Source organism: Amycolatopsis sp. NPDC114503, from assembly GCF_055633655.1.
In genome coordinates, this window is the sequence record NZ_JBVKDT010000002.1 from 622,167 (window position 1) to 677,901 (window position 55,735).

General features: G+C 69.6%; 52 protein-coding genes (1 of these 52 running past the window's edge). 19 read left to right on the top strand and 33 right to left on the bottom strand.

Translation table 11 applies throughout. The features are described 5' to 3' along the window. Positions 1-266 precede the first annotated feature (266 nt). Together ACZ7OI_RS10625 and ACZ7OI_RS10630 are read left to right on the top strand one after the other, a co-directional pair. Complete coding sequence (locus tag ACZ7OI_RS10625; protein WP_470263922.1) at positions 267-1,259, top strand: ArsR/SmtB family transcription factor; 993 nt, start codon at positions 267-269, stop codon at positions 1,257-1,259. A 251-nt stretch (positions 1,260-1,510) separates the two neighbouring features. Then, entirely contained in the window at positions 1,511-3,760 is a 2,250-nt protein-coding gene (locus ACZ7OI_RS10630; protein WP_470263923.1) for a serine/threonine-protein kinase, read from the top strand. A 25-nt stretch (positions 3,761-3,785) separates the two neighbouring features. Here the strand turns inward: ACZ7OI_RS10630 and ACZ7OI_RS10635 are convergent, their stop codons facing one another. Beyond that, positions 3,786-4,697 (bottom strand): LysR family transcriptional regulator, encoded by a 912-nt coding sequence (locus tag ACZ7OI_RS10635; protein ID WP_470263924.1) that lies wholly within the window; start codon positions 4,695-4,697, stop codon positions 3,786-3,788. Between the two features lie 81 nt (positions 4,698-4,778). Here ACZ7OI_RS10635 and ACZ7OI_RS10640 point away from each other — a divergent pair, with 81 nt between their 5' ends. The 6 genes from ACZ7OI_RS10640 (at position 4,779) to ACZ7OI_RS10665 (ending at position 13,125) form a co-directional block, all read left to right on the top strand. Continuing rightward, on the top strand, positions 4,779-5,852 hold the full coding sequence (locus ACZ7OI_RS10640; protein ID WP_470263925.1) for a tartrate dehydrogenase: 1,074 nt from the start codon (positions 4,779-4,781) through the stop codon (positions 5,850-5,852). Between the two features lie 20 nt (positions 5,853-5,872). Further along, positions 5,873-7,177: a 2-hydroxycarboxylate transporter family protein gene (locus tag ACZ7OI_RS10645; RefSeq protein ID WP_470263926.1), complete on the top strand. Its 1,305-nt coding sequence runs from the start codon at positions 5,873-5,875 to the stop codon at positions 7,175-7,177. Between the two features lie 8 nt (positions 7,178-7,185). Next, on the top strand, positions 7,186-8,271 hold the full coding sequence (locus ACZ7OI_RS10650; protein ID WP_470263927.1) for a glycerate kinase: 1,086 nt from the start codon (positions 7,186-7,188) through the stop codon (positions 8,269-8,271). 108 nt (positions 8,272-8,379) lie between these two features. After that, a complete protein-coding gene (locus ACZ7OI_RS10655) occupies positions 8,380-9,264 on the top strand; it encodes an aminoglycoside phosphotransferase family protein (protein WP_470263928.1) in 885 nt (294 codons plus the stop codon). A gap of 216 nt (positions 9,265-9,480) precedes the next feature. After that, the gene (locus ACZ7OI_RS10660; RefSeq protein ID WP_470263929.1) at positions 9,481-11,262 is read left to right on the top strand and encodes an amino acid permease; all 1,782 of its coding nucleotides are present in this window, start codon (positions 9,481-9,483) and stop codon (positions 11,260-11,262) included. 78 nt (positions 11,263-11,340) lie between these two features. Continuing rightward, entirely contained in the window at positions 11,341-13,125 is a 1,785-nt protein-coding gene (locus ACZ7OI_RS10665) for a serine/threonine-protein kinase (RefSeq protein ID WP_470263930.1), read from the top strand. On the opposite strand, the gene ACZ7OI_RS10670 is transcribed toward ACZ7OI_RS10665, so the two are convergent. The 3 genes from ACZ7OI_RS10670 to ACZ7OI_RS10680 all read right to left on the bottom strand — a co-directional run bounded on the left by ACZ7OI_RS10670 (position 13,122) and on the right by ACZ7OI_RS10680 (position 15,914). Continuing rightward, positions 13,122-13,922 (bottom strand): M15 family metallopeptidase, encoded by an 801-nt coding sequence (locus ACZ7OI_RS10670; protein WP_470263931.1) that lies wholly within the window; start codon positions 13,920-13,922, stop codon positions 13,122-13,124. The genes ACZ7OI_RS10665 and ACZ7OI_RS10670 overlap by 4 nt on opposite strands. 74 nt (positions 13,923-13,996) lie before the next feature. After that, on the bottom strand, positions 13,997-14,896 hold the full coding sequence (locus tag ACZ7OI_RS10675; RefSeq protein ID WP_470263932.1) for an MBL fold metallo-hydrolase: 900 nt from the start codon (positions 14,894-14,896) through the stop codon (positions 13,997-13,999). 109 nt (positions 14,897-15,005) lie between these two features. Beyond that, the gene (locus ACZ7OI_RS10680) at positions 15,006-15,914 is read right to left on the bottom strand and encodes a hypothetical protein (protein ID WP_470263933.1); all 909 of its coding nucleotides are present in this window, start codon (positions 15,912-15,914) and stop codon (positions 15,006-15,008) included. A gap of 250 nt (positions 15,915-16,164) precedes the next feature. On the opposite strand from ACZ7OI_RS10680, the gene ACZ7OI_RS10685 reads away from it, so the two are divergent. Next, positions 16,165-17,775: an amidohydrolase gene (locus tag ACZ7OI_RS10685; protein WP_470263934.1), complete on the top strand. Its 1,611-nt coding sequence runs from the start codon at positions 16,165-16,167 to the stop codon at positions 17,773-17,775. A gap of 56 nt (positions 17,776-17,831) precedes the next feature. Next, positions 17,832-18,329: a GNAT family N-acetyltransferase gene (locus tag ACZ7OI_RS10690; RefSeq protein ID WP_470263935.1), complete on the top strand. Its 498-nt coding sequence runs from the start codon at positions 17,832-17,834 to the stop codon at positions 18,327-18,329. Here ACZ7OI_RS10690 and ACZ7OI_RS10695 read toward each other — a convergent pair. The 5 genes from ACZ7OI_RS10695 to ACZ7OI_RS10715 form a co-directional block, all read right to left on the bottom strand. Further along, positions 18,308-18,931 (bottom strand): response regulator, encoded by a 624-nt coding sequence (locus ACZ7OI_RS10695; RefSeq protein WP_470263936.1) that lies wholly within the window; start codon positions 18,929-18,931, stop codon positions 18,308-18,310. The genes ACZ7OI_RS10690 and ACZ7OI_RS10695 overlap by 22 nt on opposite strands. Then, on the bottom strand, positions 18,928-20,199 hold the full coding sequence (locus ACZ7OI_RS10700; protein WP_470263937.1) for a sensor histidine kinase: 1,272 nt from the start codon (positions 20,197-20,199) through the stop codon (positions 18,928-18,930). Before ACZ7OI_RS10700 ends, ACZ7OI_RS10695 begins: the two co-directional genes overlap by 4 nt. 3 nt (positions 20,200-20,202) lie before the next feature. Next, positions 20,203-20,937 (bottom strand): ABC transporter permease, encoded by a 735-nt coding sequence (locus ACZ7OI_RS10705; protein WP_470263938.1) that lies wholly within the window; start codon positions 20,935-20,937, stop codon positions 20,203-20,205. 10 nt (positions 20,938-20,947) lie between these two features. Then, positions 20,948-21,856 carry an ABC transporter ATP-binding protein gene (locus ACZ7OI_RS10710; RefSeq protein WP_470263939.1) on the bottom strand — a complete coding sequence of 303 codons (909 nt, stop codon included), beginning with the start codon at positions 21,854-21,856 and terminating at the stop codon, positions 20,948-20,950. A 105-nt stretch (positions 21,857-21,961) separates the two neighbouring features. Next, on the bottom strand, positions 21,962-22,969 hold the full coding sequence (locus tag ACZ7OI_RS10715; protein ID WP_470263940.1) for a cation diffusion facilitator family transporter: 1,008 nt from the start codon (positions 22,967-22,969) through the stop codon (positions 21,962-21,964). A gap of 254 nt (positions 22,970-23,223) precedes the next feature. Here ACZ7OI_RS10715 and ACZ7OI_RS10720 point away from each other — a divergent pair, with 254 nt between their 5' ends. After that, positions 23,224-23,604, top strand: a complete 381-nt coding sequence (locus ACZ7OI_RS10720; RefSeq protein ID WP_470263941.1) for an ArsR/SmtB family transcription factor — start codon at positions 23,224-23,226, stop codon at positions 23,602-23,604. Position 23,605: 1 nt separating this feature from the next. Here ACZ7OI_RS10720 and ACZ7OI_RS10725 read toward each other — a convergent pair whose 3' ends face one another. Beyond that, entirely contained in the window at positions 23,606-23,992 is a 387-nt protein-coding gene (locus tag ACZ7OI_RS10725; RefSeq protein WP_470263942.1) for a DUF2267 domain-containing protein, read from the bottom strand. 73 nt (positions 23,993-24,065) lie between these two features. Between ACZ7OI_RS10725 and ACZ7OI_RS10730 the strand changes: the two genes are divergently transcribed. Together ACZ7OI_RS10730 and ACZ7OI_RS10735 are read left to right on the top strand one after the other, a co-directional pair. Beyond that, complete coding sequence (locus ACZ7OI_RS10730; RefSeq protein WP_470263943.1) at positions 24,066-24,422, top strand: hypothetical protein; 357 nt, start codon at positions 24,066-24,068, stop codon at positions 24,420-24,422. A 65-nt stretch (positions 24,423-24,487) separates the two neighbouring features. After that, positions 24,488-24,856: a hypothetical protein gene (locus ACZ7OI_RS10735; protein WP_470263944.1), complete on the top strand. Its 369-nt coding sequence runs from the start codon at positions 24,488-24,490 to the stop codon at positions 24,854-24,856. Positions 24,857-24,984: 128 nt separating this feature from the next. Here ACZ7OI_RS10735 and ACZ7OI_RS10740 read toward each other — a convergent pair whose 3' ends face one another. The 6 genes from ACZ7OI_RS10740 to ACZ7OI_RS10765 form a co-directional block, all read right to left on the bottom strand. Next, positions 24,985-26,193 (bottom strand): glycosyltransferase, encoded by a 1,209-nt coding sequence (locus ACZ7OI_RS10740; protein ID WP_470263945.1) that lies wholly within the window; start codon positions 26,191-26,193, stop codon positions 24,985-24,987. 289 nt (positions 26,194-26,482) lie between these two features. Then, complete coding sequence (locus ACZ7OI_RS10745; protein ID WP_470263946.1) at positions 26,483-27,043, bottom strand: hemerythrin domain-containing protein; 561 nt, start codon at positions 27,041-27,043, stop codon at positions 26,483-26,485. 120 nt (positions 27,044-27,163) lie between these two features. Further along, complete coding sequence (locus ACZ7OI_RS10750) at positions 27,164-27,925, bottom strand: fumarylacetoacetate hydrolase family protein (protein WP_470263947.1); 762 nt, start codon at positions 27,923-27,925, stop codon at positions 27,164-27,166. After that, entirely contained in the window at positions 27,916-30,795 is a 2,880-nt protein-coding gene (locus ACZ7OI_RS10755; protein ID WP_470263948.1) for an FAD-binding and (Fe-S)-binding domain-containing protein, read from the bottom strand. The genes ACZ7OI_RS10750 and ACZ7OI_RS10755 overlap by 10 nt, the downstream gene beginning before the upstream one ends. After that, positions 30,792-32,099 (bottom strand): MFS transporter, encoded by a 1,308-nt coding sequence (locus ACZ7OI_RS10760; protein ID WP_470263949.1) that lies wholly within the window; start codon positions 32,097-32,099, stop codon positions 30,792-30,794. Before ACZ7OI_RS10760 ends, ACZ7OI_RS10755 begins: the two co-directional genes overlap by 4 nt. Positions 32,100-32,178: 79 nt before the next feature. Further along, the gene (locus ACZ7OI_RS10765) at positions 32,179-33,345 is read right to left on the bottom strand and encodes a pyridoxal-phosphate-dependent aminotransferase family protein (RefSeq protein ID WP_470263950.1); all 1,167 of its coding nucleotides are present in this window, start codon (positions 33,343-33,345) and stop codon (positions 32,179-32,181) included. A gap of 95 nt (positions 33,346-33,440) precedes the next feature. On the opposite strand from ACZ7OI_RS10765, the gene ACZ7OI_RS10770 reads away from it, so the two are divergent. Next, the gene (locus ACZ7OI_RS10770; RefSeq protein ID WP_470263951.1) at positions 33,441-34,178 is read left to right on the top strand and encodes an IclR family transcriptional regulator; all 738 of its coding nucleotides are present in this window, start codon (positions 33,441-33,443) and stop codon (positions 34,176-34,178) included. Between the two features lie 75 nt (positions 34,179-34,253). On the opposite strand, the gene ACZ7OI_RS10775 is transcribed toward ACZ7OI_RS10770, so the two are convergent. From ACZ7OI_RS10775 to ACZ7OI_RS10825, 11 genes are all read right to left on the bottom strand, one after another. Continuing rightward, positions 34,254-35,024: a maleate cis-trans isomerase family protein gene (locus tag ACZ7OI_RS10775; RefSeq protein WP_470263952.1), complete on the bottom strand. Its 771-nt coding sequence runs from the start codon at positions 35,022-35,024 to the stop codon at positions 34,254-34,256. Further along, on the bottom strand, positions 35,021-36,067 hold the full coding sequence (locus tag ACZ7OI_RS10780) for a 2,5-dihydroxypyridine 5,6-dioxygenase NicX family protein (protein WP_452080767.1): 1,047 nt from the start codon (positions 36,065-36,067) through the stop codon (positions 35,021-35,023). The genes ACZ7OI_RS10775 and ACZ7OI_RS10780 overlap by 4 nt, the downstream gene beginning before the upstream one ends. A 57-nt stretch (positions 36,068-36,124) precedes the next feature. Continuing rightward, the gene (locus tag ACZ7OI_RS10785; protein ID WP_470263953.1) at positions 36,125-36,967 is read right to left on the bottom strand and encodes an alpha/beta fold hydrolase; all 843 of its coding nucleotides are present in this window, start codon (positions 36,965-36,967) and stop codon (positions 36,125-36,127) included. A 19-nt stretch (positions 36,968-36,986) separates the two neighbouring features. Next, positions 36,987-37,646, bottom strand: a complete 660-nt coding sequence (locus ACZ7OI_RS10790; protein ID WP_470263954.1) for an isochorismatase family protein — start codon at positions 37,644-37,646, stop codon at positions 36,987-36,989. After that, a complete protein-coding gene (locus ACZ7OI_RS10795) occupies positions 37,633-38,286 on the bottom strand; it encodes an SRPBCC family protein (protein ID WP_470263955.1) in 654 nt (217 codons plus the stop codon). Before ACZ7OI_RS10795 ends, ACZ7OI_RS10790 begins: the two co-directional genes overlap by 14 nt. Beyond that, entirely contained in the window at positions 38,283-38,789 is a 507-nt protein-coding gene (locus ACZ7OI_RS10800; RefSeq protein WP_470263956.1) for a (2Fe-2S)-binding protein, read from the bottom strand. The genes ACZ7OI_RS10795 and ACZ7OI_RS10800 overlap by 4 nt, the downstream gene beginning before the upstream one ends. Beyond that, positions 38,786-41,176: a xanthine dehydrogenase family protein molybdopterin-binding subunit gene (locus ACZ7OI_RS10805; RefSeq protein ID WP_470263957.1), complete on the bottom strand. Its 2,391-nt coding sequence runs from the start codon at positions 41,174-41,176 to the stop codon at positions 38,786-38,788. Before ACZ7OI_RS10805 ends, ACZ7OI_RS10800 begins: the two co-directional genes overlap by 4 nt. A 58-nt stretch (positions 41,177-41,234) precedes the next feature. Beyond that, positions 41,235-42,113 carry an FAD binding domain-containing protein gene (locus ACZ7OI_RS10810; RefSeq protein ID WP_470263958.1) on the bottom strand — a complete coding sequence of 293 codons (879 nt, stop codon included), beginning with the start codon at positions 42,111-42,113 and terminating at the stop codon, positions 41,235-41,237. Positions 42,114-42,138: 25 nt separating this feature from the next. Beyond that, positions 42,139-43,533, bottom strand: coding sequence for an MFS transporter (locus ACZ7OI_RS10815; RefSeq protein WP_470263959.1), 1,395 nt, complete (start codon positions 43,531-43,533; stop codon positions 42,139-42,141). A gap of 38 nt (positions 43,534-43,571) precedes the next feature. Continuing rightward, on the bottom strand, positions 43,572-44,840 hold the full coding sequence (locus ACZ7OI_RS10820; RefSeq protein WP_470263960.1) for an FAD-dependent monooxygenase: 1,269 nt from the start codon (positions 44,838-44,840) through the stop codon (positions 43,572-43,574). A gap of 854 nt (positions 44,841-45,694) precedes the next feature. Beyond that, positions 45,695-46,195, bottom strand: a complete 501-nt coding sequence (locus ACZ7OI_RS10825) for a MarR family winged helix-turn-helix transcriptional regulator (protein ID WP_470264311.1) — start codon at positions 46,193-46,195, stop codon at positions 45,695-45,697. A 931-nt stretch (positions 46,196-47,126) separates the two neighbouring features. On the opposite strand from ACZ7OI_RS10825, the gene ACZ7OI_RS10830 reads away from it, so the two are divergent. Further along, positions 47,127-47,696 (top strand): hypothetical protein, encoded by a 570-nt coding sequence (locus ACZ7OI_RS10830; RefSeq protein ID WP_470263961.1) that lies wholly within the window; start codon positions 47,127-47,129, stop codon positions 47,694-47,696. Positions 47,697-47,707: 11 nt separating this feature from the next. On the opposite strand, the gene ACZ7OI_RS10835 is transcribed toward ACZ7OI_RS10830, so the two are convergent. Next, positions 47,708-48,448 (bottom strand): methyltransferase domain-containing protein, encoded by a 741-nt coding sequence (locus tag ACZ7OI_RS10835; protein WP_470263962.1) that lies wholly within the window; start codon positions 48,446-48,448, stop codon positions 47,708-47,710. On the opposite strand from ACZ7OI_RS10835, the gene ACZ7OI_RS10840 reads away from it, so the two are divergent. Next, complete coding sequence (locus ACZ7OI_RS10840; protein WP_470263963.1) at positions 48,447-48,872, top strand: MerR family transcriptional regulator; 426 nt, start codon at positions 48,447-48,449, stop codon at positions 48,870-48,872. The genes ACZ7OI_RS10835 and ACZ7OI_RS10840 overlap by 2 nt on opposite strands. Positions 48,873-48,973: 101 nt before the next feature. On the opposite strand, the gene ACZ7OI_RS10845 is transcribed toward ACZ7OI_RS10840, so the two are convergent. Next, on the bottom strand, positions 48,974-50,377 hold the full coding sequence (locus tag ACZ7OI_RS10845; RefSeq protein WP_470263964.1) for a CoA transferase: 1,404 nt from the start codon (positions 50,375-50,377) through the stop codon (positions 48,974-48,976). Positions 50,378-50,388: 11 nt separating this feature from the next. Continuing rightward, positions 50,389-51,381 carry an MDR family oxidoreductase gene (locus ACZ7OI_RS10850; RefSeq protein WP_470263965.1) on the bottom strand — a complete coding sequence of 331 codons (993 nt, stop codon included), beginning with the start codon at positions 51,379-51,381 and terminating at the stop codon, positions 50,389-50,391. A 91-nt stretch (positions 51,382-51,472) separates the two neighbouring features. On the opposite strand from ACZ7OI_RS10850, the gene ACZ7OI_RS10855 reads away from it, so the two are divergent. After that, positions 51,473-52,327 carry a LysR family transcriptional regulator gene (locus ACZ7OI_RS10855; protein WP_470263966.1) on the top strand — a complete coding sequence of 285 codons (855 nt, stop codon included), beginning with the start codon at positions 51,473-51,475 and terminating at the stop codon, positions 52,325-52,327. Here the strand turns inward: ACZ7OI_RS10855 and ACZ7OI_RS10860 are convergent. Then, a complete protein-coding gene (locus tag ACZ7OI_RS10860) occupies positions 52,312-52,653 on the bottom strand; it encodes a winged helix-turn-helix transcriptional regulator (RefSeq protein WP_470263967.1) in 342 nt (113 codons plus the stop codon). The genes ACZ7OI_RS10855 and ACZ7OI_RS10860 overlap by 16 nt on opposite strands. A 127-nt stretch (positions 52,654-52,780) precedes the next feature. Between ACZ7OI_RS10860 and ACZ7OI_RS10865 the strand changes: the two genes are divergently transcribed. Further along, positions 52,781-53,500 carry an alpha/beta fold hydrolase gene (locus ACZ7OI_RS10865; protein ID WP_470263968.1) on the top strand — a complete coding sequence of 240 codons (720 nt, stop codon included), beginning with the start codon at positions 52,781-52,783 and terminating at the stop codon, positions 53,498-53,500. A 110-nt stretch (positions 53,501-53,610) separates the two neighbouring features. On the opposite strand, the gene ACZ7OI_RS10870 is transcribed toward ACZ7OI_RS10865, so the two are convergent. Together ACZ7OI_RS10870 and ACZ7OI_RS10875 are read right to left on the bottom strand one after the other, a co-directional pair. After that, complete coding sequence (locus ACZ7OI_RS10870; protein ID WP_470263969.1) at positions 53,611-54,828, bottom strand: RNA polymerase sigma factor; 1,218 nt, start codon at positions 54,826-54,828, stop codon at positions 53,611-53,613. Next, on the bottom strand, positions 54,825-55,217 hold the full coding sequence (locus tag ACZ7OI_RS10875) for a YciI family protein (RefSeq protein ID WP_470264312.1): 393 nt from the start codon (positions 55,215-55,217) through the stop codon (positions 54,825-54,827). The genes ACZ7OI_RS10870 and ACZ7OI_RS10875 overlap by 4 nt, the downstream gene beginning before the upstream one ends. A 423-nt stretch (positions 55,218-55,640) precedes the next feature. Here ACZ7OI_RS10875 and ACZ7OI_RS10880 point away from each other — a divergent pair, with 423 nt between their 5' ends. Further along, a protein-coding gene (locus ACZ7OI_RS10880; protein WP_470263970.1) for a hypothetical protein crosses the window boundary here: on the top strand, positions 55,641-55,735 show its 5' end (the start). It continues 199 nt past the right edge of the window; the window shows 95 of its 294 coding nt (coding positions 1-95); the start codon lies at positions 55,641-55,643; its stop codon lies off the right edge, out of view.

Consider the following 55,735-nt stretch of genomic DNA (forward strand, 5'->3'; position numbering starts at 1 on the left):
AAAAAAAAAAACGACAAAAACAGACCAAGTCATCCCTTAACGTCTCAGTAAGAGGTAGAGGTTTGGTGTGGGGGGGGGGGACGGGAGTATGGTTGTTCCCCCCCCCCCACTGCCCCTCCAGACGCCGACTTCAAGGCGATCCCGCCGCGACGGCGGAGCCGGCGCCATCAAACACAGTTCTGCCGCACCACCAAGACCAACAAAACACAAGACCACCAAGACAACCAAGACCACCAAACAACCTCCGAGCACCCCATAATCCCCACATGCCCCTGACCCTGGACCTCAGCACCGACGACCTGGCCGCCACCAGGCTCGCCGTCTCGCCGCTGTCCGAGACCGTCTCCGGGCTGCAAACCCTGGCCGGCTGCTGGGGCAGGACCCGCCACGGACGTTGGACCCGCTGGGCCGCGAACGAACTCGCCGCCCGTCCGCTGGATCTGTCCTGGACCTGGCCATTGCTCGTCACCGGCCGTACCAGCTGGCCGCAGTTCCTGCTGCCCGCCCCGGCGCGCGCGGCGAGCACGATCGACGAGGCGCTGGCCGCGATGTGCCGGACCACCGCGAGCCAAGTCCGGCGCAGCCTGCACGGCGTGTTCGGCGACCGCCTGCCCGCCCCCGCCCAGGCGCTCGCCGCCGATCCCGCGACGGGGCTCCGCGCGATCGCCGCGGAGCTCCGCCAGGCACATGACCGCCTGATCGCTCCGCACTGGCCCCGGCTGCGCGCCGTCCTCGACGCCGACATCGCCTACCGGGCCAAACAATGGGCCGACGGCGGCGCGGGCCGGCTGCTCGCCGACCTGCACACCGGGCTGAACTGGTCCCACAGCCAGCTCACTCTCGACGTCGACCGCCGTCCCTCGCCCGGCCGTCCTTCCGGCGGGCTGGTGCTCTCCCCCGTCGTGCTCGGTCCGCCGTGGGTGATGATCAAACTGCACACCACCACCCAGACCACGATCCGCTACCCGGCCCGAGGCAGCGGTGCATGGTGGACGGCCGTCGAACGCCGTCCCGCCGAACCCGCGGTCCGCTTGCTGGGCCGGCGCCGAGCCGAACTGCTGGAGACGCTCCGCTCCCCCGCCACGACCACCGACCTCGCCGAAGCCCTGCACGTATCGCCGAGCGCGGTTTCGCAACACCTCCGGGTCCTGCGCGACAGCGGCCTGGTCGCCGGGCGACGGTCCGGGCGAGCAGTCCTCTATCGGACCACCGAACAGGGAATGCGCCTCCTGGACCCCTCAGCCGAACCGCAAAGGTGACACCTCCACACCGCCTTCCCGCGAGACATCGGCCGGTTGTCGAGCAGCGAACCGAGCACGGAATGCACTGTCCGCCGAAGCAAAACCGGACGAACACGAGCCCCGCTCCGCCGAAATCGAACCCAGGCGGTCCGGATCCCGCGCTTCCCACGACCGAGGCACAAATGTGACAACTCCACCACCGATGCCACATTTCCGGAGTACGATCTCGCCGACCGCGGGCGGCCTCGCGGGGAGGGGAAGCGGCGGGGATGAGCGACACCTGGCAGGTGCCCGGGTTCACCGAGGTCGACGTGCTCGGCGTCGGCGGCTTCGGGCGCGTCGTGCTGGCCAAGCACCAGCAGTCCGGCCGCATGGTGGCGATCAAGTACCTCCTCGCGGAATACCTCGCCGACCCGGACATCGCGGCCGGGTTCCGGCGCGAGGCGTGGCTGCTGTCCGGCGTCCGAAGCCCGCATGTCGTGCAGTTGTTCGACTTCGTCGAGACACCGCAGGGCGCGGCGCTGGTGATGGAGGCCGTGCCCGGAGTGTCCTTGCGCGCGCTCCTGGCGACGGAAAACGTTCTCGCTCCCGAATCCGCGCTGGCCATCCTCAAAGGCTCGCTGCTCGGTCTCGCCGACGCGCACGCCGCCGGAGTCGTCCACCGCGACTACAAACCGGGAAACGTGCTGGTGTCGAGGGAAGGCCAGTCGAAACTGGTCGACTTCGGACTGGCCACTTTGGACGGACACAACGGACTGACCGCCGGTTCCCCGTCCTACATGGCGCCTGAGCAGTGGGCTGGGCAACCAGGCCAGCCGGCCACCGACGTGTACGCCGCGACCTGTGTGTTCTACCAATGCATCACCGGACACCAGCCGTTCGAGGGGACCACCACCGACGAACTGCGCTCGCTCCACCAGATGGCGCCCGTACCGCTCGACGCGGTGCCCGAGAAGCTGCGTCCGCTGATCGCGCGCGGCATGGCGAAGGATCCGGCGTGGCGACCGTCCACAGCGGACGCGTTCGTGTCCGAATTGGAGACCGTCGCGCGCAAGGCTTACGGAAAGGACTGGGAGAAACGCGGCTGGAAGCGCCTCGCCGCCTCGGCCGCCGCCCTGACCGCGCTCACCCCGCTGGCTCTTCTGACCACCGCCGGCACCGCCGCCGCACCGATCGGCGCCGGCGCGGTGGCGGCGGGAGTGCCCGCCACGGGCACCGGAGCGGGCGCGACGGCGGTGATCGTCGGCAAGGTCGTCGCCGTGCTGGTGGTCGTCGGCGCGCTGGTCACCGGCGGAATCCTGGTCTTCAATCGCCAAGACGATCCGCCGGCCCCCGCGGCGCTCACGGTGGCGATCCAGACCGACTCCGGACGCGACCAGGCCCTTCCGGTCGCCTACAACCTCCAGTATCCGCACGTGTCCGGCGGACCGGATGCCGTGCGGAAACGCCTCAACGACGCCCTGCGCGCCCCGATCGACAAGCGGCTGAAGGCCATCCGCGACGCACGGTCCTATCCGGACTGGCAGCAGCAGTTCACCGACACCGGGGATACGCCCTTCGCGCGATCGACCGCGCGGATCCTGCTGCAGACCCCGAGCCTGCTTTCCGTCCGCTACGACCACGAGCTCGACTCGAAAGTCCTGTGGCACACGACCTGGCGGTTCCCGGAAACCGTCACCGTCGACCTCGGCACCGGGAACCCGATCAGCCCCCAGGAAATGTTCCGGCCCGAAGTGCTGACCGCGGCCGGAATGAAAACACTGACCGACCGCATCGAACCGCACACCAGGAACGGCTTCTGCCAGCTGGCCTCCGTCGACGAAAACGGCCGGAAAACCACCATCGACGCCGCCGACCGGGTCCCGGGACGCGGTCACGTTCCGGAAGCCTCGATCGGATTCACCAAGGCCGGGGCCGAGTTCGAAATCCTGTGGTACGACCTGGGCTGCGTCACGGCGGCGGGGCAGGAAACCGTAACCGTTCCGTACGCCGAAATCTCCGATCTGCTGCAACCGAAGTTCGTGACAATGCTCGGCGCCCCGACAACTTCCGCACCACCGACCTCACCGGCATCCTCGTCTTCCCCGGCGGCCGGCAACACCTACACCAGCCCCCGCTTCGGTTTCACGACCCGCGTGCCGCAGGGCTACACCGCCGCGCCCTACAGCCCGGGCAACGGCGACGGAATGTCGTTCACCAACGCCACCCTCGACGCGACCCTCACCGTCTGGGGCACCAATTCCGGCGGCCGAACCACCGCAGCGGCATTGGCCGACGCGGCCGCCCAAGCAGAAGCACATGGCGGCCGCGTGACCTACCGCAAGGCCGAAGGCGACCACTACTCGATTTCCGGCTACCAAAACGACGGCAAGATCTTCTACGAACGAGGATTCTCCGGAGCGGGGTCGACGGCGTCGCTGCGCTGGGTCTACCCACAGGAGCACAAGAACGAACTCGACGCGCCGGTGAGCGCCACACTCGACGCCTTCCGTCCCGGCGATCTCTCCCAGCCGCACTGACCCCTACGACGCCGCTCCGGGTTCCCTAAAGCAGCGGCCCGATCCGGTCCGCGAGTTCGCCGGCGAGATAGTCGATAGCCATCCGGGCCCGGTGCGGCACCGAATGCGCGGAGGGATAGACCGCGTAAACCGGAGCGTCCGGAGTGGGCACATCGGCGAGGACCTGGACCAATTCGCCGCTCCGCAGCATCGGGGCGACATTCCACAGCGAACGCATCAACAACCCGTGCCCGGCAAGGCACCACTGGGTCGCGATCTCCCCGTCGTTGCTGATCATCGCGCCGGGGACCTTGACCGCGGCCTCGTCGCCGTCCGTGCCGAAGCGCCACATCGCGTAGTCCGAGTCGTTTTCGCGGATGACAATGCAATCGTGCCCGGCCAAGTCCTGAATGGACTGCGGCGGCGGACGCTCCCGCAAGTAGCCGGGCGCGGCGCAGACCACCCGGCGGTTCGGGTGCAGCAACCGGGCGTGCAAGCTGGAATCCCGTTGCCGCCCGACGCGAATCGCGAAATCGAACGGAGTTCCCGCGATGTGCAGCGGCAGATGCGACAGCTCCAGGTCGATCTCGACGCCGGGGTGCTGCCGCTGGAACCGGCCCAGCAGCGGCGCGATGTGCGCGCGGCCGAGCCCGATCGTCGAATGCACCGCGACCCGCCCGCGCACGCCGTGGCGGAGCCGGCCGACCTCGTCCTCCAGGTCCGTGATCTCGGGCAGCAGCCGCGCGGCTCCGGCGGCGTAGCGCTCCCCCTCGTCGGTGAGGTTCAGCCGGCGCGTGCTGCGCGTGACCAGCTGCACGCCGAGCCGCCGCTCCAGCTGGGTCAGCCGCTTGCTAACCGCCGACGGCGACACGCCCCAGCGGCGTGCGGCCTGCGTCAGCGTCTCCGAACGGGCGATGACGTCGAAGAACTGGAGATCGTCCAGTCCGGGCAGATCCATGCCGTTCCTTTCGCCTGACGCAACAGTGTCGTGCGAGTTCCGGGGTTTTTCCCGGCTTTTGTGCTTCTTACGATACGCATCATGAAGACCACCCACCGGATCGCGGTGATCCCCGGCGACGGGATCGGCAAGGAAGTCGTGCCCGAGGGCCTGAGGGCGCTCGCCGCCGCGGCGAAAACCGGCGGCTTCGACCTCGACCTGGTCGAGTTCGATTTCGCGAGCGCCGACTACTACCTCGAACACGGCAAGATGCTCCCGGACGACTGGTTCGAGCGACTGCGCGACTTCGACGCGCTGTTCTTCGGCGCCGTCGGCTGGCCGGACGCGGTGCCCGACCACGTGTCGCTGTGGGGCAGCCTGCTGCAGTTCCGCCGCCGCTTCGACCAGTACGTCTCGCTGCGACCGGTCCGGCTACTGCCGGGGGTCGCCAGCCCGCTGGCCCGCCGCGTCCCCGGCGACGTCGATTTCCTGGTCGTGCGCGAGAACACCGAGGGCGAATACTCCAGCATCGGCGGCAAAATCTTCGAGGGCACCGACCGCGAGACGGTGGTGCAGGAAACAGTCATGACGCGCACCGGCGTCGACCGGATCCTGAAGTACGCCTTCGACCTGGCGCAGGCGCGGCCCCGGCAGCGGCTGACCTCGGCCACGAAGAGCAACGGGATCTCGATTTCGATGCCCTACTGGGACGAACGCGTCGAGCGCATGGCCGCGGGCTACCCGGACGTGGCGACGGACAAGTACCACATCGACATCCTCGCCGCGAATTTCGTGCTGCACCCCGACTGGTTCGACGTCGTCGTGGCCAGCAACCTCTTCGGCGACATCCTGTCCGACCTCGGCCCGGCCTGCACCGGCACGATCGGCGTCGCGCCCAGCGCGAACATCAACCCGGAGCGGACGTTCCCCAGCCTGTTCGAGCCGGTGCACGGCTCCGCGCCGGACATCGCGGGCAAGGGCATCGCCAACCCGGTCGGCCAGATCTGGTGCGCCTCGATGATGCTGGAACACCTCGGCGAACCGGCTGCCGGCGCCGCCGTCCTGCGCGCGATCGAGGACGTCCTCGGCCGCGCCGACGCCCCGCGCACCCCGGACCTCGGCGGAAACGCCACCACCGCAGACCTCGGCAGCGCCATCGCCGACGCCATCCGCTGACCCTTCCGCTGGAGAACTCAATGACGAGCACATCCACACTAGACAGTCCGGCCACCCCGCGGAGAACCTGGAATCCCTTCAAGGCCAAGGTCGGCGGAGTGCCGCTGCCCGTGCCGGCAATCCTCACCGCGCTCGTCGTCGTCGCGGGCGCGGTGCACCGCATCCCGGAGGACATGATCGGCGGGCTGGCGGTGATCACCGGCTTCGGAATGCTGCTCGGCCCCCTCGGCAACCGGCTGCCGATCATCTCCAAAATCGGCGGCGGGGCGTTGCTGTGCTTGATGGTTCCGTCGGTGCTCGTCTACTTCGGAGTGTTCGACGACAACATCCTCAACGCCACCGCGGCCTTGATGAAGAAGGCGAACTTCCTCTACTTCGTCATCTCGGCTTTGGTCGTCGGAAGCATCCTGGGCATGCGGCGGACGACAATGCTCAAGGCACTCGTGAAGATCTTCCCGCCGCTCGTGATCGGCACCATCGCCGCCGTCGGGGCCGGAATCGGCGTCGCGATGCTGTTCGGATATTCGTTGCATCGAGCGTTCTTCTTCATCGTCGTACCGATCATCGGCGGCGGCATCGGCGAAGGCGTCGTCCCGCTGTCCGCGGGCTACTCACACGCGCTAGGCGGCGAGCCTGCTTCCTTTGTCGCACAACTGATTCCCGCCGCCGTGATCGGCAACATCGTCGCCATCGTCACCGCTGGTTTGCTTCGCCGCCTAGGCAGCCGCCGTCCGCACCTCGACGGCGGCGGCGATCTGGTCAAGCACAACGCGACCACGATGGAAGAACCGACCGCCGCCGTGGGTAATTACGGTGCCGGAATTCTGGTCATCTGCACCATGTTCGTCACCGCCACCCTCTGCGAACCCGCACTGCATTTGCCAGCCCCGGTTCTCACCATCGTTTTTTCGGTGCTGGCCAAGCTTTCCGGCGTGGTTCCCGCCAGCGTCGAGCAAAGCGCACGGGCCTGTTACGACCTGGTCGCCGGACATTTCGTCTATCCGGTCATGGTCGGGCTCGGCATGCTCTACGTCCCGCTGGCGAGCGTCTTCGGCGTGCTCTCCGTCGGTTTCGTCGTCACCTGCGCCGCGGTGGTCCTCGCGATGGCCGGTTCCGGTTTCCTCGTCGGGAAACTGCTGCGGATGTACCCGGTCGACGCCGCGCTGGTCACCGTGTGCCACAGCGGTCTCGGCGGCACCGGGGACGTCGCCATCCTGTCCGCGTCCGACCGGATGGTGCTCATGCCGTTCGCGCAGATCTCCACCCGCATCGGCGGCGTCGTGACTGTGATCAGCGCGGCGTCGCTCATCCAAGCTTTCCACTGAGGACGGTCATGAAGGTCCTGCTGGCTCCGGACAAATTCAAAGGCAGCCTCAGCGCCGCCGAAGTCGCCGCCCATCTGGCCGACGGCCTGGCCGACCGCGGGATCGACAGCCACACCCTCACGCTGGCCGACGGCGGCGACGGCAGTGTCGCCGCCGCTCTCTCCAGCGGCTTCCGTCCGGTGCCGATTACAGTCTCCGGCGCGACCGGCCAGCGTCGCCAGTCGGTCCTCGCCTTCGACGGCAGCACCGCCGTCGTCGAGGTCGCCAACACCTGCGGCCTGCAAACGCTTCCGGACGGCCTTGCTCCGCTTTCCGCTTCCAGCCGCGGTTTCGGCGAGGCGCTGACACGCGCCATGGAGCTTGGTCCCCGCCGCGTCGTACTCGCCCTAGGCGGCTCCGCCAGCACCGACGGCGGAGCCGGGATGCTCGCCGCCCTCGGCGCCGTTTTCACCGACTGGCACGGCCGGAAGATGAAAGTCCTTAACGGGCAAACACTTCCGGACATCGCCGCGATCGACCTGCCGCGTTGGGATGTCGAGATCGTCATCGCCACCGACGTCCGGAACCCCTTGCTGGGCCCGTCCGGGGCGGCGGCGGTGTACGGACCGCAGAAGGGTGCTGCTCCACCTGACGTCGCGTACCTGGACGCTGGTCTGGACCACTTTGCCCAGCTCGCCGATGCCCGCTCTTTGGCCGACACACCCGGCGCCGGCGCCGCTGGCGGCATCGGCTTCGCCGCCCTCCGGCTCGGCGGAAGGATGGTGTCGGGTGCCGACTTTTTCCTTGACCTGCTTGACTTTCCGACTGTCTTGCGCAGCTGCGACCTGGTCGTCACCGGCGAGGGCCGGATCGACAGCCAGACCGCCGAAGGGAAGCTCGCCGCCGCGGTCGCCCGGCGAAGCGCCGGAGTGCCGGTGATCGCGGTCGTCGGACACTCCGACCTGAAGCGAGAGGACGCGGCGGCGCTCGGCCTGTCCGCGGTGCACGCGCTGACTGATTACAGCGCCGATCCGGCTGCGGATCCGCAGTTGTCGGGTGAGCTTCTTCGGCGGATCGCGCGGACTGTCGAGCTGCCGGAACGCGAAAACTGTTAGACGCACTCCCGTCCGGCATGGTCTGATCAAAGCGAATGCCATCGTCGCGCGGACATCTAACCGAGAGACTTGCCTTTGCCGACAATGCACCCTGCCCCGAATCCGGTGGTGGTCCAGCGCCTCCTGACCGCTCAACTGCCCGAGCTGGCGAACCTCCCGCTGACCCGGCTCGACCCGGCCGGGTCGGACAACGTCATCTACCGGCTCGGGGCCGCATTGTCCGTGCGCCTGCCGCGCGGCGAGTGGGCGGCGGGGCAGCCGGAGAAGGAATCCCGGTGGCTCCCCCGGCTCGCGCCGCACCTGCCGTTGGCGATTCCCGAGCCGATCGCGCTCGGATCGCCGGGCGAAGGCTATCCGTGGCACTGGTCCGTGTCCCGCTGGCTGCCGGGTTCGCCACCGAAGATCGGCGGGCTCCCCCGACCGGACCAGACCGCCGCGGACCTGGCGGGTTTCGTAGCGGCTCTCCACCGGATCCCGGCCGATGCCGCGCTCGCTCCCGGGCCGCACAATGGGTTCATCGGCGCACCGCTCGCCCGCCGGGACGCCGAGACGCGTGTCGCGATTGCCGAGACCGCCGACGTTTTCGACAGCTCCGCCCTCACCGCGGTCTGGGATGCCGCACTCGCGGCACCGCCGTGGCCGCATCCGCCAGTGTGGGTGCACGGCGACCTGCATCCGGGCAACCTGCTGATGGCCGATGGGCAGGTGACTGCAGTCCTCGACTTCGGAGGACTCGGCGTCGGCGATCCGGCGTGCGACGCGCTGATCGCGTGGACGCTCTTCCCGGCTTCGGCACGCGAGATCTTCCGCGCCGGGTCGGGCCTCGACGAGGACACGTGGACCCGCGGACGCGGCTACGCGCTGAGCACCGGGCTCAACGCCTACACCGCTTACGCGGCAACGAATCCCCGGGTGGCGGCGAGCACGCGACACCAGATCGCCGAGACAGTGGCGGACTTCCAGCGCGACGGATTCCGCACCGCAGGTCGCTGACAACCGACAAATCCGGCGTGCTCCACTGCTCCATTCGGATGATCGACAACTCCCTCGCCCGGCATCCGCCCCCTCTCGCACCTAGCCTCGACGGACCCGGCGGCCGCACACTGTCCCCGCGTCAGCGAGGCCCAGCTCCGCGACCGGTTCCGACAACGTTGTCGGCCGGGGGCGCGACCGCGGGACGGCACGGCCGAACGAGAGGAAGATCGATCGATGGCTGATCGGATCACCGGGCAGGGCCAGGGAAGCCCGGACACCCCGGGCGAGGGGACCCCGAGCGAGGCAGCCGCGGGCACGACGACCCCGGGCACGACGACCGCGGGCAAGGCCGTTCCGGCGGAGGCGGCCGAACGCACGGCGGCTCCGGGTGAAGCGACCGCGGGCAAAGCGACCGCAGGCAAGGCGACGGAGGGCACGGTTGCCCCGACCGAGGCAACAGCCCGCACAGCCACCCCAGCCGAAACGACCCCTACCGAAGCGACCGCACGCAAGATCACCCCAGCCGAAGCGACCCCCACCGAAACGACCACATCCAAGGCCACCCCAGCCGAAACCGCCCCGCACAACGCGATCCCCACCGAGCCTCCCCCGCCCCAAGCCGCCGCGACCGGCGCGACCCCGGACGAAAGCAGCCCCAAAAAGCTCCGCTCCCGCCACATCACCATGATCGCCCTCGGGGGCATCATCGGAGCCAGCCTCTTCGTCGGCTCCGGCAATGTCGTCCGCGCCGTCGGACCCGCCGCCGTCGTCTCCTATCTCATCGGCGGCCTCCTCGTCTTCCTCGCGATGCGGATGCTCGGCGAGATGGCCGCGGCGCGGCCGGCGATCGGGTCGTTCATGGAGTACGCCCGGGTGGGGCTCGGCGAGTGGGCGGGGTATCTCGTCGGCTGGTTGTACTGGTATTACTGGATCGGCGTGATCGCGTTCGAAGCGGTCGTCGGCGGTTCGGTGCTCGGCGGGTGGTTCCCGGCGGTGCCGCAGTGGGTGTTCTCGGTCGTGCTGCTGCTCTTCTTCACCACCACGAACCTGGTGTCGGCGCGGTCGTTCGGCGAGGTCGAGTACTGGCTGGCGAGCATCAAGGTCGCCGCGATCATCGTGTTCCTCGCGGTCGGCGCGCTGTTCGCGTTCGGGCTCTGGCCGAAGGCGAGCTTCTCGATCCCGAACCTCTGGCAGCACGGCGGGTTCGCGCCCAACGGCTGGTGGCCGATCCTCAGCGGCGTCGCGATCGTCATTTTCTCCTACTTCGGCACCGAGATCGCGGTGATGGCCGCGGCCGAATCGGAGGATCCGGCGAAGGGCGTCCGGCAGGCGGTCAGCACGGTGATCTGGCGGATCCTGCTGTTCTTCGTCGGCGGGGTGCTGCTGATCGTCACCATCGTCCCCTGGAACCAGCTGCCGAATCCCAAGCAGGAGGGGCCGTTCGCGCACGCCTTCACGCTGTTCGGGCTCCCCGGCGCCGGGCTGGTGATGAACGCGGTCGTGCTCACCGCCGCGTGTTCGGTGCTCAATTCCGGGCTTTACTCCGCCGGCCGGATGTTCTCCGCGCTCGCCGAGAAACGGCTCGCCCCGCGCGTGGTGGCCAGGAAGAGCAAGGCCGGCGTGCCGGTCATCGCGGTGGTGGCTTGCACCATCGGCGGGTACGTCGCGGTCTTCGTCAACTTCGTCGCACCGGACTCCGGCATCTTCGACTTCATCATGAACTCCGCCGGCCTGGTCGCGCTGTTCGTGTACTCGTTCATCGCGTTCACCCAGATGCGGATGCGGCACAAGATGACGCCGGAGGAACGCGCCGGGCTGCAGCTCAAGATGTGGCTGCACCCGTGGCTCGGCATCCTGACCGTCCTCGGCGTCGTGGCGATCATCGTGGTCATGCTGCTGACCGACGACTCCGCCCGCACCCAGGTGTGGACGAGCATCGTGTCGCTGGCCGTGATCGCGGCGTTCTGGCCGCTGGTGCGCCGGGGACTGCGAAAGTCCGCCGCGAAGCAGGGCTGAGAGACGCTGCGGGTGCGGGAGCGAGCTTGACGGAGGTGCCAGAGGGCAGTCCGGGAAGGCGCGTCTTAAGCTGTCGCGGTGGCTGCTCCGCAGGTGATCGCCGGGCGTTACCGGCTCGAGGAACGCCTCGGGGCCGGAGGGATGGGTGTCGTCTGGCGGGCGAGCGACCTCGAGCTGCGCCGGACGGTCGCGCTCAAGCGGTCGCTCGACGGCGACGAACCGCAGATCCGCCGCGAAGCCCGGCTCGGCGCGGCTCTGCAGCACCCGAACATCGTCGCGGTGTACGACTCCGTTTCGGACGGTGCCGACCGGTGGCTCGTCATGGAGTACCTCCCGGCGCGCAGCCTGGCCGAGATCGTGCACACCGACGGCGTCCTGACGCCCGAGCGAGCCGCGACGGTCGGCGTGCAGATCGCGTCCGCGCTCGCCGCGATGCACGCACGCGGCATGGTGCATCGAGACCTCACTCCGGGCAACGTCCTGGTCGCCGACGACGGCACCGCCAAGCTCGCCGACCTCGGCATTTCCCGGGGCCACGAGGTCACGCTCACCGACAGCGCCCGCGTCGGCGGCACCGCCGGATACCTCGCGCCGGAAGTCGCCAACGGCGAGGCAGCCACCGCCGCGTCGGACATCTTCTCGCTCGGTGCCACACTGTTCGCCGCCGTCGAAGGCGGTTCTCCTTGGGGCAGCGGGGAAAACGGCCCGTTCGCGCAACTGCGCCGGGCTGCGGAAGGGACGCCTGAATCGCCGCGCAACGCTCGCGAACTCGGGCCCGCGTTGCAGGCGATGCTCAGCCGTCAGCCGGAAAGACGCCCCACAGCGGCCGAAGTCGAAGGGTTCCTGCGTGGCGCTCCGGTGCCCCGCGCGGTGAAGAAATCCAGACGGCCAGTGCTCATCGGCGCGACGCTGGGCGCGATTGTCCTTCTGGCCGCCGGGTTTCTCGTCTTCACCCGCGACGACGCCCCGCCCGCGAACGCGACCGCCGCACCGCCGTCGCCGGACCTCGTCGGCGACCCGCACACAGCCGACCCCTGCTCGCTGCTTTCGGTGAATTCCCTGAGCCAGTACGGAAAAGTCTTCCTCGAACCGAACCTCGGCACGTTCGCCCGCTGCGACCTGAACACGAGCCTGCCCGACGGCGGCGGCACGATCGTGACCAGCCTCGAGCTGTCCGAACCGGAGCAGTACCCGCAGGTGCCGCCGGTCCGCGGCAAACTCGGCGAGATCCGGCGGCCGAATCCCGACGCCGGAAAGTGCCGCCGGTCCTTTACTCTGCCGGATCTCACTGTCGTCACGGTGAGTTCCGTCCGCTCCGACAGCGCCGCCGCGCCGCAGCTGTGCGCGATGGCGGACGCCGTCGTCGGCGACGCCTACGCGCGCGTCGCCCGCAGCCCGATCGCCCGCCGCGCCCAGCCGTTCCAGCCGGGTTCGCTGGCGCGGACGGACGCCTGCACGCTGGTCGACGACGCCACGCTTCGCCGGACCGTCGGGCCGGACTACCCGCTCGACCGGCACTTCGCGAACTGGGCCTGTTCTTGGGGCCACGACGCGAAGTCGGTCGACCTCTACTACGACCGGCAGTGGCCGCTGGCGGAAGATCCGCCGGACGGACAGACGCGCACGACCGTCGGCGGACGGCCGGCGTACGTCGACCCGCACGAAAGCGCCGGCGACACGTGCGACGTCACCGTCGTCTACCGCACCTACTCGCCGACGCTCCCGGTGCTGGAAGGGACACCGGAGCGGCGGGACGAGGTCGTGCTGGTCGAGGTCACCGACGAAGCGAACAAAGGCAATCTGGCCGCCATCTGCGACACGGCGAAATCAGTCGCCGGAACCGTCGCGACCCGGCTGCCCTAGGAGCAGTTCAGCGACCTCCGCGAGACGGGGAAGTCGAAGTAGGTGTCCGGGAACGTCTCCGGCCGGAACGTGTAATGCCACCATTCCTCGGGCAGGTTCTTGAACCCGGCCCGCTCCAGGCCGTGCAGCAGGAGCATCCGGTTCTCCTTCTGCTTGCCGGCGATCCGCGGGTCGAGCGTGTGCGCGAGGGTGTCGAAGCAGTCGAAGCCGGTGCCCATGTCGAGCGAGTTGTCCGGGAACCGGTCGGCTTTCGGGCCGTAGCAAGGCTTCAGCGGTTCGCCGCGGTGGTACGGCCGCGTCGGGAACGCGGGAAGGCGGACCAGCGTCAGGTCGACCGTGCTTCCCCGGCTGTGGCCGGACTTCGCCGCGATGTAGCCGTCCGCGAAGAGCCGGTCCTTGTCCACGCGCGGGTAGAACTCGGCTTTCATCCGCAGGTCGGACAGATCCTCGGCCCAGCGCACGAAGTTGTCGACCGCGCGCTGCGGGCGGTAGCAGTCGTAGACCTTCAGCGTATAGCCCTGGCGCAGGAACGACAGCTGCGCTTTGTGCAGCGCGACGGCGGCGTCCCGGGTCAGGATGCACATCGGCTGCCGGTAGCCGTCGACCCGCGCGCCGGTGAAGTTGTGCGGCGTAAAGTAGCGGATTTCCTGCACGATGGTCGGATCGACGTCGCGCAAGGCGACGAATTCGGGCGGAGCCTTCGGCTCCGGGGCGGCCGGCGCCGGCGGGGCGGCGACGAGACAGGTCAGCAGGCTCATCGCGGCGACCGCCAGGCCGCGCATCGTCTTTCCGCGCATAACCGGATTGCTTACCACAAGATCGCGCCGAAGTCCCCGGGTACGGAGCGAGGCCGCACCCGGGGAAAGCTGGATCAGTAGTCCCACACCGTCGGCACGAAGCGGAACGCGTTGCCCGCGACCGCCACGTGGCAGACGGACGGGAACGGCAGGTGCGTCGCCACCAGCTGCTCGCCGCTGGCCGCCAGCTCCCGCAGAAGCCGGACCCGCACGCGTGCCGATTCCTCGGGATCGTGCTCGAAACCGTTGTACCAGTCCGGATTCTCGAACCCGGGCTGGAACACCGCGTCCCCGGCGAAGGTCAGCCGCTCGCCGCCCGATTCCAGCCGGACGATGCTGTGGCCGGGAGTGTGCCCGCCGGTTCGGCAGATCCGCACCCCCGGCGCCACCTCGTGCTCGGTTTCGAACGGCCGCAGCTGGCCGCGGTACACGTCGAGGAACCGCGCGGCGGTCGTGCGCAGCACCTCCGGGATCGGCTCCGGCATGACGGTGCGGGAAAAATCGGGAGCCTGCCAGAATTCCGCCTCCGCCGACGCGAGGTGGACTCGCAGATCCTCGCGCAGGCGGCCCCGCAGCCCCTCGACGAGCAGTCCGCCGATGTGGTCCATGTGCAGGTGGGTGAGCACCACGTCGGTCACCGACGAGGGGTCGATCCCGGCCGCGACCAGCCGCGTCGCCAGCTGCCCCGCGCGCGGGAAGCCCGGGAATTCGGTGCCCAGCCCGGAATCGACCAGGACCGTCCGGCCGCCGCTGCGCACCACGGCCACGTTCAGCGGCCAGTCGATCATCTCCGGCGGCAGGAACATTTCGCGGAGCCAGGCCGACAGGTCGGCCCGGTCGGCGTTGGTGGCCAGCGTTTCGGCGGTGATCGGCAGCACGCCGTCGCTGATCACCAGCACGTCGATGTCGCCGACCTTCAGCGCGTACCGCGAAGGAACCGCCTCGTCGAGACGGGCGGAAGGGGCCAAGCTCATGAGTTCTCCTCGGGAGTAGCACAGCCAGATCGTCGGCTAAGACCGGACAGCCGCCCGGTTTGTGACAACCCGCCGGGAAAAGGCTCGCTCGTCCATGGTCCAGCGACAGTCAGGCTTGCGGTGCCCTCGACGCCTTCCGCACCACTCGCCGCCGCCCGTCCGCGCGCAGCATCGGCTCGAACCGCAGCCGCGCCTCCTCCGCCAGCTCGGCGCCGAGGTCCACCTCGTACCCGCTCGCCGCCGTAGCGACGCGCAGCCGATCACCCCGCGCAGCGAGCCCGGTGATCCGATCCCGGGCCACCGCCAGCAACTGCACGCCGTGCGTCAACGGCCGCCGCCCCAGCACATGCCGGACCACCACCAGCTCCTGCCGCGTCAACACGACGAACGCCGCGGGCCGGGATTGCTGCCACAGCCATCGCCGCGGCAGTTCCGGCTCCGCACCGAGGTAGCGCGTATGCCGGGGATGCCCGAGTGCCACCAAGGGAGACGCCGGAAGCCGGTCCCAGCCGAGAGAAGGCGGGCCCGCGTGCGCCGGTTCCGCCGCGCCGGGCCGATGCGCGCGCGACCGCACGTGCGTCACCAGGTCGGCCACCGCGGGCCACGCCCACGAGCGGTAGCGGAAAACCAGTGTCGTCCGGACACCGGTTAGCACCAGGCAGGCGTGCTTGCCCGCCATCGCGTGCTCGACCGCCACCAGCTCCGGATACGGGATCGCGCCGACGATGCGCGGATACGGCAGGTCGTCGACCCACAGCGCCACCCCGCGCGCGCCCGCGCCCAGCGCCTGCTCCGGCGTCCACACGACGCCCTCGCTCGACGGCCGGGTCGCCGACGGGGCCAGGACCGTCTCGCCCGGGCCGACCAGGTCCGCGAGGTCCTCGGCCGCCGCGCCCGGCCGGGACCAGCGGGAAGGCGGTTTGGTGTCGAGCCGGTCGGCGAGGTCGCGGCCGACCTGGATCTCCCACGGCTCGGCCGCGGCGGTGAGCGCGGCCCGCGCCGCACCGATGCCGGACATGGGAGCCTCCTGCCGCCGCGGGAGCCGGGCCGGGTGCCCTGTGCTTCCAGCGTATACACCGCCGCGCGGCCGCTTCTCATTCCGCGGCGCACCGGGGTGGGACCGAGATCACCCGTTTGCCGCAACCCGCTTCGGCGATGCGCCCGCACCCGCACCGCCCCTAGAATCGGCAGCGCGGCACCGTAGCCACACCGTCCTTTGTGGACACAGCGCCGCGCGGCCAGCCTGCGTCGAACCTGGAGGAACCCCCGTGTCCGCACCGGAATCCGTGCAGATCGTCACCGCCCGGCGCATCGTGACCATGGCCGGCTCCGAGCCTCCGGCCTTCGCGGTCCGCGGCGAATGGGTCGTCGCGCACGGCACGGTCGCCGACCTGCGCGCCGCGTTCCCCGCAGCGCAGGTGCACGATTTCGGCGACGCCACCGTCATCCCCGGCTTCAACGACGCCCACCAGCACCCGACCGTCGTCGCCGCGCAGACCCTGCAGGTCGACCTGTCGCCGTCGCGGATCCGCTCGACGGCCGACCTCACCGCCGCCCTGCGCGAGCGAGCCGCCGCGACGCCGCCGGGCGAATGGATCATCGGCTGCGGCTACGACTCGTTCCGCAGCAACGGCGGCCGCGAACTCACCCGCGCCGAACTGGACGAGGCCTGCCCGGACCACCCCGTGCTGGTCGTACACGTGACGCTGCACGCCGGCGTCCTCAACTCCCCCGGCCTCGCCCTCTCCGGTCTCACCGACGCCAGCGAGCCCCCGCCCGGCGGCCACCTCGGCCGCGACGCCGCCGGCCGTCTCGACGGCGTCGTCCACGACCAAGCCCTCTACGACCTGGCGTTCCCCGCCTTCACCCCGCGCCCGACCATCGTGCGGGACCCGCCCACCGAGGTGCTGGCCGCCGCCTTCACCCGGCACGCCGCCGACCTGCACGCCGCGGGCATCACCTCCGTCGGCGACGCACTGGTCGGCCGCACCGAATGGCAGACGCTGCGCCACCTGGCCGACCAAAACCAGCTCACGCTGCGGGTGAACGCCCTGGCCGCCTACGACCATTTCGACTACTTCCGCGCTCTCCCCGACGCCCCGGTCACTCCGGAAACCCGGCTGCGCCTAGGCGGCGTCAAGACCTTCGCCGACGGTGCCGTCAACGGCGGGACTTGCCTGGTCGAACAGCCCATCGAAGGCACCGACAGCTACGGCCTGGAGCGAGTCTCCGCAGCCCAACTGGCCGACACCGTGCGCCACGTGCACGACGCCGGATGGCGAGTCTGCGTCCATGCCAACGGCGACCGCGCGATCCGCCGCGTGCTGGACGCCGTCGACCAGGCCCAGGCCGCCCAGCCGCGGCACGACCCGCGGCACCGGATCGAACACTGTTCCATCATCGACGACGAGATCCTGAAGCGCATGCGCGACCACGGCATGGTCGCGGTGCCGTTCGCGAACTACGCCGCCGCGCACGGGGACAAGCTGACCCAGTACTACGGGGCGGAACGCGTGGAGCGGATGTTCGCCCACCGGTCGATGCTCGACGCCGGGGTCGCCGTGGCCGGTTCGTCCGACCATCCGTGCGGGCCGTTCCCGCCGCTCTACGCGCTGCGCAGTTGCGTGACGCGCCGGGCGCCGGACGGGGAGTTGTTCGGGCCTTCGCAGCGGATCAGCGTCGAGGCCGCGCTGGGGGTGTACACGACGGGATCGGCCTACGCTTCCGGCGAGGAGGCGACGAAGGGGCAACTCGCGCCAGGGTTTCTGGCTGATTTCGCGGTGCTGGCGGAGGACCCGTTCGAGGCGGATCCGGAAGCGCTGGATCAGGTTCAGGTGCGGGAAACGTGGGTCGGCGGGCAGCGGGTTTGGTCGGCGTGATTTATCGAGGGAATTCGATATTTTCAAGATAAATCGCGGCCGTTACCGTTGTGGGGATGAACGCTGTCGTCGTCCGTGCCACGCCTGAATCAGTGCCGCAACTCGTCGCCTCGGCAATGTCGCTGTTCGCCGAGGACGGCGGGGTGCGGGATCCGTGCCTGGACCTCACCTGGCCACGGCGTGAAGGCCGTGCCTACTACGCGGATCTGGTGCGCCGCAACGATTCCCTGTGCCTACTGGCTCTCTCCTCGGCAGGCTCGGCGATCGGCCACTTGATCGGCCGAATCCGCCGCGCCGACCCGCTCCGGCCGGGGGCGGTGGTCGGCGTGCTGGAGAGCATGCGCGTCGACGCTGCGCATCGCGAAACCGGCGTCGGCACAGCCTTGACGGACGAATTCTTCGCGTGGGCCAGGGAATCCGGCGCAAATCAGGTCAGCGTCACTGCTTTCGCGGCCAACGAATCCGCCCTCAGTTTCTATCGCGGCCGCGGTTTCGCCCCGTTCGAGCTCACCCTCCACGCCCCGATCCGGCCCTACAGCGTCAAATACCCCTGAGCGAACCCCGCAGCCACCGCGGCCGCGCGGTCGTTCACGCCGAGTTTCGCGTAGACGTGCAGCAAATGCGTCTTCACCGTCGCCTGGCTGATGAACAACTGCTCCGCCGCCCGGCGGTTCGTCGCACCCTTCGCGATCAGTTGCAGGACCTCGACCTCACGCTCCGACAACGGATCCGCCGCCGGTTGGCGCAGCTGTCCCATCAGCCGGGTCGCGACCGTCGGAGACAGCACCGCCTGGCCTTGCGCAGCAGCCTCGACGGCGCGGAAAAGCTCCTCCCGGGGAGCTTCCTTCAGCAGATACCCGGTGGCCCCCGCTTCGATGGCCGGGAGGACGTCACTGTCGGTGTCGTACGTCGTCAGCACCAGGATTCGCGCGGGGACACCGCGTTTCGCCAGTTCCTTGATCGCCGTCGCTCCGTCCGTCCCCGGCATCCGCAGGTCCATCAGGATGACGTCCGGACGGAGCTGCTCACCAGCGGTGATCGCCGCCTCTCCGTCAGCGGCCTCGCCGACCACTACGAAACGCGGGTCGGCGCCGAACATGCCGCGCAGGCCGTCGCGCACCACCGGATGGTCGTCGACGATCAGCAGCGAGATCACCGCTCGCCTCCGGCCGGAATGGCCGGCACGGTCGCCGAGATCGCCGTCCCGCGGCCCGGTTCCGATTCGACGTCCAGCCGTCCCGCGAGGCGCTGCACCCGCTGCCGCATCCCGGCCAGTCCGAAGCCTCCGTTCGCGGAACCGTTGGCGCGCTTGGCATGCGGCTCGAAACCGACGCCGTCGTCGCGGACATCGAGGGTCACCAGGTCCGGCATGTACGACAGGGTCAGGCCGACTCGGTTCGCCCGCGCGTGCTTCGCGACGTTCGAAAGCGCCTCCTGCGCGGTCCGCAGCAAGGCCACCTCGACGTCGGTGTGCATCGGCCGCGCGTCGCCGGTGGTGGTGAGCACGGCGTCGACGTCGTTGGCGGCCGACCAGTTCCTGGTCACCTCGCCGATCGCCTCCGGGAGCCGGGCTTCGGCGAGCACCGACGGCTCCACGGACTGGACCGTCCGGCGGGCTTCGACCAGGCTTTCCCGGGCCAGGTTCGTCGCGGTCGCCAGGTGGCGGCCCAGGACCGCCGGCTCGGCCGCGGTCTGTTCCGCGGCCTGGAGCTGGGTCAGGATTCCGGCCAGCCCCTGAGCGAGGGTGTCGTGGATTTCCCGCGCCATCCGCTGCCGTTCGTCCAGCACTCCGGCCTGGCGAGCCTGGACCAGCAATCGCGCGTGCAGCCCGGCGTTCTCGGCCAGCGCGGCCTCCAGTTTGAGATTGACCTCGTGCACTTCCGCCAGCGCCTGCTTCTGCAGATCGTTTCGCCGGTAAGCCATTTCCACGAAATAGAACACCGCTCCCGCCAGCGCGACCGAAAGCGCGCTGACCCCCAGCCACACCCACCACAGATTCTCCGCGCCGATCTTGGAGATTCCGCCGAGGAACGCCATCGCCGAGACCACCGCGGTGGCGGCGGCGCCCGCGTAACGCCAGCGTCCCGCCAGGTACTCGAAAGCCTGCGGGTAGCCGACGAAGGCGAACAGGCAGTACCACGGCGCGAGGGCCGCCAGACCCGCCGCCAACGCCAGCAGACCGGTGTAATAGCCCGCCGCCAGCGAGCGATTCCCGTGCCATTCCGGATGAAACGAATGAAACCACAGCAGCAAAAACACGGCCGCGACGGAAAGCCCGAGAACCACCGGAAGGTCCGCGGGCAGCTGCAGCAAAGTAATGGCCACGCTGATCGCGAGAAGAACATAGGGCAGCGCGGTGAAGGTCGCCGTCTGTGCCCGTTCCCAGCGGTCGAACTCTTCGCGCAGGTCCCCCTCGATGCCCACCAGTTACTCCCAGCGGAAATATCGTGCGGCCAAGCCCCCGGCCGCGACGAGCCACCCTAGCATGACCCCGACGTGCAGCAGCTGCGGCCAATTCCCGGAAGCCGTGTCCTGCAAGGCTTGCACGCCCGCGCCGAGCGGCGTCAGGTCGCTGATCGTCAGCAGAACCCGGTTCATGCTCGCCCGCGGAACCCAGAGCCCGGCGAAGAACACGAGCGGGAAGAACACCAGCGAACCGGCCGCGCTGGCGCTCTTGGCCGACGGTGCGAGCGCCGCGACGAGCAGGCCGATCGCGAACAACGCCAAGGCAAGCAGCGCAAAGCTGAGCACGTACGCGGGAAGCTGCCGAGGCAGGCCGACGTCGAACGCCAGCTGTCCGATCGCGAGAATGACCAGCGTCGAGGCCGCCGACAGCGCCACTGCCATCAGCAGTTGCGCGCCGAGCATGACCGTCGGTTTCACCGGCGTGAGCCGCATCCGCCGCAGCACGCCCTTCTCCCGGTACGAAGCGAACAGCTGCGACAAACCGCTGAGCGAGAACAGCGAAACCCCCATCGCGACCACGATCGGCAGGTACCGGCTGATCATCCGGACCCCGTCCGGGCCGGGCTCGCGCAGAGCCGGGATCAGGCCGAGAACGCCGAACAGGATCGGCGAGAACGCGAGCGCGAAGAACACGACGATCGGCTCGCGGAAGAACAGTTTCGTTTCGGTGGCGGCGAGCCGGAACAAGGCGGGCAACGGGACCTCCTCAGGATTCGAGGGAACGGCCGGTGAGCGCGACGAACGCGTCGTCCAGCGTGGTCTGGTCCACTCGCAGGTCCGCGACGGCGATCCGGCGGCCGGCGAGCGCGGCGGTCACCGCGAGCAGCAGGTTCCCGGTCCCGCTGACGACGATCTGGCTCCCCGCCCGCTCGACGGCGGCGACCTCCGGCAGGCCGGTCAGCACCGCGTCGTCCAGCGGCGCGGACGCGCGAAACCGGATCCGCTGCCGGTCGTCGACACGCGACACCAACCCGGCCGGGCTGTCGACCGCGACGACCTGACCGGCATCGATCACCGCCAGCCGGTCGCACAGCCGCTCGGCTTCCTCCATGAAGTGCGTGACCAGCAGGACCGTCACGCCGCGCGCGCGGATGCGCTCGACCAGGCTCCAGACGTCCCGGCGGGCCTGCGGGTCGAGTCCGGTGGTGAGCTCGTCGAGCACCGCGACCTTCGGATTTCCGAGCAGCGCGAGCGCGATCGACAGCCGTTGTTTCTGGCCCCCGGACAGCCTGCGGAACTGGGTGCCGAGTGTGCCGTTCAGAGTGAGGATCTCGGCCAGTTCGCGCCAATCCGCCGGGTCGCGATAGAACGAGCTGTACAGCTGGAGTGCCTCGCCGACTTTCAGCTTGTCCGGCAGTTCGCTTTCCTGGAGCTGCCCGCCGAGCACTTGGCGCAGTTCGCCGTCGTCGCGCTGGGGGTCCAGGCCGCAGACCTGGATCGTCCCGCCGTCCGGCCCGCGCAGCCCTTCGACGCACTCGACTGTCGTGGTCTTGCCTGCTCCGTTCGGGCCGAGAATGCCGAAAATCTCGCCCGGTTCGACGGCGAAGCTGACTCCGTCCACCACGGCTTGCCCGCCGTACCGCTTGACGAGGTTGTTCACCTCGATGATTGCCATGCTTCAACCGTGCCGGGCAGCACGGGCGCGGCGAATCGACTGTGCGGCCAGACTTTCCGGCCGTCCGGGGCGGAGCGGCGGATCAACCGATCGGTCGATCCGCGGTCAGCCGAGGTGGACGGCCTCCGCGCCGACGGCCGGTTCGACGTGCACCGCCGCCGCGGTCAGCCTGGGCACTGCGGCGATCAGCCGGTGTTCCAGGCTGTGCGCCAGTTCGTGCGCTTGCTCGACGGTGAGCGCGTTGGCGACCTGGACGGCAAGCTCGGCGCGCAGGCTGTGGCCGATCCAGCGCATCCGGACCTCCCGGACGCCCTCCACTCCGGGCACCGTCGCGGCTGTCCGCTCGGCCAGTTCGACCGTCGCCGGATCGACGGCGTCCATCAGCCGCCGGAAGACTTCCTTGGCCGCGTCGCGCAAAACGAACAGGATCGCGACCGTGATCAGCAGTCCGATCGCCGGGTCGGCAGCCGGGAAACCGAGGGCGACACCGACCGCGCCCAGCACTACCGCCAGCGAGGTGAAGCCGTCGGTGCGGGCGTGCAGGCCGTCGGCGACCAAGGCGGCGGAGCCGATTTCGCGGCCGACGGTGATCCGGTACCGGGCGACAAGTTCGTTCCCGGCGAATCCGACGACTCCGGCCGCGGCGAGCACCCAGAGCTGCTGGACCGGGTGCGGGTGCAGCAGGCGGTCGATCGCCTCGTAGGCGGCCAGCGCGGCCGATCCGGCGATGATCAGCACCACGACGACTCCGGCCAGGTCCTCGGCGCGGCCGAGGCCGTAGGTGTAGCGGCGGGTCGCCGCGCGGCGGCCGAGGGCGAAGGCGATGCCCAGGGGCAGGGCGGTCAGGGCGTCGGCGAAGTTGTGGATGGTGTCGCCCAGGAGGGCTACCGAGCCGGTGACGGCCACCAGGGCCAGCTGGATGACGGCGGTGCCGAACAGGGCGGCGAACGACCAGGTCAGCGCCCGGATGCCGCGCTGGCTGGTTTCGAGGGCGGTGTCGAGGCGGTCGGCGCTGTCGTGGCTGTGCGGGGTGAGGAAATGCTTGACGCGGTGCCGCCAGCTCTCGTGCGCGTGGCCGTGACCGTGTGCCTGGTCGTGACCGTGGCCAGACACGTGGCCGTGAACAGGCGCGTGATCGTGACTGTGTGCATGTCCGTGACCGTGGCCAGGCGCGTGATCGTGCCCGGAAGCCTGCTCCTGCGCGGGACCGCGGCCGTCCTCCGGCTGCGGACGATCATGGCGCAGCTCTGCCATCAGCAACTCCCGGAATCATCGAGGCCTCTCGCGACCGCGTGCACGGGCCGCTCGGCTACCAGCATACCTGCGCAGATGCGCAGGTAGTCGAGAAGGGACGGTAGCATCGGGACATGCACTCCTCCCTGCCGGACTTCGACATGCCCTCCGACGAGCAGGTCCACCTGGCCGCGGAAAGCTTCCGCCTGCTGTCGGACCCGACGCGGATCAAGGTGCTCTGGGCGCTCCTGCAGGGAGAATCGTCGGTGGCCTGCCTCGCCGAGCTGGCCGGAGCCGCGCCGACGGCGGTCAGCCAGCATCTGGCCAAGCTCCGGCTCGCGGGGCTGGTCAAGGGCCGTCGCGAGGGGACGTTCGTGTACTACTCCGCCGCGGACGAGCACGTCCGCGGGCTGCTGGCCCAGGCGCTGCACCACGCCGACCACGTGGACCGCGACATCCCGGGCGAGCCCGGCGGGCACGCCCAGCCGCACCGGCCCCGGATGCGCAACGCCTGAGTCACGCGACCCGCAGCCGCTCCTCCTCCACCAGCTGCCGCAACGGTTCCGGCAGCACGTTCCACACTTCGTCCGCGACGTGCACCGTCTCCCGGCACAGCACGTCCAGCACCACACCGGCCTGGTGCAGGGCCTCCGGATCCGTCAGATTCCCGCGCTCCGCGATGCGGCCCACGAAGTCCGCCAGCTCGAAGCCTTCCTCGGCGGGACCGCCGCCCGGGCGCAGGTCTTCCGCCAGCTCGGACGGCAGCTGCGCGGCCAGGCTCGCCGCCGCTTCCGGCGAAATCCGTTCGGACAGCGTCCGCAGCACCGCGTGCGCGGCCAGTTCGGCGTCACGGGATTCCGCGAGGCAGGCCCGCCTGCGGATCAGTTCGACGATCTCGTTCATCGTTCCCGGATACCCGCGGCAGCCGCCCGCAACCGTTCCGGTTAGCCGTGGCGCCACCGGGTACCAGCGATGCATGGACCATTCAGCGACCTCTCCCGCATCGGCTGAACAGGCGCAGGCCGCGCTGCGCCGGCTCCGTCGCGAAGCCGGCGCCGGCGGTTACGAATCCCCCGCGGAGCTGTACCGGACGCTCGGCTCGCTGAGCCTGCTCGCCGACGACCTCTCCGAAATACTCCCCGACCTGTGCGGCCAGCTCGAGGACGCCCTGCTCGCCGGGCGCGTGCGGCATCGCGCGGCCGACGCGCAGGAAGCCTTCGACGCCGTCGCCTCGGCCGCGCACAGCATTTCGGTCGCCCGCTTCACCGCACTGCTGGTCGGGCAGGAAATCCAGAAGGCACAGACCGCCATCCGCGATCTCGCCGCCGCCTGACCCCGTTTTGCCGCGTTCCATGCGGGTAACCGGCGAGGAAAGCATTGCACGGAGAAGGGAGCAAGATGGCCGACCTCGATCCGGCTGAGCCCGAAACGCTCGATCCGTCCGAGGCCCTCGACGAGGACGAACTGCGGGTCGACCCGCTGGAGGACGGCGTCGAACCCGCCGAACGCTGGAGCCCGGCGGTCCGGCAGGCCACGACGCCCGCCGAGGCGCGCGAAGGCGAACCGCTCGGCCGCAGGCTCGCCGAGGAACGGCCGGACGTCCAGCCGGCGCAGAACCCGCCCGACGACGAAACGCTCGCCTGGGAGGAGGCGGCCCGCGCCGTCGCCCCGGCGGAGGATCTCCCGCGGCGCCGGGCGGATCCGGATCCCGGCGAGCAGGCGGACGAAGCAGGCGGTTCCGTCGCGAAATCGCTGCGCGAGGAGTGAACCGCCCGGGGCCGTACGGAAAGAAGTGCTCCTGGGGACGGCCACCGCGCGGGTTTTCGTTCGCGCGCAAGCTTTCCGATGCCGTCCAGGCACGGCAAGCCTCACCGACACCGACGCCCGCACCGAAATCACCGCACCGCGGCCAGCCCGGTCTCCCCCGCCGGTATCGCCTTCTCGTACGCCCGCACAGTCTCCGCCGCGATCCGGTCCCACGAGTACCTCGCCCGGACCCGCTCCTGGCCCGCCGTCCCCAGCGCCTCCAGCTCGGCGGGCTCGTCCAGCAAAGCCCGCAACCGAGCCGAAAGCCGGGCCGGATCCCGCGGCGGAACCAAGCGCCCGGTGATCCCGTCCACCACCGTGTCCGTCAACCCGCCGACCGCGGCCGCCACCACCGGCACCCCGCACGCCATCGCCTCCAGCGGAACAGTCCCGAACGGCTCGTACCAAGGCGTGCACAGCACCAGATCCGCCGAACGCAGCAGCGCCGGCATCTCGGCCCGGCTGACCCGCCCCGCCAGCCGCACGCGATCAGCCACCCCGAGCCGGTCCGCCAGCCGCCGCAGCCGCCGGGCCTCCGGATCGCTGGACAGGGCCCCGGAAACCGGTCCGCCCGCGATCACCAGCTCGGTCTCCGGCACCCGGGGCAACGCGGCGACAGCCAGGTCGAACCCGTTGCGCGGCACCAGTCTTCCCACCGAAACCACCCGCCGGGGCGCGCTCCGCGGAGCGACCGGGCCGCCGGCCCCGAACCGGTCCAGGTCGACCCCGCCCGGCACCACCGAGATCCGCTGCCGGGGCACTCCCTGCCGAGCCAGTTCGGACACCTCGTCCGAGCAGGTGGCGACGATCCGGTCGACCTGCCTGCCCACCATCCGCTCCAGCCGCATCCGGTCCGGCGGGCTCGTGTCCGCGTCGCCTTGGTGCCGCCGCTTCACCACTCCCAGCGCGTGAAAAGTCTGCACCGTCGGCACCCCGGTCTCCCGCGCGGCGAGCACAGTCGCCACGCCGGACATCCAGAAATGCGCGTGCGCCACCTCCGGCGGCTCCTCCGTCCACCGGTCGCGCAGCCAGCTCCCGAATTCCCCCAGGTGCGGCACCAGCTCGTTCTTCGGCAACCGGCGCGCCGGGCCGGCCGGGACATGGACCACGCGGTACCCCGCCGGTGTCTCCACCGAGGCGGGCGCGTCCGGGTCGCCGCGTCGCGTGTAGACAGTCACGTCGTGCCCGCCGCGCACCAGCGCCGCGGAAAGGTCCGCCACGTGGAAGTTCTGGGCGCCCGCGTCCTCCTCCAGCGCGGCGAGCGGGCTGGCGTGTTCGGACACCATCGCGATCCTCATCGGACTCCTTCCGCGGCAAGGACGATTTCGATATCGGCGGACGCACCGCGCACTGTCCGCCGGAACCCATCCCGAACGGCGGCAGTTCGGCGATCGTCTTCCGCTGTTCGAGCCTGCTCCGGCCCTTGCGCTCGCAGGTGAGCACCGCGGGCAGCAGCGGCACCACGGCGGCAGCCGGAGAGTCCCAGCAGGTCGTGATCGAGGCGGATCCGTCGTCCAGCCGCGGAAGGGAGTCTTCGCCGGATGCGCTCGTGCTGCCCGTCAAGACCGAGCACGTCGTCAGCCGCCCTCAACTCTTCCGCCCGGTCAGCGCGTCGCGGATCTTGTCGACGAACGCCGCGCCCGGCGCGAGGATCAGATTGGCGGGCGGGGTGCTCGGCGCGGCGGGATGCGGCCTGGTCGGCGCGATCTTCTTCGCCGCCAGCACCCGCTCGCCGAGCCGGACGAGTTCTTCGGCGGAACAGGCTTCCCGCAGCCGCGGCAGCAGGTCGGTCTCCTCCTCCTTGATGTGGTGGCGGACGTCGGCGACGAGCTTGCCGAGCAGCTCCTCGAACTCCGGCTCGCCGGGGTTCTTGCGCTCCAGCTGCTTCATGATCTTCTCGGCCTCGGCGTGCTCCTCGATCTCGTGGTCGGCGATCTCGTCGCCGTCGTCGAGGTACTTGCGCGCGGCCGGGTACATCAACTGCTCTTCGGCGACCGAATGCCGGACCAGCTCGGCGATCACGTGGTCGACCACGTCTTTCCGGTTGCCCGCCGCGGGTTCGCTCTCGAGTTCGGCGAAGACGAGTTCCACGTCGCGGTGGTCGTCGGTGATCACGGTGACGAGGTCGGTTCGGGTGGATGCGGCCATGCTGCCTCCTCGGGTGTCGGGAAACCCCCGGTTACCCGTTGTGCCGCAGGGCAATCACCGGAGGCGAAACTGCGCGGCGGCGATCTCCGGCAGCCGGGCGCTTCCCGGCGTCCGGCCCGGTCAGGGCCCGCGTCGCTTTTCCCGTGCCCGAACGGTGTTCCGCAGCGACCCGATCCCGGAGATCGCCACCTCCACGGCCTGGCCGGGCGCCATCGGCCCGACCCCGGCCGGGCTGCCGGTCAGCAGGACGTCGCCGGGTTCCAGGGTGATCCAGCGGGTCACGAACGCCAGCAGCTCGCCGACCCCGAACACCATCTCGCCCGTCGAGGCCTTCTGGACCAGCTCGCCGTCCAGCCAGGTGGTGACGGTCAGCGCGGCCGGGTCCGGCACCTCGGTTTCGATCCACGGCCCGAGCGGGCAGAACGTGTCCGCGCTCTTCGCCCGCGTCCATTGCCCGTCGCCGCGCCAATCGTCGGCGGTCACGTCGTTCGCGCAGGTGTAGCCCAGCACGAACTCGCCGAACCGGTCCGCCGGAACGTCCCGCGCGGTCCGGCCGACCACCACGGCCAGCTCCCCTTCGTACTCGAGACGGCCGACCTCCGCCGGGCGTTCGATGTCCCCCGCCGGGCCGATCACCGAGTTAGGCGCCTTCAGGAACAACGCAGGCCGCTCCGGCCACGACCGTCCTTTCTCGACAATCTGACCCGCGTAATTGCTGCCAGCACAAACAATCGTCCGGGGAACGCACGGCGACAACAGCGTCACGTCGGCCAGCCTTCCCACCGCGCGGCCAGGTCCGTCGCCGGACAGCTCGTGCACCGTCTCCCCGGCGACGACCCCCTGACGGGCCCGCCCTTCCTGGACATAGCGGACTATTCGCACGGCTTCATCGCCTCCCGCACGAGTTCGACCGGATGCCAGGCCGTCCGCCCCGCGCCGTGGAAGATCTGCTGGCGGCACGAAACCCCGGTCGCGGCGACGACGGTGTCCGAGTTTTCCTTGGCGAGCGCGGGAAACAGCCGTTCTCCCCCGACCCGCATCGACGTCTCGTAATGCTCGGCCTCGAACCCGAACGATCCGGCCATGCCGCAGCAGCCCGAGTCGATCTCCTCGACCTCCGCGCCCGGGATCCGGCGCAGCAACGCCATCGTCGCCGCGGTGCCGACCTCGGCTTTCTGGTGGCAGTGGCCGTGGAAAACGATCCGGCGACCAGCGAGCCACGAATCGTTCCGCAGCTTCAGCCGTCCCTCGTCGATCGCGGCGGTCAGCAGCTCCTCGACCTGCCGGACCCGATCCGCCAGTGCCGGTCCGGACAGCATCGCGGGATGTTCGTCGCGCAGCATGAACAGGCACGACGGTTCGCAGCCGACGATCGGCGACCCCGGCGCGGTGTTCGCGCTGATCGCGTCGACCAAACCCCGTGCTTTCCTCTTCGCGTCGTCCACCAGCCCTTTGGAGAGACTCGACCGGCCGCAGCACCCGCCGCCGGCCAGTTCGACCTTCCAGCCCGACAGTTCCAGCAGCTCGATCGCCGCGCGCCCGACGTGCGGTTCGGTGAAGGTGGTGAACGAGTCCGCGAGCCAGTTCACCGTGCCCAGCGGGCCGGAAACGGTGCTGCGGCGGCGGAACCAGCGCACCAGATTCCGTCGTTCGAAGCGGGGCAGCGGACGTTCGGCGGTGATGCCGAGCGCGCGATCCGCCAACCGGCGCAGGAAGCCGATCCGCCCGGGCAGGTTCGACAGCGGCGCGGTCGCCGAGCCGAGCCGGTTGAGGGCGCGGATCGAACCGAAAACCCGCGACCGCAGCGGAACGCCGTGGATCTCGTGATGGTGCGACAGCGTCTCCGCCTTCAGGGCGGCCATGTCGACGCTCATCGGGCATTCGCTCTTGCAGGCCTTGCACATCAGGCACAGGTCGAGCACCTCGTGCAGCCGCTCGCCTCCGAGCGCGGCGTGCGGGTCAGGTTCGGACAGCGCCTTGACCAGCGCGTTCGCCCGGCCGCGAGTCGAATCCTCCTCGTTCTTCGTGGCCATATAGGACGGACACATCACGCCGGACCCGGATTTGCGGCACAGCCCGATGTTCATGCACCGGTCGGCCGCCCCGCGCATGCCGCCGACGACCTCGAACGGCAGCGAGGTGCGCAACGGCGGCGCGGGCGGGAGGCTGTCGCGATCCCGCAGGTTCTCGGTCATCGACGGCGCGTCCACGATCTTGCCCGGGTTCATGATCCCCGCCGGGTCGAAGAGGCCCTTGACCCGGCGCATCGCCTCATACAGTTCGGGGCCGAAGATCTCGCGGTTGAATTCGCTGCGGGCGAGACCGTCGCCGTGTTCGCTGGAATTGACGCCGCCGTATTCGGAAACAAGGTCTTTGACCGCCTCGGCGACCGAGCGCATTTTCGCGACCTCGTCCGGCTTCGTCAGGTCCACGAACGGGCGGATGTGCAGGCAGCCCACCGAACAATGCCCGTAGAAGCCCGCCTCCATACCGTGGTCGTCCAGAATTTCCTTGAACCGCTTGGTGTAATCGGCGAGATGCAGCGGATCGACAGCCGTGTCCTCGACGAACGCGAGCGGCCGCCGAGTCCCTTCGCCCGCGGCCATCAGCAGACCGAGACTCGATTTGCGGACCTTCAGCAGAGCGCCCTGTTCGGCGGCGGTCACCGCGCGAAGCGTGTGGTAACCGTGGCCGTTGCGCCGCCACAGCTTTTCGAGCCGGTCCAGTTTCGCGTTCAGTTCTGTTTCGTCGTCGCCGCTGAAGGAGACGAACAGCAGCGCGCCGGGGTCGCCGACGAGACTGTTCCCGAGGTCCGCGTATTCCAGCTTTTGCCGGGACAGCTCCAGGATCGTCCGGTCCATCAGCTCGACCTGGTGCGGGTCGCAGCTCAGCGCGTCCGTGGTGGCCGCGATCGCGCCCGGAGTGTCGGCGAAGTGGCCGACCGCGTAGAAGGTGTGCGCCGGCTTCGGCACCAGATCGACCAGCGCGTGCGTGGCGACCACGAGCGTGCCCTCCGAACCGACCACGAACTTCGCGAGGTCGAATGGCCCGTCCACCAGCCGTTCGAGCCGGTAGCCGCCCGCGCGCCGCCAGAACACCGGCATGTCGGCGGTGATCACCTCCCGGTTGGCCTCGACCAGCTCCGGCAGTTCCCGGTGGATCCGCCCCGCCAAGGTGTCGGGCCGCGCGCGGCGGTTCCGTTCGTCCTCGTCCACCGGTTCGAGCCGGGTCCGCGTGCCGTCGGCGAGCACGACGTCCAGCGCGCGCACGTGGTCGATGGTCATCCCGTAGGTCAGCGATCCGCTGCCCGCGGAGTTGTTGCCGATCATGCCGCCGACAGTCGCCCGGTTGCTCGTCGAGGTGTCCGGACCGAACATCAGCCCGTGCCCGGCCGCCGCCCGGTTCAGCTGATCCTGGACGACACCCGCCTCCACGAGCGCGGTGCGCGCGACCGGGTCCAGGTCGAGGATTTTGGTGAGGTGCCGGGAAAAATCGAGCACCAAGCCCGGCCCGACCGTCTGCCCGGCCAGGCTCGTCCCCGCGCCCCGGGGCACGACCGGCACACCGTGCTCGGCGGCGATCCGAACGGTCGCGGCGACGTCGTCGGCATCGCGCGGGAACACCACGCCGAGCGGCATCATCGAATACATGCTGGCATCACGGGAAAAGAGATGCCGGGTGTAATCGTCGAACGAAACGTCACCGTCCACAACAGACCGCAACGCACGCTCGACCGCAGCAGAGTCAGTCATGAGGTTCCTTTCGACACCGGTGACAGATCCGCGACCGGCGCACCGGCCCGCATCCGCTTCCGCAGCGGGAAAATCAGCAGCGCGGCCACCGCGAAAACCACCCCGAACAACACCTGCGTCAGCACGTAGCCGCCGCTCACGTCGGTCAGCCAGCCGCCGAGGTACGGGCCGAAGAAGCTGCCGAGGTTCCCGATTCCGTTGATCAGCCCGATTCCCGCTCCCGCGGCCGCCGCCGGGGTCAGTTTCGTGACGGTCGCCCAGAACGGGCCGTACCACGCGATGGAGGCCGCCGTGCCGAGCACCATCGCGCCCAGCACCAGCCATTTCTGCTGCGCCGAGATCAGGCTCGCCCCGCACAGGATCACCGCCCCGGCCACGAGCACCCAGCAGGCGTGCGACACGTGCCCGCCGCGCCGGTCCGCCGAGCGGCCGACCAGGACGATCGCGATTCCCGCCGCGACCTGCGGCAGCATCGCGACCAGCCCGACCTGCAGATCGGTGTGGAAAGCCTGCTTCAGCACACTCGGCAGCCACAGGCTGAAGCCGAGCAACCCCATCTGCGTCAAGGTGTAGACGAGCGCGAACCGCCACACGATCCGGCTGCCGAGCGCAGCCTTGACCGAGGGCTGCTCCACCGGTTCCCCCGTGATCTTCCGCGACTGGTCGAGATAGGCGCGTTCCTCCGCCGACAGCCACTTGGCCTTCGCCGGGCGGTCCTGCATCACCGCGAGCCACGCGATCAACCCGACGATCAGCGGCGCGCCTCCCTGGATGACGAACATCCAGCGCCAGTCCGCGACAGTCAGCAGAATGCCGGACAGCGGAGCGGCCACGATCGCCGCGATCGGCGTGTACAGCTTGAAGATCGCGAACGCGCGGCTGCGTTCGGCGAACGGGAACCAGGCGCGGATCGTGGCCATCAGCGCGGGCTGGACGCCGCCTTCGGCCACGCCGAGCAGGAACCGGGACAGCAGCAGTTCGCCGAAGGTCGTGGTCAGGCCCGACGCCATCGCGGCGAGGCTCCACAGCACCATCAGGATCGCGACCCACCGCTTCGCGCTCCAGCGTTCGGCGAGGTAGCCGCCGGGGATCTGCAGCAGCAGGTAGCCCCAGAAGAAGATGCCGCTCGCCAGTCCCTGCTGCGAGCCGCTGAGGTGCATGTCGGTCTTGAGGTGCGGCAGCGCGAAGCTGATGTTGGTCCGGTCGATGTAGCAGATGACGTAGATGAACACGATGACCGGAAGGATGTGCGTCCATCGCTTCTGCTGCGACAGGCGCCGGAAAAAAGACGTCCGCTCGTTCAACGGCCTACCTCCTTGTAGGCGGCGCGGCGCGGATTCGCGCCGGCCGGTTGCCGTGCGTCGGGTCTTCGGGAACGGCGGGTCAGCCCGCGCGCAGGACCTCCAGGGCCGCAGCGAGACCGGCGTCGCCGATGCGGACTCCGGACAGCTGGAGTCCCATGTGGACGCCGGCGAGCGCGCCGGCCAGGGTCAGGTCGCCGAGATCGCCGAGGTGCCCGATGCGGAACACCCGGCCGGCGAGCTTGCCCAGCCCCGCGCCCAGCGAAAGGTCGAAGCGTTCGAGAATCGTCCGGCGGATCTTGTCCGCGTCGTGCCCCGGCCCCAGGAGGACGCCGGTGAGAACCCCGGAGTACTCGCGCTCGTCCGCGCACAGCACTTCCAGCCCCCAGCCGCGGACCGCCGCACGCGTCGCCTCCGCATACCGCTGGTGCCGGGCGAACACCGACCCCAGACCCTCTTCTTCGAGGATCGTCAGCGCTTCCCGCAGGCCGAACAGCAGGTTCGTCGCGGGCGTGTAGGGGTAATAGCCGTTGACGTTGCTGTCCAGGATCGGCTGCCAGCTCCAGTACGCCTTCGGCAGCCGCGACTTTTCGGCCGCCGCCAGCGCCTTCGCGCTGATCGCGTTGAAGCCGAGGCCGGGCGGCAGCATGAGGCCCTTCTGGGAGCAGCTGATGGTGACGTCCACGCCCCATTCGTCGTGGCGGTAGTCGAGCGAGCCCAGCGACGAGATCGTGTCGGCGAAGAGCAGCGCCGGGTGTCCGGCCTCGTCCATCGCGGCCCGGATCTCCGGGATGCGGCTCGTGACGCCGGTCGAGGTTTCGTTGTGCACCACCATGACGGCCGCGATGGCGTGCCCGGTGTCGGCGGCGAGCCGTTCCGCCACGACCGCCGGGTCGACGCCGCGCCGCCAGTCGCCGGGGACGAAGTCGACTTCCAAGCCGAGCCGTTCCGCCAGTTCGCGCCAGAGCGTCGCGAAGTGGCCGGTTTCGAAGGCCAGCACCCGATCGCCCGGCGACAAGGTGTTGACGAGCGCGGCTTCCCACGCGCCGGTCCCCGAGGACGGATAGATCACCACCGGGCCCTCGGTGCCGAACACCGGCCCGAGCCGGCTCAGGACGTCGAGCGTGAGGTCCGCGAAATCCGGGCCGCGATGGTCGATGGTCGGGTGCGCGATCGCGTGCAACACGCGGTCCGGGACGTTGCTCGGCCCGGGAATCTGCAGGAAATGGCGTCCGCTGCGGGTCGTCATCGAGGTCCTCACTTCCCATCTGTGCCGGGAGATGGCACACTATGCCGCGAAACGGCCACGAGATGGTAGGTAGGCTCGATCAGGGAGTCAAGGCTGTGCGCAATGTCGTCAACACGCTGCGGGTTCTCGAGGAAGTAGCGGCGAATCAGCCCGCCGGGGTCGGGGAATTGTCCCGGCTGCTGGGCCTGCCGAAGAGCACCGTGCAGCGCGCGCTGCTCGCGCTCGACGAGGCCGGCTGGATCCGGCCGACCGCCGGGGAGTACACCCGCTGGGTCGTCACCACGAAGGCGCTGACGGTCGGCGCGCGCGCCAGCGGCGAACTCGGCCTGCGCGGCGCGGCGGTGCCGATCATGGAGGAACTCCGGCGCGAAACCGAGGAGACCGTGCACCTCACCGTCCCGGAGGACAACCGGATGGTGCTGATCGAACGCCTGGAAACGACGAAACCGTTGCGCGTCGGCATGACGCTCGGCCACGCGCTCCCCCTGCACGCGTCGGCCAACGGCAAGGCGGTGCTCGCCTACAGTTCCGAGGAGGTGCTGAAACCCCTTCTCGCGCAAGAACTTCCGCGCTACACCGACAGCACCGTCACCGACCCGGACCGGCTCCGCGCCGAACTGGCCGTCATCCGGGAGCGGGGTTTCGCGGCCAACCACGGAGAATGGCGCGCCGATGTCGGCTCGGTCGCGGCCGCGGTACTCGGCGGCGGCGACCAGCCGGTCGCGAGCTTGAGCATCAACCTTCCGATCACCCGGCTGACGGCCGAATCGGAGGCGGTGTTCGGAGCGGCGGTGAGCCGGGCGGCGCGGGAACTCGGTCTCCAGCTGCGGTGAGCCAGCCCGAGGGAGGTCACGGTCTGGAAAGAACGGCGAACCCCGAGGACAGACTCCGGCCTCGGGGTTCCGCCGTTACGCGGCCTGCTTGGCCGAAACCTTCCCGCTCAGCAAATGCCCCGCTCCCGGCACCTCCGGCCGCACCCCCAGCTCGCTGAGAATCCGGAACGTCGTAGCCGTAGCCGCCGACAGCACCGGGATCCCCACCGCGTCCTGCACCGGCTGGACCGACGGCAGCGACGGCATCTGCACGCACGCCGACAGCACCAGCGCGTCCGCCCGCGAAAGGTCCAGTTTCCGGTAGTGCGCAAGGAGATCCGCCGGGTCCAGCCGTGCCACCGCCAGGTTGTCGGGCACCTCCAGCGAGAGCGAATCGACCACCTCGACGCCCGCGTCCTCCAGGTACTCGATCACCGCCTGGGTCAACGGCTTCAGGTACGGCGTCACGATCGCGACCCGCTTCGCCTCCAGCGCGGCGATCCCGGACAGCAGCGCGCCCGCCGACGAAACCACCGGCGCGTCCGAGCCTTCCGCACGCAACGCCGACGTGATCGAATCCTCGGCGGTGCAGTGATATCCCGGACCCTGCGCCATGATCGCGACCAGGCACGCGGTCGCCACGACGCCGGGCCGCGCGTCGGCCAGTTCGGTCGCCGCGCGTTCTGCCTGGGCGTTCATCGCGCGCAGCTGCTCCGGCGTCACGTGTTGCATCCGCGCGCGGGCGGAGTGGAAGACGAACCGGTCCTCCGGATACAGCTCTTCGCGGGCGCGCAGCATCCGCGGCAGCTCGGTTTCCATGGTCAGGTTGGAACTCGGGACAATCATCCCGATGTGGTGGTCGGTCATCGCTTCGCCGCCGGGCGCATTTCCTTCACGGTCAGCTCGCCCGCGTCGACGATCAGCTCGTCGTCGAGGTACAGGCTGTTGCCGCGCATCGGGATGTCGAAGTGGCACGCGGTGTCGTTCGGGCCGCCGAGTTCGTTGTTCGGGCCGATCGAGAACATCACGTTGCCGTAGAAGCTCCGCAGCTCCATGCCCATGCCGCCGGGGAACTGCGTCAGTCCGTGCCAGTGCGCCCGCTCGTCGAGGCCCCAGCCGACGTGCGACATGCCGTAACCGCGCGGGTCGTGGAACGATTCGATGTAGCTGCGCAGCAGGTCGGCGTCGAGGCCGGACGAGCCCGCGCCCCCACGGATGTCCTGGATGAAGCCCTTTTCGATAGTCAGCTCGACCGGCGTCTGCACGTAGGTGTTGAACGGCAGCAGCACGTCGCCGGGCGCGAGCACGATCTTGCCGTCCACGCCGTCGTCCGAACCGCCGGTGAACACGAACGCCGCGGGCCAGTGGTCCCAGCGGCCGGGCTGGTCAGTGTAGCCGTACTCGCTCATCGTCGGGTACACGCCCAGCTGGTAGGTGACGTCCGTCCCGTGTGGACTGGTGATCCGCATGGTCTTGGCCTTGGCCAGCAGTTCCGCGCCGATCTCGACGCGCTCGCGCAGCTCCTTCGTCGGCATCAGCCGGGCCAGCAGCTCGGGCGGTTCGACGGCGGTCAGGATCCGGGTGCCGGCGGCCTGGATCGCGAACTGCTCCTCGCTGAACAGCAGGAACGTGCAGTCCACGACCATGTCCGCGGCCTTCAGCGCCTCCACGGCGAGCGGCAGCTGGTCAAGACCTGACTGCCCGACCGCCCACGCGCCGGAAGCGCTCGCCGGCGACGGCAGCCGCATGTGGTAGGTCGCCGCGCCGAGCTGCTGGGCGGCCCAGAGGAAGGCGTCCGCGTACTCCGCGCGCTCGGCCCCGCGCGTCAGCACGACGACCGTCTCCCCCTCGTGCACGCCGGAAAAAGTCAGCTGGCGCAAGCAGATGTCGTTGAACAGGTTCTGGTCCATGGCGACCTCCTTTATTGTCCGAATACGGATTATCCGAGTACGAAAAACACGCCGGGGTCAGCGAGCGAGCAGGTCCTTCAAAGCCGAGCGCAGCGCCTGCAGAGCGGGCCGCGGTTCGTCCCAGAAGATCATGTGCCCGGCGTTTTCGATGCTGATCAGCGGATGCGCTGATTTCTCCAGCACCGCGACGTCCGCTGAGGTCACCACCGGGCTCTCCGCGCCGTACAACAGCACGGCGGGTCCGCTCAGTTTTTCCCACAACGGAAGAAATTCCTCGGACTCGAAGCCCGCGTGCGTCGCCGCGATGGCGGCACGAGAGCACGACGCAAGCCAGCCAGCACGCAGTTCCTGCTCCCGGCGCGGCCAGCGCGGCCACGAAGCGGCGACCTCGTCCGCGCTGGTTCCCCGCTGTGCTTGGTCCAATTGGGACTCGAAGACCGCCAGCGAGGTCGGGTACGGCCGTCCGGCTCGGCTCATCGGCGGGTCGGCGAGGACGGTGCCCGCGATCCCGCCGGACAGCGCGGCTTTGGCCGCGATCCGCGCGCCCATCGAGTGGCCGAACAGCAGCGGCGACGACAGGTTCAACTGGTCGACGACCGCTTCGACGTCGGCAGCATAGGCCTCGAGGTCGTAGCCGGGCCCGTCGTCGGACAGGCCGCGACCGCGGATGTCGAGCACCAGCGGGCGGACCAGGTCGGTCAGCTCGCGGGCGACGAAGTCCATGGTGATCGCCGGGCTGGTGATGCCGGGCAGGATCACGAGCGGAACGCCGTCGGCCGGGCCGTAGTCGAGAACGTGCAGCCGGACTGAACCAGACCGCACCCAGACGCTCTTCGCCGGGACGTTCGCCAGTTCGGCGAGCGCGGGCTGGGTCAGCACCCGGTCGGAAACTGAGGACATACGGGAACTCCTTCCGGGTTCAGCGGGCCTTGGCGAGCAGCTCGACGCCCTCGCCCAGGCCGATCACGTCGGCGTATTTGGCTTGCAGGTCAAAGAGAGCGGCGTCGTGCGGTCCGCGTGCGCGGTCGCCGCAAGCATCCCGGACCACGAGAGTGTTGAAGCCGGATTGGACAGCGTCGACAGCGGTGGCTCGTACGCAGCCCGAGGTCGTCGCGCCGCAGACCAGCACGGTGTCCGCACCCAGGCCGGTGAGCAGCGCGGCGAGGCTCGTTCCGTGGAACGCGGACGCGCCCTTCTTGACGATCAGGTGGTCTTCCTCGCGCTGTTCCAGTCGCGGATCGAGCGCGACTTCGGCGCTTCCGTCGCGGAGGCTGCGCATGCCGGGAGCCTTGCGCAGCCACGCGATGGCGTCGCCGTCCGCCTCCGCGGGGGTGTAGCTGATCGCGGTATAGACCACAGGGGCTCCGCTCTCGTGCGCGGCTCGGACCAACGCGCCGGTGGCTTCGACTTCGGCGGAAAGGTCTGCACCGGAAGGAAAAACCGGTTCGGTGAAGCCGCGGGTCAGGTCGACCACGACCAGCACCGGCGCGGTTCCCCTCGGCACCGCTGCGCCGAAACCCGCGCGGGCGTAGGTCTGATCGGTCTCGGTGCCGTGCAGTCCGTTTTCAGGCGCGCTCACGCAGCAGCTCCTTGATCAGTTTGTTCTGCGACCGGACTCGGCCCAGCAACCAGCCCTGGAACAGCCCGAGCGCGCCCGCCGCGACGACCGGGAGGTACCGCTTCGCGTTGGGCGGGAGCAGCATCGCGAGGCCGTCGAGCGAATCCGAGGCAGGCGCAGCTGCAGTCGTGACCGTAGCAGGCGCTGGCGCGGTACCGCCGTTTTCCAGCAGCGCACCGAGATTCTGCGCGAACTGCTGCAGGATCCGGTTCGACACCGTGCTGATCGCGCCCTTGCCGAACTGCGCGATCTTGCCCCGCACCACGAGGTCAGTGTGCAGATTCAGCGACGAACCCTTCGGGCCGGGCACCAGGGTCAGCGTGACGTCCGCTTCCGCGTCGCCGTTTCCGTGGCTGTCCGCGCCCCGGGCCGACAGCCGCAGCCGCCGCTCGCCCTCGGCGATCTCGGTGAACCGGACCTTGCCCGCGTACGCGGCGCTGACCGGGCCGACCTTGAACTTGACCTTGCCGAGGTAGGACTCGCCGTCCTTGCCCTCCAGCACCGCACCGGGCAGGCAGCCCGCGACCCGCTCGACGTCGTTGAGCAGCGCGAACACGGTGTCCGGATCGCCGGGAAGGTCAAGGGTGTTCTCGAGAATCATCGGACAGCGTCCTCTTTCTTGCCGGTTCCGGCGGACCGCTGGGCGGCGGTCGCCTCTATCGCGTCCACAATGGTCTGATACCCGGTGCAGCGGCAGAGATTCGACGACACCGTCTCCCGGATTTCCTCGCGCGTCGGCGACGGTTGCTGGGCAAGGAATCCTTCGGCCAGCATGAGGAATCCGGGCGTGCAGAAGCCGCACTGCAGACCGTGGTGTTCCGAGAAAGCCTGCTGCAGATCGTTCGGTTCTTCCGGCGTGCCAAGGTCTTCGACGGTCCGGATCGCGCATCCTTCCGCCTGCACGGCGTACATCAGGCAGGCGCGCACCGGTTCGCCGTCGACCAGGATCGTGCACGCCCCGCAGACGCCGTGCTCGCAGCCGACGTGCGTGCCGGTGAGCCCCACGTGGTGCCGCACCACGTCGAGCAGCGTCCACCGGGGTTCGACGAGCAGTTCGTGCTCCTCGCCGTTGACGGTCAGGACGATCAGCTGTTTGTCGGTCATGCGCCGGTTCCCGCTTTCTCCCGGTCTGCCGCGCTCAGCGCGGCGAGGACGGCTTCGGGGTGGATCGGGGTCTGCTCCAGCTGGACCCCGGTGTGCCAGAGGAGGTCGTTGACCGCGTTCAGCACCGCCGCGGGCGCGCCGATCGTGCCGCCCTCCCCGGCTCCCTTCGCGCCGCTTTCGGTGAAGGCGCAAGGGGTTTCGAGGTGGTCGACGGTGATGTCGGGGATCTCCGCGGCGGTCGGCACGAGGTAGTCGATGAAGCTCGCCGCCGACGGTTCGCCGTTCTCGGCGTAGGTGACCTCCTCGAACAGCGCGCCGGCGATGCCCTGCGCGATGCCGCCGCGCGCCTGCCCGTCGACCACCTTCGGGTTGATCACCACGCCGCAGTCCTCGACGCAGGCGTAGCGGAGGATTTTGACCTGGCCGGTGCCCGGATCGGCCTCGACCACGACCGCGTGCGTCGCGTTCGAGAACGTGCCGTCGCCGGGGACGTCGAACGCCGCGGTGGCGGTGAGCGTCGGCTCGGCTTCCTTGGGCAGCAAGTGGCTGCGCAGGTACGCGACGTCGGCGATCTCCTCGAACGAAAGCCGGCGGCTGGGGTCGTCGAGCTGGATGACGCCGCCGTCGCCGTCGAGGCCGACGTTCTCGGCGCGGGTGTCCAGCAGATGCGCCGCGATGAGGCAGAGCTGCTCGCCCAGCCGGGTCGCCGCCGTCGCCACCGCGGAGCCGCCGATCGTCACCGATCGCGAGGCGAAAGTGCCCCAGCCGTAGGAAATCCGCTCGGTGTCGCCCTGGCGCAGCTTGACCTTGGCGAGGTCGACGCCGAGCCGTTCCGCGATGATCTGCGCGAACGTCGTTTCGTGGGACTGCCCGTGGTTGATCGTGCCGCTGGTGACCACGACGGAGCCGGTGAGGTCCATCCGGATCTCGCTCACGTCGAACCCGGGGACGACGGTCATCTTCCGCTTCGCGAACGCCTCGGAGCCGTAACCGGTCCGCTCGGAGAAGCAGCTGAAGCCGATGCCGATGTTCGGGTTCTTCTCCCGCAGCTCGTACCAGCCCTCGTCGCGGAGGATCTTTTCGCCCAGCTCCAGCGATTCGAGGTAACTGCCCGGATCGTAAGTCACCTTGTTGATGCCGGTGTACGGAAACTCGGTGATCACGTTGCGGCGGCGGATCTCCACCGGGTCGAGGCCGAGCCGGCGCGCGGCCAGGTCCATGATCCGCTCCATCACCATGACGTACTGCGGACGGCTGACCCCGCGATACGGCGCGGTCGGCGCTTTGTTGCTGGTGATCGCGCGCGCCCGCACCCGGTAGGCCGGAACCTTGTACACCGACGGCATTTCCGCCGCCGCCATCAGCGGTTCGATGCCGACGGTGAACGGATAGCACGAGTACGCACCCATGTCGCACACGATGTCGGACTCCAGCGCGGTCAGCTCGCCGTCCGGAGTGAACGCGGCGCGGGTGCAGTACCGCTGCTCGCGCGCGAGGAATCCGGACGCGAGGGCTTCGCTGCGGTCCTCGATCCACTTCACCGGACGCCGCAACAGTTTCGCCGCCGCCGCGACCGCGATTTCCTCCCGTCCGACAACGCATTTCTGTCCGAAGCCGCCGCCCATGTCCGGGACCACGACGCGCACCGAACGCTCCGGAATCCGCAGCGAACGCGCCAGCACGGTACGGACCTGGTGCGGCACCTGGCTGCAGGTCTGGACGAGAAGCTGCTCGTCGCGGTCGTCCCAGGACGCCACCGCGCCGCGCGTCTCCAACGGCAACGCGTTCTGCCGCCCGCTGCGGGTGACGAGCTCGATCACGCACCCGTCCGCGAACGCTTCGTCCACACCCGGAGTGTCGAATGAGGTGACATCCAGCAGCACATTGCTCGGCGCGTCTTCGTGCACCAACGGCGCGTTCTCGGCGAGCGCGGTTTCCTCGGACACGACGGCGTCGAGGACCTCGTAACTGACCTGCGCGGCCTCGATGCCGTCCTCGACCGCGTACGGATCCTTCGCGATGACCAGCGCGATCGGCTCGCCGACGAACCGCACCTTGCCGCGCGCGAGTATCGGCATCGTGGTCGGCGTGAACTCCTCGGGCGGGCGGTCCAGCAGGGCGACCATGTCGCCGAGCTGGAGGTCTTCCGCCGAGTACGCGGCCACGACGCCGTCCACCTCGCGGGTGGCACCGAGGTCGAGCTCGGTGATCTTGCCGTGCGCGACGGTCGCGCGCACGAACCCGGCGTGCAGCATGCCATGGAGATGGATGTCGTCCACGAACCGTCCTCGGCCGGTGACCAGCCGAGGGTCCTCGCGGCGGCGCACGGACGCGCCGATCCACTTGCCGCCCCGGCCGTCGAACCGGGGTTCTTCCGATGCCTTCACCAGTTTCCCCTCTCCCCTGCCCGGCTTCGCGCCGCTACGGCCTCGGGTTCGCTCGCCGTCACCGGTCCCCCTTCTCCCACGCCTGGCCCAGACTTCGTGCCACCAACGTCCTCGTCAGCGCACGCCGGTAGTCCGCACTCCCCTGCGCGTCGCCCCGCGGATCGATCGCCTCCGCCGCCGCCCGGCCGCACGCCGCGAACAGCTCCGGCCCCGGCTCGCCGCCCACCAGCACCTCCTCGGCCTCCGGCACCCGCAACGGCGCAGGCGCGACCCCGCCGAGCACCACCCGCCCGCCTTCCAGCGATCCGTCCGCGCGAGTTTCAAGCGTCACCGCAGCCGCGACCGTCGCGAAATCCCCCGCACGCCGGGAAAACTCGGTCAACGCCGCCTTCGGCGCCGCCCGGGTGAACCGGACCTCCGTGACGACCTCGTCCGCCTCCACCGCGGTCGCGTAGAAGCCGTAGAACATCTCCCCCGCCGGGATCTCGCGACGGCCGTTCGGACCTTCCGCGACGATCACCGCGTCCAGCAGCAGCGCGAGCATGCACCACTCCGCGGTGGCGTCGCCGTGCACGAGACTGCCGCCGACCGTGCCGCGCGACCGGATCGGCAGGTGCCCGACGTACCGCATCGCCTCGGCCAGCACCGCGAAATCCGGGCCGAGCTCGGCCAGCTCGACCTGGCGGTGCGTCGTCATCGCGCCGATGCGGAGCGCCGGGCCGGCGTGCGCGATCCCGGTCATCCCCGGCAGGTCCCGTAACCGCCCGAGGTCGACCAGGTCGCTCGGGCGGGCCAGGCGGAAGCTCATCATCGGCATCAGGCTCTGCCCGCCCGCGATCGCTTTCGGCTCCCGGCCCCGCGCGGCAAGGTCGGAAAGCAGGCCGACGGCGTCGGCGACGTCGTGCGCCCGGTGGTAGGCGAACGCGGCGGGCTTCATGAAACTCCCTCTCCAGTAAGGCGGATCAGACTGCGTCCAGTTCGGACTGGTGCGGCGCGGGCGCGGTCTCGTCGTCGATCCGGTCCAGCTCCCGGCCCCGGGTTTCCGGCGCGCAGAAGACCATGAACACCACGGCCCCGACGACGAGCAGGCCGAGCAGGGTGAACGTCAGCGGCAGCCCGAGCACCGGCCACAGCACGCTGCCGAACAGCAGCGGCGCGAACCCGGTGACCGCGCGGCTGGACGACGACGCCCAGCCGAAGCCCGACGCGCGCAGCTCCGTCGGGTAGAGCTCGGACACGAAGGCGTACATCACCGGGATCACGATGAGCGAGAACAGCCCGAACGCGCCGATCGCCACCACCGCGGCCCCGGCCGAGCCGAGCACCAGCGAGAAGACCACCAGCGTGACCGCGGCGAGCGGCCCGGCCGCGGCGATCACCCGCTTGCGGCCGATGCGGTCCACCAGCAACACCGCCACCACGACGCCGACGATACCGAGCGCGTTCATCAAAGTCGTCGAAGCGAACGCGGCGATCTCCCCGAAGCCCTGAGCCTTGAGGATCGACGGCATCCAGCTCAGCGCGGCGTAGTACACCAGCATCACCGTGATGAACAGCGCCCAGGCGACTCCGGTGACCTTCGGGTTGTACGCCCACACCCGGCGCAGCTGGTCAACGGCCGCGAACAACCCGCCGCCGCGCTTGTCTTCCTCGATCGCCGGCGGAATCCGGTACTGCTCCTTCGGCGCGCCCGTGCGCTCGACGAGATCGTCGATGACAAGCCGGGCTTCCGATTCGCGCCCCATGCGCACCAGATACAACGGCGATTCCGGAACCCCGCGACGCGCCCAGAACAACAGCACCGCGGGCAGGATCATCAGGACCAGCATCCACCGCCAGTTCCCGGAAACCGGAACCAGCAACGTCGCCGACGCCCCCGCCAGCGTAGTGCCGACCGGCCACCAGCCGTCCATTGCGGACAGTACGCGCCCGCGCTGCTTGCGCGGCGAAAACTCGCTGACAATGGCGTAATCCACCGGAATGCACCCGCCGAGCCCGACTCCCGCGAGGAACCGCAGCAGCAGGAAAACTTCGATATTCGGCGACAACGCGGCGAACACGGAGAAGAACGCGAACAACAGCAACGTGATGCTGAACGCCCGCTTGCGCCCGATCCGGTCCGCGACCGTCCCCCAGACGACCGCCCCCACGGCCATGCCGATCAAATTGGCGGTCGCGACAAACCCCCGCTGCGTGGCCGACAGGCCGAATTCCGTGCCCACCAACGGGGTGAGGAATCCGTTCAGGGCCACGTCCCAGGCGTCGAACATGTAGCCGAGCCCGCCGATGAGGAAGATCTTGCCCTGGACGCGCCAGCGCCACGGCAAGTCCTGGACCACCTGGTCTCCGGTACGCATAGCTTTGCTCCTTTGCGAAGTCTGCGTGGGCCGTTTGTCTATCGGGCGAACTGGTAGTGAATGGATTCGTTGTCCGGGTCGTTGAGCGGGGTGCCGTTCCACAGCCAGTCGTAGGACACATCGGACTCGCCGTCGAAACTCCGCAGCTTTTCGTCGCGCTCGCGCTGCTCCGGGCCGTCCGGGAGGTGGTAGAAACTCATGTTCCGCAAGGACGCGTCCTGAACCATCCCAGCATGCTTCGCGCGCCGGTGCACATACCGGGTCAGCGCATTGTCGATTCCGTCGCGGGTAGCCTGCCCCAGCTCCTCCGCGAGAACCGCCCCGTCCTCCATCGCTTGCGACGCCCCCTGCGCCTGGTACGGAAGCATTGCGTGGCAAGCGTCCCCGAGCAACGCAACGCGCCCGTCCACCCACACCGGATCGCGGCGCCGCCGGTACATCGCCCAGACCGAGACGTCGTCCTTGGCCTTCGACAGCATCGTCGGCACGCGATCGTCCCAATCGGAATACTCAGCCGCGAGCTGCTCCGCACTGGCGGGCGCACTCCAGTTTTTCTCGACTTCCTCCGTGCACGGCACAATCGCCACGACGTTCAAATACTCGCCGCCGCGGATCATATAGTGGACGAGATGCTTGTCCGGCCCGTACCAAATCGTCGAATGGTACCGGTCGACCAGGAACCGCGTAGCCGGATCCGCCGCGATCGAGTCTCCCGGAATCAACGCCCGATACGCCATCTCGCCCGAGAACGCGAGCGTGTCGTCAAACCCGGCGAGATCCCTTACCGCGGAACGAATCCCGTCCGCCCCCACGACAACGTCACCCTCGAACCGCCGCCCGTCCTCGGTGATCACGGCAGGCCTCTCCGGATTCCCGCGATCAAGATCGACGACCTTCGCCGCAGTAGCCACCTTCACGACCGGTCCGGCACCCTCGGGATCAATACACGCCCGCAGGAGAACGGAATGCAAATCCGCCCGATGGTAATGCCAATAAGGCGCGCCGTACTGCTCGACGACCCGCTGCCCGAGCGGCAACTGCGCGATAATGCTGCCGTCGGCCCACCGCCGCCGAACCTGATCCTGCGGCTCGCACCGAACCTTCTGCAGCTCGGCCCGCAACCCCAGCCCGATGAGAATCCGGCTGGCATTAGGGGCGGTCTGAATCCCCGCCCCGATCTCCCCGAGCTGCGGCGCCGCCTCAACCACAGTGACCCGCAACCCGCGCTGCCGCAACGACAAGGCAGCACAAAGCCCGCCCAACCCGCCGCCGGCGACCACTACCTCGAAAGACTGACTCGCCGCCACCCGCTGACCTCCTACCGCTAGCCACCACCGGCCGACCCTCACCCGGACGCGGTTAATCCGAACACGGATTATCCGAACACGCAATAGTCGACGGGGAAGTTTTGCGGCGGCGGGGTGTTTTGGAGGCGCTGGGTGCCGGGGTGGTCACCGAGCGGGGCCGTGCTGCGGGATCGCGGCGGTGCGCCAGAGGGGTTGGGGTTGCCAGGCGGGTTCGGTCGAGTGGGCGTTGAGGGAGCGGCCCGGATGGACTGACGTTGCGGGACTGTTCGGGCTGGACTGACCGGGCCGAGCTGACTGGGCCGGGCTGCCACTGCGGGACCATTCCTGCTCGATCGGCGCTGCGGGATCATTCCGGCTGGACTAACACCGGCGGGACCGCTCCGGCCGGACTGACGCGCCGGGATCACTCAGAATCGACCCAGCACTGCGGGACCGTTCCGGCTCAACCGGCACTGCGGAGCGGTTCCGACCGGATTGACTTTGTGCAGCAAGGCGTTCCGTGAGAGCCACCCTCACGACCCACAAAAGATGCCGCGACGCCCCCTTCCCAGACGCGGACTCCCTCGATCAGCCCTTCGCGTCCAGCCCACCCGACCGACACCCGCGAACCCCACCCACCCAAGCCACGCGCCCACCCTCTCAAGGCGACCGACGCACCCAACCCGACCAGCGCAGCCACACTCCCCCGCACCCCGATACGAAGCCACAAATGCGGGTGGCAGGTGCTTGTCAAGGCATCTTTCCCGCCTTGACAAGCACCTGCCACCCGTCATCACAATGGGCTTCGGGGTGCCCCCACTAAACGAGGCGCAATGTCGCCGCCAGGCGACGAGCCGCCCGAGACGGACCAAGCGTCAAATCTCCGACCGCTCAGCAACCGCCTCCCACAACGCCCCCAGTTCGTTCAACAACCCCGCGATCTCCGCCCGCCGTTCCTCCGGGCAGTCCGCGAGCAACGCCTGATCCAGCTTCCGCGTCCGCCGAGTCACCTCGCGAAACGCAGCCGCCCCGTCCTCCGTCAACGTCAGCACCTTCGCCCGCGCGTCATGCGGCGCAGGCCCCCGCGCGATCAGCCCCCGGTTCTCCAACCTCCGACACACATCCGCCATCGTCGAAGTGTCCAACGCGACCGCCTTGGCCAACGCGGTCTGGTCAAACCCCGGATAAGCCCGCACCGCCGACAACACCGCGAACTGCGGCCCGGTCAGCACCGAATCGACATGCCGATTCCAAGCCGCCAAATACGCCTGATACAGCCGCCGAGCCCCATATCCAGGCGCTGCGGCAAGATCCGTAGGCGCCTCCAGGCTGACCCGCCGCCCCGCCCGCGAGCCGCCCTTCGCTGACCCACCCACTGCTGTCGACATCCCTCGACCTTAACTACGCACCCGCGCCCCAGCAGACCGTCCGGCCCGCCCAAGCCTGTCCCCGCATCCCTGCCCGCTCACAATAGTACGTCCTCGGACAAAGTGCGGCCCGGCACTCGCCGCTCGGGCAGCACCAGCCGATTTCCGCTGATTCCGGTCAAACAGGGCCGCTCCGCCCATCAGGAAGAGCCACCTGGTCGAGCCGCCGCTGTCTCCACGCGGCGCCCAGCAACCCGCGATGAGAGGCCAGAGGTTCGGCCAGCACGTCGTGGCCAAGATCGTGCGCGCGCCCTCAATGCCGGCAGGCCGCACGGTAGTCCCGCACCGCCAGCGCACATCACGCAAGCTCGCCAAACACCCCGATTTGCGCTCTAGAAACCGATTCACCCGAAACGGCCGACCAGGAACCGACGAATACCCTGGAACTGAACGGCTTCATCCCGAAATCGCATCCCGCCTCGTATCCGACCACCGGACTGGGAAGATCGACTCATCGCCGATGCAGTCCGAGACGAACTCCTGGCGGCCGGGCTGTCCCTGAGGCAAGCCGGGGGCGGATGCTGGCGCATCGGTGCGCGTCGATGAACCAGACCATCGCGGCGTAGTCGTCCATTGGCACCAACGCAGCCAGTCCAGCGATGCGCTGACGGCCGCGTGCGACGACGCACCCACCGCGAAGGCGAGGAATTCGCCGCCTTCACCGAGCAAGCCGGGTCCGGGACTCAATGGCCGAGGCGATGCTCGCGATCCTCACCGCCGCCGGGTTCGCGGTGGACCGGATCGACGGCGCCCGCGCGTCCGATGAACTCCTGGTCTCCCAGCGGCTCGCCGAATCCCCCTGCCGGGCCCGCCGGAACTCCCGGAGCGCGGCGCGGACGGAGAGAATGCAAGCGGCCTGGGCAGCTCGGGACGCCGCCGGATGCCAGAACCCCGACTGCGAAACCCGCCACCCGAGCACCGGGAAGGCCCAGGCCTGACCGCGAACGAACCCGCCCGGCTGCACCGCCTCGAAACCCTGGCCCGGATCGTCCGGGACGAACTCGTCGCGGCCGGACTGCAGGTGATCCCCGCCCCGGCGCCGACCGGCATGTCCGGCGCGATCGTCGCCGTCCGCCGGCCGGAACTCGACGGCGTGCTGGTCTCGTGGCGGCTCGGCCCGCAACTCGCCGACGCGGCGCAGGAGGCCCGGGGAGACCGCCCGCATCACGAACACGAGGAATGCACCGCTTTCTCGAAACTCAGGTCAGCGATCTACGAGTCGGTGGCCAAGGCGATGCTCGCCGATCCTTGCCGCCGGAGACTCGATGCCGCCCGGACGGAGTCCAGCGACCTCCTGGTGACCCGGCGGCTGGCCGTATCGCCGTGGCAAGCCGGCCGGGGTGCCGAATTCGAGGCCCGGTACGAGAAGATGCTGGCAGCCTGGAACGCCCGGAACGCGGCGAACCCCGGCTGCGCGACGCATCGTCGGAAGCAGGAGGAAACCTCGTAGCGGCCGAAGGTTCAAGGCCGAGCAGCCGCAGCGACGAACAACGGCACGGCCAGGAACAACCGGCCGTCCCGGGCTCGGGCGGCCTGTTCGGCGATCCACCCGTCAGCGAGCTCGCGCTCGATCGCTCCGGCCGCGCGAGCCGCTTCGGCCAGGCCGGTCGCCATCGGCAGCATCGCGGCGTCGGTGAAGACCGCGGTGGGCACCTCGGCCGAAACGTCGGTGAAGCCGTTGTCCAGCAGCAGAGTCCGATAGGCGCGAGCAGCCCGGGGCCGGGTCACCAGGTCCGCGCGGGCGTGGACGATCGTACGGGTCAGCGCTGAGTCGTCGGAGTCGATCACTACGGTGTCCCAGTCCTGGCCGGCCAGCACGATCCGTCCCCCCGGCGCCAGCACGCGGCGAGCCTCGGCGAAGGCTGCCGTCAAATCGCGAACGTCATGGAACACCTTGTCCGCGCGATACCCGGCCACCGCACCGTCGGCAAGCGGCAGCGCTTCCGCGGTTCCCGCTTCGAAGTCCAGCCGTGGCCAGCGCTGGCGGGCGGCGTCGAGCATCCCCGGGTCAGGGTCGACGCCGACCGCCTTCGCCCCGCGGCCCGCGAGTTCGGCGACGGCCCTGCCCGAGCCGCAGCCGACGTCCGCCACCGCCTGTCCGGGGTCGAGGCGCAGCAGGTCGTAGGTGCGGGCGCGCAGGTCGGCCGCGCCGGGCAGCGCGTCGGCGGTGTCGAGCAGGCGGAGGAGAGTTTCGTTGGACATGTCCGCCATGCTGCGACTTAATGACGACATGAAGTCAAGCGAGCTGGCCATCGGCGAGGCAGCCGAGCGATTCGGCCTGGCAACGCACGTCCTGCGGCACTGGGAATCGGTCGGCCTGCTGACCCCGGCGCGAGCCGCCGGATCCCGCCGCCGCTACGGCGAGGGCGACCTCCGCCGGATCGCGGTGATCCTGCGGGCCAAAGAAGCCGGCTTCAGCTTGGAGGACATCGGCGAACTGCTCACCGTGCGCGAACCCGAGCGGCGCGGCTGTCTTCTGCGCCGCCGCCGGGCCGAACTGGCCGCCAGGATCGCCGAAGCTCAAGCGTCGCTCGACCTGGTCGACTGCGCTCTCGGTTGCGGACACGACGATCTCGCGTCGTGTCCGCATTTCCAGTCAGTCGTCCAAGGCCCTGGCTCAGCCTGAACCAGGGCACGCTCAGCTGGAAATGCGGCCTGAGAGCACCGCCTGCGGCCAGGCGACAGGAACCAGACTGCCGGTCGCGCAGAACAGGTCCGGCCCCCACCTCACCACTCCGGCAGTGAACTCCCCAGCCGCGGCGTCGTCCCCTCCCAGCGCGGCGGGGTCTCGCTCATCCGGATCACCGGACCGAGGCTCTTCAAATCGCCGTAAGCCGTGCCGTCGTCCGAAACCGCGTACCGCTCGAATTCCGCAGGCGAAAGACGGCCCGCAGCATCCGCGTAATCAGTCACCAACCCCTGTCGCTGCAACAACATCGACGACTGGCACAGCGAAACCTGCACATGATACGACCCGCCCTCCCTAGCCCGCCGGGCCAGGGCCAGCATCGCGCCGTAACTCCCGAGGAAGCCGGTCAGGAAGTCGCACAGGTACACCGGAGTCAACTGTGGACGGTCGCCGCCCTGGATCACACAGGCGCCGGTCACGGCTTGCGCGACCTGGTCCCATCCGGCGCGCATTCCGAACGGACCGCCGGAGCCGAAGCAGTTCACGCTCACGTAGACGATTCCCGGGCGCAGCGCGGCGAGATCCTCCGGGCCGAAGCCGTGGGCGGACATCCGGCCCGGGCGGTAGCCTTCGACGAACACATCCGCGGTGCTGGCCAAAGACCGCAACCGGGCCGCATCGTCCACTGTGGAGTAATCGAGATACGTGCTTCGCTTGCCGTGGCTGGTATCCCGCACGAACGGCGCGACCTGGGGCAAGTGCGGAGCGGTCACCATCAGGACGTTCGCCCCGTGTTCGGCCAGGCTCAGCGCCGCGGTGGGACCAGCCAGGATGCGGGTCAGGTCCAGGACCCGGACGTCGGAAAGAGGCGAAGCGCCGCCATCGGGCAGCGGCGAAGGGGCGCTGTCGGCGAGTTTGGTGATCTCGACAACCGGGCGCGTGGCCAGGTAGGAACCGTGCGGATGCGCCAGCCATTCGTCCGGCGTGCGCACGACTCCGCCGCACGCGCCGGCGGCGGCGATGGCGTCCTCGAGGTCATCGGCCTTCCACTTGGCGACCGCGGCGGCGACGGAGGACGGCGTCGGCTCGCAGCCGAGGACGTCCAGGACCCGGCGTTCCAGGTGCGGCAGGTTGAAATGCGGCAGAAACCAGCGTCCGTCGGCGGTCGGCCAAGGCTGGGTGAGCGCGACCATGTGCTCGACGGCGGGCGAAAGCGGCGCGGGGCGGTACTCGCCGTCCGCGGCACGGACGAGCGTCATGTCTTCGCCGCCGAGAGCGGTAGCCGCCGCGGCGTGGACGTCGACGCCGATCTTCTGCCGACGTCCCGTGCGCAGTTCCCACAGGTCGTTCGCGGCGACCGCGCGGGCGGCGAGTGCGTCGGCGAGGGTTTCGCCGATCCGGAACGGCGACGCGAAAAGCGGGTCCGCGCCGGTGATCGTGACCTCGTCGGCCGCCGGGCGCGGGCCGTCGCGCAAGGTCATCAGTTCGTCGAAGGCGGGCATTGTCTTTCCTTTCAGGCCGAAGCGACGTCGACCACGATGCGGCCGGTACCGGCACCGGCCAGGAGCGAAGCGGCGGCGTCCTTGGCGCCGGAGAGCGGGACGACGCGCGTCACGGAGTCCAGGAGCGCCGGATCGAGCAACTGGGCCAGGCGTTGCCAGGCGGCCTCGCGGCGGAGCGGCGGCGTGCGGACCGAGTCGATCCCGAGCAGGGAGACGCCGCGCAGGATGAACGGCAGGACGTTGCCGGGATACTCGGCGCCACCGGCGAGTCCGCAGGTCGTCGCGACCCCCGAATGCTGGAGACCGGCCAGCGCGCCGGCGAGGACCGGGCCGCCTACCGCGTCGACCACCCCTGCCCAGCGCTGTTTGCCCAACGGCTTGCCGGAAGACGTGAGTTCGGCGCGGTCCAGGACCTGCGTAGCCCCCAGCGCGGCGAGTCGCGCGGACAGTTCGGAAGGACGGCCGGTCGCGGCGATGACCTCGTATCGGGCCGCCGCCAGCAGCGCCACCGCGATCGAGCCGACGCCGCCGCCCGCGCCGGTGACCAGGATCGGTCCGGTTTCCGGGGCCAGACCGTGGCGTTCCACAGCGAGCAGGCTCAGCGCGGCGGTGAATCCGGCGGTGCCGATTGCCGCCGCGCGGAGCGGGCCGAGTTCCGGGGGGACGCGGACGAGGTCGTCGCCGTTGACCGCCGCGAGGCCCGCGAGACCTCCGTGCAGGTCTTCGCCGAGGCCCGCACCGTTCAGCGTGACAAGGTCGCCCGCCTGCCACCGAGGATGTCGAGACTCGATCACCTCGCCAGTCAGGTCGATCCCGGCGATCAGCGGATGCCGCCGGATCACGCCGGGGCGGCCGTGCAGCGCGAGCGCGTCTTTGTAGTTGATGCTCGAATACCGCACGCGGACGGTGGTGTCGAGGGCGTCCAGCAACGCCGGGTCGAGCTGATCGAGCGTCGCGCCAGTGGTGTCGCGCGCGATCCAGCCGGGGAAGTCCGTCGTCTCCATGCTTTCCACGGTAGAAATCCGGAACCTGACAGGGAAATGCCTGTCACAGCGACGCCATGCGCGGCGCGCATAGCTGGGTAGGCTGCCGGACATGGAGGTCGAACTGCGGCATCTGCGCGCATTCGTGACGGTCGCGACGTGCGGCACGTTCACGGCCGCGAGCCGCGAACTGCTGATCACCCAGCCCGCGCTCACGCGCACGATTCAGCAGCTCGAAGAGTCGGTCGGGACCCGTCTGCTGGAGCGCACGCCGCACGGCGCCGAACCGACCGAAGCAGGCGGCGAACTGCTCGGACGGCTCCGCGTCGTGTTGCGCGATCTCGACACCGCACTCGCCGCGGCGGGCGGGAATGCCGGGCTGCGGATCGGGTTCCAGTGGGCGCTGCCGGATCCGTGGGCGAGCGATCTGCTGGCCGCCTTCGAAACCGCGACCGGCGCGACCGCCACTCTCCTGCGCCGCGACGACATCGTGGCCGCCCTGCATTCCGGCGACGTCGACGCGGCATTGGTACGCGGGGACGTCGACGCGTCCGGGATCAGCGGAACCTTGCTGTTCGAGGAGGACCGGCTGGCCGCTGTTGCCGCGAGTTCGGAACTGGCGGCGTACGCGGAACTGGACTGGGCGGAGCTGGCCGCGCATCCGGTGGTCGTGAACACGGTCAGCGGCGCGACCAGTCCGCTCGACTGGCCGCCGGAAAACCGGCCCGCGCAGGTGATCCAGTGCGGCAGCTACGACGAATGGCTCACGATCATCGCGTCCGGCCGGGCCGTCGGGTCGACCACCACGTCCGCCGCCGAGGCGCACACCCACGCGCGAGTCGCGCATCTCCCGTTGCGGAACGCGCCTCGGGTGGCGTTGCGCCTGCTGTGGCCGACGCGCCGGTCAAGCGATCCGTTGCTGCGCCGCTTCAGCGAACTGGCGCATTCCGTTCAGCGGGCGTCGTAGTCCGCGCGAGCCTTTTCGATCTTCGCCAAATGCTCGACACTCCATTCCAGCAACGGCGCGGTCGCTTCCCGCAGGGTCCGGCCCATGGCCGTCAGCTCGTAGGAAACGTGCGGCGGCATGACATTGCGGACAGTCCGGGTGAGAATCCCGTCGCGTTCCAGATCCCGCAGCGTGACGGTCAGCATCCGCTGGCTGATTCCTTCTATTTCCCTTTTGAGTTCGGTGAACCGCCGCGGGCCGTCGCGCAGCATGCGGACGATCAGCAGCGCCCACTTGTCCCCCACGATCTGCAGGACCGCTCGGGTCCGGCACACGTCGTCGGCCATGGTTACCTCCGGAGAACCGGGGCACTAATTAGTGCCTTATTGCCCGCCGCCGCGCGGACGATCACGATGGTTCTCGAACAGTACTGGGTTACTTCCGATAACCGAAAATCCCCGAGGAATCCTGATTATGACGACGTTTCTGCTGGTCCACGGCGCTTGGCACAGCGGCCGGGCCTGGGACCGGGTGGTCCCGCTGCTGGAATCGGCCGGGCACCGGGTGCTCGCGCCCTCGCTGACCGGCTACGGCGACAAGAAGGACCTGCTCAGCCCGGAAATCGGGCTCGACACCCATGTCCAGGACATCGTGGAGCTGCTTCGCGACGAGGAAGGCGTGGTCCTGGTCGGGCACAGCTACGCCGGGCTGGTCATCTCGTCGGCCGCCAACGAAGTGCCAGGCCGGGTCTCCGAACTGGTCTATCTCGACGCCATGGTCCCCGAGGACGGCGAAACCGCGGTCGACGTCCAGCCGGTCAGCCAAACCCTCATCGACCTGGCCGCACAGCACGGCGACGGCTGGCGCGTTCCCCCGCTCCCGGAGCGGCCCGCGCCGTTCGGACTGTTCGGCGTCACCGATCCGGCCGACGTCGCGTGGCTGCGCGAGATGCTCTCCGACCAGCCGATTCGCTGTCTGCAACAGCCCGTGCGGCTCGACAATCCGGCCGCGCGCGCGATCCCGCGGACGCACATCCACTGCGTCGGCGCGACCCCGGAAGGCATCACCCGCAGACCGGTCCCGGCGATCCAGCCCAACGGGACGCCGTCGCAGGTGTGGGAGCTGCCGACCGGGCACGACTGCATGGTCACGATGCCGGTCGAGCTGAGCGAACTGCTGCTGAAGCTCGCCTAGTGCGGTGACCAGTAATGATCAAAGGACGACGCGTCGCTGACCGAGAGTCGGTCTGATCCACGGGATGGCCCTGCTGGCCGAGGGCAGCGAGCTGAAGGACCCGCCGCGCTTCACCCGCCTGCCGACCGGCCGTCTCGCGCGCACCTTGCCGCGCGGGCCCGGAGATAACGCCGCTGAGGCAGGCTCATCGCGAGGCGGGCCGCGTGTTCGTAGGACACCCGGGCCGCCTCGCGGTTGCCGGACATTTCGAGCAGGTGCGCGCGGACCGAGTGCAGCCGGTGGTCCTTGGCCAGCGTTGTCTCCAGCGGGTCGAGCAGGTCCAGCCCGGCCTGGGGACTGTCGGCCATCGCGACCGCGACGACGTGGTTGAGCCGTACCACCGCGTTGTCGTTGATGCGCAGCAGTACCTCGTACAGGGCTTTGATCTGCGGCCAGTCGGTGTCCGCGGACGTGGGCGCCTCGTCGTGGACGGCGGCGATAGCGGCCTGCACCTGGTACGGGCCGATCGGCCCGCGGGGAAGCGCGCCGCTGATCAACGCGACGCCCTCGGTGACGAACCCGGTGTTCCACAGGCTTCGGTCTTGTTCGTCCATCGGGATCACGGCGCCGTCCGGGCCCGTGCGGGCCGGCCGGCGGGCGTCGACCAGCAGCATGAGCGCCAGCAGCCCGGTGACCTCGGGGTCCTCGGGCAGCAGGCGGTGCACGATCCGGGTCAGCCGGATCGCCTCGGCGGACAACTCGGCGCGGTGCAGGTCCGGGCCGGCCGTGGTGGCATAGCCCTCGTTGAAGATCAGGTACAGCACGTGCAGGACGGCGCCGAGCCGTTCGCCGCGGTCGGCCGGCAGGCCGAACGGGATGCCGCTGTCCTTGACGGCCTGCTTGGCGCGGGTGATCCGCCGGGTCATCGTCGACTCCGGCACCAGGAACGCGCGGGCGATCTCGGCCGTGGCGAGACCGCCGACCGCGCGGAGCGTCAGCGCGATCTGGGACGCCGGGGACAACGCCGGGTGACAGCACAGGAACAGCAGGATCAGAGTGTCGTCGAAGTCCGCGACGGGTCCGGCGGGAACCGGCCGCTGGTCCAGTTCACGGCGGTGCCGGGCCTGCTCGGCCCGCAGCAGGTCGGTGAGCCGGCGCGACGCGACCGTGATCAGCCAGGCCTTCGGGTTGTCCGGGACCCCCTCGGCAGGCCACTGCTGGGCGGCCGCGATCAACGCCTCCTGCACGGCGTCCTCGGCGGTGTCGAAATGGCCGTAGCGCCGGACGACCGCGCCGAGGACCTGCGGCGCCAACTCGCGCAGCAGGCCCTCGGCGAAACGGTCGTTCACTCCAGCGACTCGGCCGCGGACCCGGCGATCGGCCGGATGTCCACGTGCAAGTCGTGCGCGAACGCGGCGCCTGCCGGGTGGGGCGTGTTGACGAGCTGGGCGGCGATCTCGGTGGCCCGGTCGTAGCTCGCGCAGTCGACGATGGTGTATCCGCCGAGCACCTCCTGGGTCTCCGCGTACGGCCCGTCGGTGACCACCGGGACGCCGTCCTTGAGCGAGACCCGCCGCGCGTGGACGGGCGCGGTGAGGCCGTGCGCGTCGACGAACTCGCCGGACTCGACCAGGTCGTTGTTCCACTTCGCCATGAACTGGTGCAGCGCGGCCGCGTCCTGCGGGGACCAGCCGGCCATCATGTCCAGGTCCTGCTGGGTCAACGACAGCATGATCATGTACTTCACGTTCGTGTCCTCTCCACTGGGAACCTTTCAGCGGAGACGTCGGAGTCGAGCCGCCGGTCCGGACACGAAGTCTAGTGACGGTTGCCACTATTGATCACCGAGCCGGTCACGCTGCCCTGGGGCGTTCCCGGCGTTGCGCGGCCGCTACGTCGGGATGGCGGTTGTTCGCATCGCGCCAGCGCGGACCTGCGTGCATTTCCGGTGCCAGCGCTGGGTGCTCGGGGTGGTCGGAGTTGGCCATCCGGCCGGGATGACAGCGGGCGGCCCAGCAGGTGCCGTGACACGGGCGGATCGACCGCGGCCCGAACTGGTCGAAGGCGAAACACCGGTCCGGGAACCTCCTCGATCCGATCCGGCTTGGCCTCCAGGCCGGGATCGCGGGACTCCTTCCAGGTCCGTGTGCGCTGGAACGTGATGCCGCGAGGCGGAAAGGATCTGCCGCAACCATTCTCGCCCGGCACGGACCATCCGGACCGGCGCCCACCGCGGCGTCCGCACCGGCCGGACAG

Excerpts from the sequence above, each read along its gene's own strand:
- ACZ7OI_RS10625 (WP_470263922.1), top strand. The coding sequence starts at position 267 with ATGCCCCTGACCCTGGACCTCAGCACCGACGACCTGGCCGCCACCAGG.
- ACZ7OI_RS10630 (WP_470263923.1), top strand. The coding sequence starts at position 1,511 with ATGAGCGACACCTGGCAGGTGCCCGGGTTCACCGAGGTCGACGTGCTC.
- ACZ7OI_RS10635 (WP_470263924.1), bottom strand. The coding sequence starts at position 4,697 with ATGGATCTGCCCGGACTGGACGATCTCCAGTTCTTCGACGTCATCGCC.
- ACZ7OI_RS10640 (WP_470263925.1), top strand. The coding sequence starts at position 4,779 with ATGAAGACCACCCACCGGATCGCGGTGATCCCCGGCGACGGGATCGGC.
- ACZ7OI_RS10645 (WP_470263926.1), top strand. The coding sequence starts at position 5,873 with ATGACGAGCACATCCACACTAGACAGTCCGGCCACCCCGCGGAGAACC.
- ACZ7OI_RS10650 (WP_470263927.1), top strand. The coding sequence starts at position 7,186 with ATGAAGGTCCTGCTGGCTCCGGACAAATTCAAAGGCAGCCTCAGCGCC.
- ACZ7OI_RS10660 (WP_470263929.1), top strand. The coding sequence starts at position 9,481 with ATGGCTGATCGGATCACCGGGCAGGGCCAGGGAAGCCCGGACACCCCG.
- ACZ7OI_RS10670 (WP_470263931.1), bottom strand. The coding sequence starts at position 13,922 with ATGCGCGGAAAGACGATGCGCGGCCTGGCGGTCGCCGCGATGAGCCTG.
- ACZ7OI_RS10675 (WP_470263932.1), bottom strand. The coding sequence starts at position 14,896 with ATGAGCTTGGCCCCTTCCGCCCGTCTCGACGAGGCGGTTCCTTCGCGG.
- ACZ7OI_RS10680 (WP_470263933.1), bottom strand. The coding sequence starts at position 15,914 with ATGTCCGGCATCGGTGCGGCGCGGGCCGCGCTCACCGCCGCGGCCGAG.
- ACZ7OI_RS10690 (WP_470263935.1), top strand. The coding sequence starts at position 17,832 with ATGAACGCTGTCGTCGTCCGTGCCACGCCTGAATCAGTGCCGCAACTC.
- ACZ7OI_RS10710 (WP_470263939.1), bottom strand. The coding sequence starts at position 21,856 with ATGGCAATCATCGAGGTGAACAACCTCGTCAAGCGGTACGGCGGGCAA.
- ACZ7OI_RS10720 (WP_470263941.1), top strand. The coding sequence starts at position 23,224 with ATGCACTCCTCCCTGCCGGACTTCGACATGCCCTCCGACGAGCAGGTC.
- ACZ7OI_RS10725 (WP_470263942.1), bottom strand. The coding sequence starts at position 23,992 with ATGAACGAGATCGTCGAACTGATCCGCAGGCGGGCCTGCCTCGCGGAA.
- ACZ7OI_RS10730 (WP_470263943.1), top strand. The coding sequence starts at position 24,066 with ATGGACCATTCAGCGACCTCTCCCGCATCGGCTGAACAGGCGCAGGCC.
- ACZ7OI_RS10735 (WP_470263944.1), top strand. The coding sequence starts at position 24,488 with ATGGCCGACCTCGATCCGGCTGAGCCCGAAACGCTCGATCCGTCCGAG.
- ACZ7OI_RS10740 (WP_470263945.1), bottom strand. The coding sequence starts at position 26,193 with ATGAGGATCGCGATGGTGTCCGAACACGCCAGCCCGCTCGCCGCGCTG.
- ACZ7OI_RS10745 (WP_470263946.1), bottom strand. The coding sequence starts at position 27,043 with ATGGCCGCATCCACCCGAACCGACCTCGTCACCGTGATCACCGACGAC.
- ACZ7OI_RS10755 (WP_470263948.1), bottom strand. The coding sequence starts at position 30,795 with ATGACTGACTCTGCTGCGGTCGAGCGTGCGTTGCGGTCTGTTGTGGAC.
- ACZ7OI_RS10765 (WP_470263950.1), bottom strand. The coding sequence starts at position 33,345 with ATGACGACCCGCAGCGGACGCCATTTCCTGCAGATTCCCGGGCCGAGC.
- ACZ7OI_RS10775 (WP_470263952.1), bottom strand. The coding sequence starts at position 35,024 with ATGACCGACCACCACATCGGGATGATTGTCCCGAGTTCCAACCTGACC.
- ACZ7OI_RS10780 (WP_452080767.1), bottom strand. The coding sequence starts at position 36,067 with ATGGACCAGAACCTGTTCAACGACATCTGCTTGCGCCAGCTGACTTTT.
- ACZ7OI_RS10785 (WP_470263953.1), bottom strand. The coding sequence starts at position 36,967 with ATGTCCTCAGTTTCCGACCGGGTGCTGACCCAGCCCGCGCTCGCCGAA.
- ACZ7OI_RS10795 (WP_470263955.1), bottom strand. The coding sequence starts at position 38,286 with ATGATTCTCGAGAACACCCTTGACCTTCCCGGCGATCCGGACACCGTG.
- ACZ7OI_RS10800 (WP_470263956.1), bottom strand. The coding sequence starts at position 38,789 with ATGACCGACAAACAGCTGATCGTCCTGACCGTCAACGGCGAGGAGCAC.
- ACZ7OI_RS10810 (WP_470263958.1), bottom strand. The coding sequence starts at position 42,113 with ATGAAGCCCGCCGCGTTCGCCTACCACCGGGCGCACGACGTCGCCGAC.
- ACZ7OI_RS10815 (WP_470263959.1), bottom strand. The coding sequence starts at position 43,533 with ATGCGTACCGGAGACCAGGTGGTCCAGGACTTGCCGTGGCGCTGGCGC.
- ACZ7OI_RS10830 (WP_470263961.1), top strand. The coding sequence starts at position 47,127 with ATGCCAGAACCCCGACTGCGAAACCCGCCACCCGAGCACCGGGAAGGC.
- ACZ7OI_RS10840 (WP_470263963.1), top strand. The coding sequence starts at position 48,447 with ATGTCCGCCATGCTGCGACTTAATGACGACATGAAGTCAAGCGAGCTG.
- ACZ7OI_RS10835 (WP_470263962.1), bottom strand. The coding sequence starts at position 48,448 with ATGTCCAACGAAACTCTCCTCCGCCTGCTCGACACCGCCGACGCGCTG.
- ACZ7OI_RS10845 (WP_470263964.1), bottom strand. The coding sequence starts at position 50,377 with ATGCCCGCCTTCGACGAACTGATGACCTTGCGCGACGGCCCGCGCCCG.
- ACZ7OI_RS10850 (WP_470263965.1), bottom strand. The coding sequence starts at position 51,381 with ATGGAGACGACGGACTTCCCCGGCTGGATCGCGCGCGACACCACTGGC.
- ACZ7OI_RS10855 (WP_470263966.1), top strand. The coding sequence starts at position 51,473 with ATGGAGGTCGAACTGCGGCATCTGCGCGCATTCGTGACGGTCGCGACG.
- ACZ7OI_RS10860 (WP_470263967.1), bottom strand. The coding sequence starts at position 52,653 with ATGGCCGACGACGTGTGCCGGACCCGAGCGGTCCTGCAGATCGTGGGG.
- ACZ7OI_RS10865 (WP_470263968.1), top strand. The coding sequence starts at position 52,781 with ATGACGACGTTTCTGCTGGTCCACGGCGCTTGGCACAGCGGCCGGGCC.
- ACZ7OI_RS10875 (WP_470264312.1), bottom strand. The coding sequence starts at position 55,217 with ATGATCATGCTGTCGTTGACCCAGCAGGACCTGGACATGATGGCCGGC.